The 57,671-nt window shown below is 47.5% G+C and carries 51 protein-coding genes, 1 rRNA gene, 1 pseudogene and 3 riboswitches (1 of these 56 running past the window's edge); of the genes and pseudogenes, 31 read left to right on the top strand and 22 right to left on the bottom strand.

The genetic code is table 11. The annotated features are described in order from the left end of the window. A 5S ribosomal RNA gene (rrf, locus tag NLX82_RS27935) occupies positions 1-76 on the top strand; the annotation flags it as partial. A 179-nt stretch (positions 77-255) separates the two neighbouring features. Here the strand turns inward: rrf and NLX82_RS18000 are convergent. Then, positions 256-414: a hypothetical protein gene (locus NLX82_RS18000; protein ID WP_254348717.1), complete on the bottom strand. Its 159-nt coding sequence runs from the start codon at positions 412-414 to the stop codon at positions 256-258. A gap of 294 nt (positions 415-708) precedes the next feature. Between NLX82_RS18000 and NLX82_RS18005 the strand changes: the two genes are divergently transcribed. The 5 genes from NLX82_RS18005 to NLX82_RS18025 all read left to right on the top strand — a co-directional run bounded on the left by NLX82_RS18005 (position 709) and on the right by NLX82_RS18025 (position 6,990). Continuing rightward, entirely contained in the window at positions 709-2,040 is a 1,332-nt protein-coding gene (locus tag NLX82_RS18005) for an extracellular solute-binding protein (protein ID WP_023986661.1), read from the top strand. A 228-nt stretch (positions 2,041-2,268) separates the two neighbouring features. Next, complete coding sequence (locus NLX82_RS18010; protein WP_023986662.1) at positions 2,269-3,159, top strand: carbohydrate ABC transporter permease; 891 nt, start codon at positions 2,269-2,271, stop codon at positions 3,157-3,159. A 5-nt stretch (positions 3,160-3,164) separates the two neighbouring features. Next, complete coding sequence (locus NLX82_RS18015) at positions 3,165-3,998, top strand: carbohydrate ABC transporter permease (RefSeq protein ID WP_483312061.1); 834 nt, start codon at positions 3,165-3,167, stop codon at positions 3,996-3,998. A gap of 30 nt (positions 3,999-4,028) precedes the next feature. After that, positions 4,029-5,825, top strand: a complete 1,797-nt coding sequence (locus NLX82_RS18020) for a sensor histidine kinase (protein ID WP_254348719.1) — start codon at positions 4,029-4,031, stop codon at positions 5,823-5,825. Then, complete coding sequence (locus tag NLX82_RS18025; RefSeq protein ID WP_023986665.1) at positions 5,806-6,990, top strand: response regulator; 1,185 nt, start codon at positions 5,806-5,808, stop codon at positions 6,988-6,990. Before NLX82_RS18020 ends, NLX82_RS18025 begins: the two co-directional genes overlap by 20 nt. 72 nt (positions 6,991-7,062) lie before the next feature. On the opposite strand, the gene NLX82_RS18030 is transcribed toward NLX82_RS18025, so the two are convergent. Beyond that, entirely contained in the window at positions 7,063-7,968 is a 906-nt protein-coding gene (locus NLX82_RS18030; protein WP_028541241.1) for a LysR family transcriptional regulator, read from the bottom strand. A gap of 160 nt (positions 7,969-8,128) precedes the next feature. Between NLX82_RS18030 and NLX82_RS18035 the strand changes: the two genes are divergently transcribed. From NLX82_RS18035 to NLX82_RS18060, 6 genes are all read left to right on the top strand, one after another. After that, complete coding sequence (locus tag NLX82_RS18035) at positions 8,129-8,719, top strand: flavin prenyltransferase UbiX (RefSeq protein WP_023986667.1); 591 nt, start codon at positions 8,129-8,131, stop codon at positions 8,717-8,719. 28 nt (positions 8,720-8,747) lie between these two features. After that, positions 8,748-10,166, top strand: a complete 1,419-nt coding sequence (locus NLX82_RS18040; protein WP_254348720.1) for a non-oxidative hydroxyarylic acid decarboxylases subunit C — start codon at positions 8,748-8,750, stop codon at positions 10,164-10,166. 41 nt (positions 10,167-10,207) lie between these two features. Continuing rightward, a complete protein-coding gene (locus NLX82_RS18045; RefSeq protein WP_053324466.1) occupies positions 10,208-10,432 on the top strand; it encodes a non-oxidative hydroxyarylic acid decarboxylases subunit D in 225 nt (74 codons plus the stop codon). Between the two features lie 71 nt (positions 10,433-10,503). Continuing rightward, positions 10,504-10,965 carry a pyridoxamine 5'-phosphate oxidase family protein gene (locus tag NLX82_RS18050; protein WP_254348721.1) on the top strand — a complete coding sequence of 154 codons (462 nt, stop codon included), beginning with the start codon at positions 10,504-10,506 and terminating at the stop codon, positions 10,963-10,965. Positions 10,966-11,129: 164 nt separating this feature from the next. Further along, on the top strand, positions 11,130-12,290 hold the full coding sequence (locus NLX82_RS18055; protein ID WP_254348722.1) for a serine hydrolase domain-containing protein: 1,161 nt from the start codon (positions 11,130-11,132) through the stop codon (positions 12,288-12,290). 215 nt (positions 12,291-12,505) lie between these two features. Beyond that, the gene (locus tag NLX82_RS18060) at positions 12,506-14,842 is read left to right on the top strand and encodes an Ig-like domain-containing protein (protein ID WP_254348723.1); all 2,337 of its coding nucleotides are present in this window, start codon (positions 12,506-12,508) and stop codon (positions 14,840-14,842) included. Positions 14,843-14,912: 70 nt separating this feature from the next. Here the strand turns inward: NLX82_RS18060 and sdaAA are convergent, their stop codons facing one another. Further along, positions 14,913-15,812, bottom strand: coding sequence for an L-serine ammonia-lyase, iron-sulfur-dependent, subunit alpha (sdaAA, locus tag NLX82_RS18065; protein WP_013308429.1), 900 nt, complete (start codon positions 15,810-15,812; stop codon positions 14,913-14,915). After that, positions 15,802-16,491: an L-serine ammonia-lyase, iron-sulfur-dependent subunit beta gene (gene sdaAB, locus NLX82_RS18070; RefSeq protein ID WP_013308430.1), complete on the bottom strand. Its 690-nt coding sequence runs from the start codon at positions 16,489-16,491 to the stop codon at positions 15,802-15,804. Before sdaAB ends, sdaAA begins: the two co-directional genes overlap by 11 nt. 211 nt (positions 16,492-16,702) lie before the next feature. Further along, positions 16,703-16,818: riboswitch (glycine riboswitch) on the bottom strand. Between the two features lie 214 nt (positions 16,819-17,032). Here sdaAB and NLX82_RS18075 point away from each other — a divergent pair. From NLX82_RS18075 to NLX82_RS18110, 8 genes and pseudogenes are all read left to right on the top strand, one after another. Further along, entirely contained in the window at positions 17,033-18,622 is a 1,590-nt protein-coding gene (locus NLX82_RS18075; protein WP_028541235.1) for a DUF6359 domain-containing protein, read from the top strand. A 325-nt stretch (positions 18,623-18,947) separates the two neighbouring features. Beyond that, positions 18,948-19,979, top strand: a complete 1,032-nt coding sequence (locus NLX82_RS18080; protein ID WP_028541234.1) for an ABC transporter ATP-binding protein — start codon at positions 18,948-18,950, stop codon at positions 19,977-19,979. Beyond that, positions 19,957-20,883: an ABC transporter ATP-binding protein gene (locus NLX82_RS18085; protein ID WP_028541233.1), complete on the top strand. Its 927-nt coding sequence runs from the start codon at positions 19,957-19,959 to the stop codon at positions 20,881-20,883. The genes NLX82_RS18080 and NLX82_RS18085 overlap by 23 nt, the downstream gene beginning before the upstream one ends. A 13-nt stretch (positions 20,884-20,896) precedes the next feature. Beyond that, on the top strand, positions 20,897-21,865 hold the full coding sequence (gene opp4B / locus NLX82_RS18090; protein WP_068941018.1) for an oligopeptide ABC transporter permease: 969 nt from the start codon (positions 20,897-20,899) through the stop codon (positions 21,863-21,865). Between the two features lie 28 nt (positions 21,866-21,893). After that, positions 21,894-22,802, top strand: a complete 909-nt coding sequence (locus NLX82_RS18095) for an ABC transporter permease (RefSeq protein ID WP_023986676.1) — start codon at positions 21,894-21,896, stop codon at positions 22,800-22,802. Positions 22,803-22,844: 42 nt separating this feature from the next. Next, a complete protein-coding gene (opp4A, locus tag NLX82_RS18100) occupies positions 22,845-24,665 on the top strand; it encodes an oligopeptide ABC transporter substrate-binding protein (RefSeq protein WP_028541232.1) in 1,821 nt (606 codons plus the stop codon). Between the two features lie 160 nt (positions 24,666-24,825). Further along, a pseudogene (locus NLX82_RS18105) lies at positions 24,826-24,906 on the top strand (LysR family transcriptional regulator); the annotation flags it as partial. A gap of 6 nt (positions 24,907-24,912) precedes the next feature. After that, entirely contained in the window at positions 24,913-25,668 is a 756-nt protein-coding gene (locus NLX82_RS18110; protein ID WP_254348724.1) for a LysR family transcriptional regulator substrate-binding protein, read from the top strand. A 27-nt stretch (positions 25,669-25,695) separates the two neighbouring features. On the opposite strand, the gene NLX82_RS18115 is transcribed toward NLX82_RS18110, so the two are convergent. From NLX82_RS18115 to NLX82_RS18130, 4 genes are all read right to left on the bottom strand, one after another. Beyond that, the gene (locus tag NLX82_RS18115; protein ID WP_028541230.1) at positions 25,696-26,346 is read right to left on the bottom strand and encodes an amino acid ABC transporter permease; all 651 of its coding nucleotides are present in this window, start codon (positions 26,344-26,346) and stop codon (positions 25,696-25,698) included. 14 nt (positions 26,347-26,360) lie between these two features. Continuing rightward, positions 26,361-27,020 carry an amino acid ABC transporter permease gene (locus tag NLX82_RS18120; RefSeq protein ID WP_023986681.1) on the bottom strand — a complete coding sequence of 220 codons (660 nt, stop codon included), beginning with the start codon at positions 27,018-27,020 and terminating at the stop codon, positions 26,361-26,363. Between the two features lie 71 nt (positions 27,021-27,091). After that, a complete protein-coding gene (locus tag NLX82_RS18125; protein WP_076159107.1) occupies positions 27,092-27,922 on the bottom strand; it encodes a transporter substrate-binding domain-containing protein in 831 nt (276 codons plus the stop codon). Between the two features lie 41 nt (positions 27,923-27,963). Next, on the bottom strand, positions 27,964-28,701 hold the full coding sequence (locus NLX82_RS18130; RefSeq protein WP_028541228.1) for an amino acid ABC transporter ATP-binding protein: 738 nt from the start codon (positions 28,699-28,701) through the stop codon (positions 27,964-27,966). A 327-nt stretch (positions 28,702-29,028) separates the two neighbouring features. Between NLX82_RS18130 and NLX82_RS18135 the strand changes: the two genes are divergently transcribed. After that, positions 29,029-29,496: a cupin domain-containing protein gene (locus NLX82_RS18135; RefSeq protein WP_013308442.1), complete on the top strand. Its 468-nt coding sequence runs from the start codon at positions 29,029-29,031 to the stop codon at positions 29,494-29,496. Between the two features lie 89 nt (positions 29,497-29,585). Here the strand turns inward: NLX82_RS18135 and NLX82_RS18140 are convergent, their stop codons facing one another. The 3 genes from NLX82_RS18140 to NLX82_RS18150 form a co-directional block, all read right to left on the bottom strand. Further along, a complete protein-coding gene (locus tag NLX82_RS18140; RefSeq protein ID WP_068941028.1) occupies positions 29,586-30,251 on the bottom strand; it encodes a class D sortase in 666 nt (221 codons plus the stop codon). A gap of 115 nt (positions 30,252-30,366) precedes the next feature. Further along, positions 30,367-33,882 carry a collagen binding domain-containing protein gene (locus NLX82_RS18145; protein ID WP_076159103.1) on the bottom strand — a complete coding sequence of 1,172 codons (3,516 nt, stop codon included), beginning with the start codon at positions 33,880-33,882 and terminating at the stop codon, positions 30,367-30,369. A gap of 193 nt (positions 33,883-34,075) precedes the next feature. Further along, positions 34,076-34,156, bottom strand: a riboswitch (cyclic di-GMP riboswitch). Between the two features lie 50 nt (positions 34,157-34,206). Beyond that, positions 34,207-35,088 (bottom strand): AraC family transcriptional regulator, encoded by an 882-nt coding sequence (locus tag NLX82_RS18150; protein ID WP_028541226.1) that lies wholly within the window; start codon positions 35,086-35,088, stop codon positions 34,207-34,209. A gap of 593 nt (positions 35,089-35,681) precedes the next feature. On the opposite strand from NLX82_RS18150, the gene NLX82_RS18155 reads away from it, so the two are divergent. Continuing rightward, positions 35,682-36,938: a DUF445 domain-containing protein gene (locus tag NLX82_RS18155; RefSeq protein WP_068941032.1), complete on the top strand. Its 1,257-nt coding sequence runs from the start codon at positions 35,682-35,684 to the stop codon at positions 36,936-36,938. A gap of 33 nt (positions 36,939-36,971) precedes the next feature. Next, a complete protein-coding gene (locus NLX82_RS18160; protein ID WP_023986688.1) occupies positions 36,972-37,352 on the top strand; it encodes a TIGR02328 family protein in 381 nt (126 codons plus the stop codon). Positions 37,353-37,456: 104 nt separating this feature from the next. Here the strand turns inward: NLX82_RS18160 and NLX82_RS18165 are convergent, their stop codons facing one another. Next, positions 37,457-38,131: an NAD(P)H-dependent oxidoreductase gene (locus tag NLX82_RS18165; RefSeq protein ID WP_028541224.1), complete on the bottom strand. Its 675-nt coding sequence runs from the start codon at positions 38,129-38,131 to the stop codon at positions 37,457-37,459. Positions 38,132-38,320: 189 nt separating this feature from the next. On the opposite strand from NLX82_RS18165, the gene NLX82_RS18170 reads away from it, so the two are divergent. Beyond that, on the top strand, positions 38,321-38,704 hold the full coding sequence (locus NLX82_RS18170; protein WP_023986690.1) for a winged helix-turn-helix transcriptional regulator: 384 nt from the start codon (positions 38,321-38,323) through the stop codon (positions 38,702-38,704). A gap of 98 nt (positions 38,705-38,802) precedes the next feature. On the opposite strand, the gene NLX82_RS18175 is transcribed toward NLX82_RS18170, so the two are convergent. The 5 genes from NLX82_RS18175 to NLX82_RS18195 all read right to left on the bottom strand — a co-directional run bounded on the left by NLX82_RS18175 (position 38,803) and on the right by NLX82_RS18195 (position 45,761). Then, the gene (locus NLX82_RS18175; RefSeq protein ID WP_023986691.1) at positions 38,803-40,050 is read right to left on the bottom strand and encodes a stalk domain-containing protein; all 1,248 of its coding nucleotides are present in this window, start codon (positions 40,048-40,050) and stop codon (positions 38,803-38,805) included. Positions 40,051-40,286: 236 nt separating this feature from the next. After that, positions 40,287-41,030, bottom strand: a complete 744-nt coding sequence (locus tag NLX82_RS18180) for a YcnI family copper-binding membrane protein (RefSeq protein ID WP_254348725.1) — start codon at positions 41,028-41,030, stop codon at positions 40,287-40,289. Positions 41,031-41,061: 31 nt separating this feature from the next. Then, positions 41,062-42,780: a copper resistance CopC/CopD family protein gene (locus NLX82_RS18185; RefSeq protein ID WP_076295440.1), complete on the bottom strand. Its 1,719-nt coding sequence runs from the start codon at positions 42,778-42,780 to the stop codon at positions 41,062-41,064. Between the two features lie 254 nt (positions 42,781-43,034). Next, on the bottom strand, positions 43,035-44,885 hold the full coding sequence (locus NLX82_RS18190; protein WP_053324483.1) for a bifunctional diguanylate cyclase/phosphohydrolase: 1,851 nt from the start codon (positions 44,883-44,885) through the stop codon (positions 43,035-43,037). 282 nt (positions 44,886-45,167) lie between these two features. After that, positions 45,168-45,761 (bottom strand): DUF5317 domain-containing protein, encoded by a 594-nt coding sequence (locus NLX82_RS18195; protein ID WP_025723384.1) that lies wholly within the window; start codon positions 45,759-45,761, stop codon positions 45,168-45,170. Between the two features lie 202 nt (positions 45,762-45,963). On the opposite strand from NLX82_RS18195, the gene NLX82_RS18200 reads away from it, so the two are divergent. The 5 genes from NLX82_RS18200 to nfsA all read left to right on the top strand — a co-directional run bounded on the left by NLX82_RS18200 (position 45,964) and on the right by nfsA (position 51,510). Beyond that, entirely contained in the window at positions 45,964-47,193 is a 1,230-nt protein-coding gene (locus NLX82_RS18200; protein ID WP_254348726.1) for a multidrug effflux MFS transporter, read from the top strand. 116 nt (positions 47,194-47,309) lie between these two features. Further along, positions 47,310-47,660, top strand: coding sequence for a metal-sensitive transcriptional regulator (locus tag NLX82_RS18205; RefSeq protein ID WP_013308456.1), 351 nt, complete (start codon positions 47,310-47,312; stop codon positions 47,658-47,660). 55 nt (positions 47,661-47,715) lie between these two features. Further along, the gene (locus NLX82_RS18210) at positions 47,716-47,916 is read left to right on the top strand and encodes a copper ion binding protein (protein WP_013308457.1); all 201 of its coding nucleotides are present in this window, start codon (positions 47,716-47,718) and stop codon (positions 47,914-47,916) included. Positions 47,917-48,029: 113 nt separating this feature from the next. Next, a complete protein-coding gene (locus NLX82_RS18215; RefSeq protein WP_254348727.1) occupies positions 48,030-50,486 on the top strand; it encodes a heavy metal translocating P-type ATPase in 2,457 nt (818 codons plus the stop codon). 280 nt (positions 50,487-50,766) lie between these two features. Then, positions 50,767-51,510 (top strand): oxygen-insensitive NADPH nitroreductase, encoded by a 744-nt coding sequence (nfsA, locus tag NLX82_RS18220; protein WP_023986699.1) that lies wholly within the window; start codon positions 50,767-50,769, stop codon positions 51,508-51,510. A gap of 182 nt (positions 51,511-51,692) precedes the next feature. Here nfsA and NLX82_RS18225 read toward each other — a convergent pair whose 3' ends face one another. From NLX82_RS18225 to NLX82_RS18245, 5 genes are all read right to left on the bottom strand, one after another. Beyond that, on the bottom strand, positions 51,693-52,565 hold the full coding sequence (locus NLX82_RS18225; RefSeq protein ID WP_254348728.1) for a TatD family hydrolase: 873 nt from the start codon (positions 52,563-52,565) through the stop codon (positions 51,693-51,695). Further along, positions 52,558-53,508, bottom strand: coding sequence for an ABC transporter ATP-binding protein (locus tag NLX82_RS18230; protein WP_053326524.1), 951 nt, complete (start codon positions 53,506-53,508; stop codon positions 52,558-52,560). The genes NLX82_RS18225 and NLX82_RS18230 overlap by 8 nt, the downstream gene beginning before the upstream one ends. 44 nt (positions 53,509-53,552) lie before the next feature. Then, positions 53,553-54,329 (bottom strand): ABC transporter permease, encoded by a 777-nt coding sequence (locus tag NLX82_RS18235; RefSeq protein ID WP_075153606.1) that lies wholly within the window; start codon positions 54,327-54,329, stop codon positions 53,553-53,555. After that, positions 54,326-54,619 (bottom strand): MTH1187 family thiamine-binding protein, encoded by a 294-nt coding sequence (locus NLX82_RS18240; RefSeq protein ID WP_028541213.1) that lies wholly within the window; start codon positions 54,617-54,619, stop codon positions 54,326-54,328. The genes NLX82_RS18235 and NLX82_RS18240 overlap by 4 nt, the downstream gene beginning before the upstream one ends. Before the next feature lie 431 nt (positions 54,620-55,050). Further along, positions 55,051-56,094 (bottom strand): ABC transporter substrate-binding protein, encoded by a 1,044-nt coding sequence (locus NLX82_RS18245; protein WP_071559426.1) that lies wholly within the window; start codon positions 56,092-56,094, stop codon positions 55,051-55,053. 191 nt (positions 56,095-56,285) lie between these two features. After that, a riboswitch (TPP riboswitch) is annotated at positions 56,286-56,395 on the bottom strand. 270 nt (positions 56,396-56,665) lie between these two features. On the opposite strand from NLX82_RS18245, the gene NLX82_RS18250 reads away from it, so the two are divergent. Together NLX82_RS18250 and NLX82_RS18255 are read left to right on the top strand one after the other, a co-directional pair. After that, the gene (locus NLX82_RS18250; RefSeq protein WP_071559425.1) at positions 56,666-57,100 is read left to right on the top strand and encodes a pyridoxamine 5'-phosphate oxidase family protein; all 435 of its coding nucleotides are present in this window, start codon (positions 56,666-56,668) and stop codon (positions 57,098-57,100) included. Positions 57,101-57,322: 222 nt separating this feature from the next. Beyond that, on the top strand, positions 57,323-57,671 hold the 5' end (the start) of the coding sequence (locus NLX82_RS18255; RefSeq protein WP_071559424.1) for a bifunctional 2',3'-cyclic-nucleotide 2'-phosphodiesterase/3'-nucleotidase. Its footprint extends 1,754 nt past the window's final position; the window shows 349 of its 2,103 coding nt (coding positions 1-349); its start codon is at positions 57,323-57,325; its stop codon lies off the right edge, out of view.

Below are 57,671 nucleotides of genomic sequence, written 5' to 3' on the forward strand. Positions count from 1 at the left end.
GAACACGACCGTTAAGCCCTCCAGCGCCGATGGTACTTGGACCGCAGGGTCCTGGGAGAGTAGGACGTCGCCAAGCAAGATAAAAGAGCACAGCCTTAACGGGCTGTGCTCTTTTTCCTATAACCGATTCATTTATCATTCACATGAAAGACCATTATCGTGGATTCGGTCAAAAGTTTTATGGTATTCTGGTTGTCCTTTGTATAGTGGTGCCTAGTCAGCTTTTTTAACTGAGGACAGTATTAACTGGGGAAGTTAATCTATTTTAACCTGTTCTGTCTGAAGGACACTCAAGGTTTGAAGTTTACGGGTAATTTCTTTTTGCCACTTTGTATCTCCGACTTGTACGGCAAGATTGAGAAGATCCAAATAATCATCAATATGCAGGGAGGTTTTATTAAAAATTTCTTTCACTGCGGTCCTGCCTCCTTTAAAGTCTATGTGTATTTATCATTTAATAATGATAATCATTATCAAACTATGATCTTATTCATATTATGCCTGTGTTCTAGATAAATTGCAAGTTATGATATGAATGAATTTTGAAGCACGCAAATGAGGGCTTGAAAAAACAAACCCTTCTCCTTAAGTTCACGCATTGTTCACGTCTTTTCTATGGAACATAATGAAAAGAACAAGCGGGCATTGAGTGTCCACCAATAAGGAGGGCAAATTGCGCAATGCTTCAACAAGAGGAGGAAAAAGACCATGAGCAGAACAAAAATGAAAGCGTTTGCCATTGTGATGGCGAGCGCCTTGGCATTGACGCTGGCAGCTTGTAATAACGGACAAAGCGCAAGTCCGGGAAATTCAGGAGAACCGAGCAGAGGCACCGCAACGAAAGATGTTACGATTACCTTTCAGAACATTAATCCTGATCCGAGCACCCCTTCGTACAAAATGATTAAGCAAATTGTAGGTCAATACGAGCAGGATCATCCTCATGTCAAAATTGAATTGGATTCGCTAAATACAGATCAACAAAAGCTTAAGCTGAAAACACAGGCAGCGGCGAAGGAAGTACCTGATATCACGATTGTAAACCCGGCTGCACAGATGAAGCCATTCGTAGATGCTGGGCTGCTGGCTCCATTAAATGATGTGGCTGATAAAGAGGGGTTAAAAGATACGTTTCAGAATGGACTTCTTAATTACTATAGTTTCGACGATAAGCTCTATGCTTTTCCGGACGGTAACAATATAGAAGTGGTGTTTTACAATAAAGAACTGTTCAAGCAGGCGGGAATCCAGAAGTTGCCGACCACCTTTGACGAGCTGATTACGACGGTCAAGACGTTGAAGGCGAAGGGAATTACTCCGATTGCCATTGGGGAAAAGGATTCATGGACGGGTTCCCTCCTTTTTATGAATATTTTGTTGCGTACAAATGAAGGGCCAAATTTTCTCAATGATGTACTGGACGGTAAAAAGACGTTTAACGACCCGGCTTTTGTGGAAGCGGTGGATGCATTTCAGGAATTGGTGCAGGCAGGGGCTTTCCCGGATGGAGCTACATCTATTGACTACAATGCAGGTGGTAATATTTTTAAAACAGGAAAAGCCGCGATGTATATCATGGGTACATGGGAAACGGGGTCTATTGATGCTTCTTCGGTAGCGGGTAAGGTAGGAGCGTTTCAATTCCCTACGGTGAATGGCAAGGGTGATGTGAATGAGTATGTAATTGCGCCGGGCAGCGCATTTGCGGTATCTGCGAACAGTGAACATTTACAGGAGACGAAGGATTTTCTGCACTATTTTATTACGGAGATGCCCAAAATTCAGTTTGATCTGAAAAATGCGATTGGCAGTGGTCAGAAAATGAAAGGTGATCTGAAGGAAGCGGGCTACTCCGAGTTAGCGATTAGTCTTAATGAGCTGTTCAAGAATGTAAAAGGGGGCGATCTCGCTTTTGATAATACGATGAATCCGGCTATTGCGCAGGCGCATCTGAGTAGCATTCAAAACCTGTTTGTGCAAAAAGAGGACTCTGCACAAGTTGCCAAGGAACATCAGAACACTTTTGAAGCGAATAAATAAGTGAGGATTTTGCAAAAATCCAATAAGCGACTCCCAATGAACAATATATAGATCGAAATGGCCTAGTTCGTCTAGATATTGCACTTTGGAGCGACTGGAATCGAATTTTGCAAAATCCTGAAGTAGCTGACACTAGGGAGGGGGCAGAGTGCTCCTTCCCTGATTGGAAATCATGTAGGTTGTGCATCCTCAGAAGATGTTCAGAATCAACACAAAGGAGATTAGAGCATGAATGTACTGAAGGTGCCAGCACGTACCATTGCCGTTTTCGTGCTACCCTGCCTGTTGTTGTATACCTGTATGGTATTTGTTCCGATTCTGGTGTCGGTGTATTGCGGATTGCTGGATTGGAACGGAATCGCCGAGGCAAAGTTCGTGGGGCTGGCTAATTTTGAACGGATTTTTACAGCAGATTCAGTGTTCTGGCCGTCCGTGAAACGGACTATGATGTTCGCTGTGTTTTCCATGCTGGAAATTCCGTTCTGTCTGTTGCTGGCGATCTTGCTTAATCGTTATGTGCGTAAGGCCAATACGCTGGTTACGATGTATTTTCTGCCGGTTATTCTATCGGTGGTCATTATCGGGCAGCTGTGGAAGACGATCTATAATCCAGCTTCGATGGGTGGAATGCTGAACGGTATTTTGCTGGCGATTGGGCTGGAAAGCTGGACGCGCTCATGGCTGACGGAACCGCAGATAGCGATGTACGCCCTCTATTTTGTATCGTTGTGGCAGTATTTTGGCTATCATTTACTTATCCAGTTTACCGGTGTACAAAATATACCGAATGAGCTGTACGAAGCAGCCAAAATTGATGGAGCTGAAGGATTCAAAGCAGACCGCTATATTACGCTGCCGCTCATTGTACCTATTTTCAAGATATCAATTGTATTAGCATTTATCGGCTCCCTGCAATCGTTTGATTTGATCTGGGTGATGACGGGTGGAGGACCAGCTCATGCAACGGATACAGTATCTACGTATATGTACAATATGTCCTTTTTATCGATGAAATACGGATATGGCAGCGCATTAGCTTCAATTCTCGTAGTGATTTGCTTGTCATTTACAATTGTGATAAATTTTGTTTTCAAACGAATCGAAAATAAGGTAAGCTAAAGGAGATGGAACTGTTGAATGCCTTAAAAAAAACGGGAGTCTTTTCCTTATTGGCAATCTTAATTGTCACGCAGCTGTATCCACTCTTTTGGCTGCTGACCTATTCGTTGAAGACGAATGAAGAGATATTGAGCTCAAGCTTCTTTGCACTCCCTAAAGTGCCCCAGTGGCACAACTATCAGGAAGCCTATGAATCAGGGAGCTACTTGCGTTATTTAGGAAACAGTGTACTGGTGACTGGGGTTACGATGATTTTCGTCATTTTGTTAAGCTCAATGGCTGCTTATGCGATTACACGTTTTCGTTGGCGCTTCGGGGCTGTTGTGCTGACTTTGTTTCTGATCGGGATGATGATCCCGATGCAAGCTACGCTGCTGCCGCTGATGGTGATGTTTAAAAACGTCCATATTCTGAATACGTATTTCTCACTGATTTTACCCTACATTGCTTTTCAGACACCGATTGCGGTCTTCATCCTATCCGGCTTTATGCGGTCCATTCCCCACGAAATTGAAGAATCCGCTTACATTGACGGAGCAAGCATTTATCGTATTTTCCGCAGTGTAATCTTACCCATCTCGATTCCGCCTATCATGACGGTATGTATTTTAACTTTCATTAACATCTGGAATGAATACATTATGGCTGCCACCTTTATCTCGTCCGAGAAGCTCAAAACTCTCCCTTTCGGCGTATATACGTTCGTCAGCCAGTATTCTGTGAACTACGGTAATATTGGTGCTTTTCTAGTCATGGGTGCCTTACCGGTCATTATTATTTATTTTGTTCTGTCCGAAAATATCACCAAGGGCATGGTTGCGGGAGCGGTTAAAGGATAGGCGGCCGATGCGAAAGGAGCGCACGGAGGTATGCTGCGCCGTTTTCAATCCATTCAATACCGCTTGTTTGTTCTGTTCCTGTTGAGCATGTCCGGCATTGTGCTGGCGGTCAGTCTATTATTTTACAACCGTACTACGGTGCAGTTCCATGATAAGGTCAGCGAGCTGGCGCGTAAAAATGTATCCCAGACGGCAGGCCTGTTCGAATTGCTACTCGGCAGCTATAACAGTCTCTCCAAATCGATCAGCAACAATATGGATTTGGTTCGTCTGTTGACGACGGATAGTAGTGATTTACCTGCTGTCAATTACATCAACGAACGTACGATTACGAATATTCTGGGCGCTATCTATTATTCGCGTGAGGATCTGATTGGCATCCATGTCATCACAGACACAGGCAAGGTATATAACTATGGCAATTATATGAATGTCATTGATACTCATTACGAACATACGGAATGGTATAAGGAAATTCGAAAGTCGGCGGGCAAAATTGCATGGCTGGGCGTGTATCCTCACTCTGTCATTGATCAGGTGGAAACCAGACCCGTGTTTGCGTTTGGACGGCAGCTCTATGATCTGGATGAACACAAGCCGATTGGTATTGTCCTGTTTGAGGCTGAGCCGCGTTCTGTTTTGTCCGCTCTCCACAATTTGCGGTTAGGCACCAATAGTCAGGTATATTTGTTGGGTCATGAAAATCGAATTGTGTCGGCCACTTCCTCTGATCCGCCACCGGATTTGCAAAATCTAGAGCAGCAGGTACCGGAGGAGGATGTTATTGTAAATCGAAGTAATAAAAGAGTTGTAATCGCTTCCAAGTTGCCGTTTGCCGACTGGTCTGTGATTAGTGTGACACCTAGTGAGGATCTGAACGTGGAGTTGGTGCAAAATCAAAGGTACTTATTTATCGTGGCACCTATACTTATTATTGTGTCAGCGTTAATTGCATCTATCGTCTCCAGAGGCATTTCCCTTCCACTCAAGCGAGTCATTCGGGAAATGAAGCGGGTAGAGACAGGAAATTTCCGTCATACGGTAAACACCAAATCCTATGAAGAAATCAACCAACTAGCTACCTCTTTTAACCATATGGTAAGACGGATTGCAGAGCTAATCGAGCTGGTGCGTATATCATCGGTCAGTGAAAAAAATGCGGAGCTGCACGCGCTACAGACGCAGGTCAATCCACATTTTCTGTATAATACGCTGGATATGATCTATTGGATGCTGGATGAAAAGGGACAAGATCAGCTCGGAGAGGTGGTTCTCTCCTTATCCCATATGTTCCGTTACAGCAGCCATTGGGAAGAGGGGGCCGATGTAAGCCTTCGTGAAGAAGTGGAGCAGGTTGGCCACTATCTTACCATTATCCAAGCCCGGCTGGAGGGCAGGGTATCCGTAGACATCAATATTGAAGAACGATGGATGGATATCCGCTTGCCGAAAATGACCTTACAGCCATTGATTGAAAATGCGGTGAAGCACGGACTGGAGCCTCTTCATGCGGATACAGGTGGCAAGCTGCTCGTCAGAGCGGAGGAATATGGCGGTGTATTGAGCCTGCACATCATCGACAACGGTGCAGGGATGGAGTACGAACGATGGGAGGTGGTCCAGGTCGCTTTGGCAGAACCCGGCAAACAGGCGGGCAGCGGGCAGGCGGGAGGCATCGGCCTGCAAAACCTAAATTTACGGCTACGGCACATGTTCGGAGAAGAGTACGGCCTACGGATCTCTAGCGTACCTGGGGCCGGAACAACAGCCACTGTAAGTGTGCCTCTGCCACAGAAGGAGGAGAAACATGAATATTCTGATAGCTGACGATGAAAATATGATTCGGCAGGGGATTCGGCGTACCATTGGCCAAGCTCTACCAACCTGCGGCATTCATCTCGCTGCTTCCACCGAGGAGGCAGCAGGCATTCTGGCGGAGCATCCTGTAGATATTGTATTAACTGATATCCTGATGCCCGGTATGGATGGTCTGGAATTCATGCGTATTTCTAAGCGAAAGCATCCTCATCTGCAGTGGGTTGTCATTTCGGCCCATTCCGACTTCCATTATGCACAAAGAGCAGTAAAGCTGGGTGCCAAAGACTACCTGTTAAAGCCGATTGGTAAAAAAAAGCTGCTGGAGTGCATTGAAATACTGGCAGCCGAAGCGCTTGTGGCCTCGCAGCAGGCGAACGAGGGTAGGCTTCTCAAATCCAATATGGTTTATTTGCGTGAAGCCGTTTTCCAACGCTATGCCCTTGGACTGGATACGGGCAAGCTGGATATACAGCCTTTTGTCGAAAATTATCCGGAATTCCATCTCTTCATGGTTCGTATGGAACCTGATCACAAGCAGACACATCTGGAGCATTTTATGATTGAAAATGTACTGTCCGAGCTCATTGAGGCAGGAGGCAGCGGCTTTGTCGTCAGTCTAGACCGCCATAGTCTGCTGGGCATTGCAAGGGTAAGAGATGAGGCAGAGGCCGCACGGCTAGAGACGTTGCTCGAATCCCATTTGAAGCGTTATGTGAAGGTGCCCCTACAAATTACACGTTCGGGTGTTCATCACAATTTTGCCTCCATACCTGAAGAGGTGGCGCGACTAAGACGTACGCCAGAGGAGATTGCAGCCGCAGCAGCGGATACAGGAGAATGTCTCCGCAAAGGAATGCATACGGTAGATGTGGCATTGCAATACATTCGGGCTCACTTTACAGAGGAGCTGTCGCTGGAGAAGGTGGCTTCAATCGTATTTTTGAATCCGGTGTATTTCAGCCAGTTATTCAAGCAAAAGACGGGACAAGGCTACAAGGATTACGTCATTTGCTTGCGTATGGAGGAGGCGAAGCGGCTGCTCAGTGATCCTCATCTGCGGCTGGCTGATATTTCAGAGCGGATCGGTTATCAGGATATGAGGCATTTTACACAGGTATTCCGGCGCAAATGTGGAATGACTCCAACCGAGTATCGACATCAGGGAGTCAAATAAGGCGGTATCAACGACCGAATGAAGGAAGTTCTTCAAGCATCAGACTGTTTCAGGAGTAGAGCGGTAGAGCATCTACTCGGGAGCAGTCTTTTTCGTGTCTCCAGCTTGTAGCAGTTCAACAAATTTGCGAGCTGCATTGGATAAATAACGATCCTTGCGCCATACGACGGCAGGCCGTGTGAAGGGGAATGGCTCCTTAATGGAGAGTGTGCGAAATCTGTCCCCGTATTCTTGTCCCAAGCCAGCGTCTGGAATGATAGTAATTCCCATGCCTGTGGAAACGAGTGAGAGAATGGTCGATATTTCAGGACAGTCCAGTACGACGCGCGGAATAAGATGGTGTTCCTGAAATTTGCGGATGACGGTTTCGTATAGTCCGTGTCCTTCTGTTCGGCGTCCCAACAAGAGGTCATAGCTGGCAGCTTCCTGTAATGTAATTTCCCCACTGGGATGGCGATCTGCCCATTCACACGGAAGAACCGCAACAAAAGAAACGCCCTCCAGTTCAATCGTATGGTACGATTTGTCATCTACCGGAAGCAGCAGCAGGGCCAGATCCACTTTATTTTGGTGCAGCAGTTCTTCCAGATGATGTGTGTCTCCGTGTCCTATTTTAACGTATACCTCTGGAAAATCCTGATGAAAGCGGCTGAGTTGTTCAGTAATCAGAGACATACAGGCGGATGACGTGCCTATAGCAAGTGTGCCGGTTACTTTGTTTTCAAACTCCCCAATTTCTCTACAGGTGTCCTCCATTTCAGCCAATAATCGCTTGGCGCGTGTATACAGTGTATATCCGGCCTCGGTTACCTCCCACTTCTTTCCTTCACGGTAAATCAGCTTTACGCCAAGCTCGTCCTCCATATTTTTGAGTTGTTGACTCAGCGGAGGCTGGGCCATGTTGAGCGTTTTGGCGGCCTTGGTGATTTGCCCTTCCTCCACGATGACGCAAAAGTAATGCAGATGCTTCATGTCCATTGGGATTCCTCCTTATTTCTAAACAACGCTTCAATTTGAATACTTGTAAAGTATGTATTCCATATATTATATATATTTTTCGTGTGCAAGGAACGGGCGTATAATTTTTGACAGTAATGCATGGGTGAACATAAAACGATGGGATGGAAGGAGGGGACATATGAAGAAAATCATTGTAGGAATATCGGGAGCGACAGGATCGATCTTCGGTATCCGTATATTGCAACAATTACGAGAGGCTGGAGTCCAAAGCCATCTGGTGCTATCCCCGTGGGCTATTGCGAACATTCCCTATGAGACAGGCTACACGGTGAAGGAAGTGGAGGCAATGGCGGATGCAGTCTACTCGTATAAGGATCAGGCTGCGCGTATTTCCAGCGGCTCCTTTCGAGTAGACGGCATGGTCGTCGCTCCTTGCAGCATGAAGACCCTTGCCTCTATTCGTATAGGTATGGCGGACAACCTGCTTACCCGATCAGCGGATGTGATGCTGAAGGAGCGAAAGAAGCTGCTGCTCATGACCAGGGAAACACCATTAAGCAGTATCCATCTGGAAAATATGCTGGAGCTGTCACGTATGGGCGTGATGATCCTGCCGCCGATGCCTGCCTTTTATAATCATCCTGCAAGTATCGAGGAATTAGTGGATCATATTGTTTTTCGTGCATTGGATCAGTTCGGTATTGTCACAACCGCAGCCAAACGCTGGGATGGAATGAAGCAGAATGACTCCAGGCTGCACCAGAATTGAGAAATCGAAAGACGAAGGAGAATGAACAATGGCTTATAAAGACTTTCGCGATTTTCTACACACCTTGGAAAAGGAGGGACAATTACTCACGATCAGCGATGAGGTAAAGCCGGAGCCGGACCTCGCAGCAGCTAACAGAGCATTAAACAATCTTGGAGATAAGACGCCTGCTCTCTTTTTCAACAACATCTATGGATATATGGATGCTCGTATTGCAATGAATGTGATGGGCTCCTGGCCCAATCATGCCCTCATGATGGGAATGCCAAAAAACACGCCGCTCAAGGAGCAGTTTTTTGAATTTGCCAGACGCTATGAACAATTTCCGGTGCCCGTGAAGCGGGAAGAAACCGCTCCTTTTCATGAAGTCGAGATTACAGAGGATATTAATTTGTTTGATATTTTGCCGTTGTTTCGTTTGAATCAGGGGGACGGAGGGTTTTATCTGGATAAAGCAATTCTAGTTTCACGCGATCTGGATGACCCGGACACCTACGGTAAGCAAAATGTCGGTTTGTACCGGATGCAGGTAAAAGGCAAGAACCGTTTGGGCATCCAGCCTGTACCACAGCATGATATTGCGATCCATATCCGTCAGGCTGAGGAGCGCGGCGAAAATCTGAAGGTCGCTATTGCCCTCGGATGTGAGCCTGTGATTACAACGGCTGCTTCTACGCCGCTGCTGTACGATCAATCCGAATATGAGATGGCGGGCGCCATTCAGGGTGAGCCTTACCGTGTGGTCAAAGCGAAGGATGCAGATTTGGATCTGCCTTGGGGAGCTGAGGTCATTTTGGAAGGCGAAGTGTTAGCAGGTGAACGTGAGTATGAAGGTCCATTCGGTGAATTCACAGGTCACTATTCCGGCGGTCGCGCGATGCCAGTCATTCAGATTAATCGTGTATATCACCGCAAACAGCCTATCTTTGAGCATCTGTACATCGGGATGCCTTGGACCGAAACGGATTATATGATCGGTGTGAATACAAGTGTACCGTTGTTTCAGCAGCTTAAGGATGCTTTTCCTAATGAAACCGTAGCCGTTAATGCCATGTATACGCATGGGCTGGTCGCTATTATTTCCACGAAAACCCGGTATGGCGGCTTTGCAAAGGCTGTGGGAATGCGTGCGTTAACGACTCCGCATGGATTAGGGTATTGCAAGCTGGTCATTGTGGTGGATGAGGATGTCGATCCGTTCAATCTGCCGCAGGTCATGTGGGCTTTATCCACCAAGCTTCATCCAAAGCATGATGCTGTCATTGTTCCTGGCTTGTCTATTTTACCGCTTGACCCCGGCTCTGATCCGGCAGGTATGACGCACAAAATGATATTGGATGCGACGACACCTGTAGCACCGGATATTAGAGGACATTACTCGCAGTCGCTCGATTCCCCGTTGGGTGTAGCAGAATGGGAGAAAAAGTTGAGCCAAATGCTTCGTTGAATATTTTTAAAAACAAAAAAAGATTAAAGGAGTGCTGACAGATGCATATTTGTCCCCGTTGTGAATCTAATCGTTCGGAGGTTGTTACCCGCTCGCCAGTTAAAGGCGCCTGGGAGGTTTTGTTGTGCCCTGTATGCCTGTTCACATGGCGGACCTCAGAACCGGATAGCATTACTGATCCAGCAAAGTATAAATCGGCGTTCAAGGTAAACCCCAAAGATATTCCGAATGCTGCTCATGTTCCTCCTATTCCAGAGCGGATATAGGGTCGTTCGTAAGTAGCCGTAAATTATGGTACTTTGAAGTTATAGGCCAAATGTAAAGGGGATTATACTTCATGCAGACACCAAGGATCGGTAAGGAACTGTTCACGCTACTGGACGGTAAGGTATTGGAGGACAAGCAGCATGAAGCAATGATGCTGCTGACGGTCACGGAAGATCAGTGGCCGCACATAGCGATGATTAGTGTGGGCGAAGTTGTAGCGCTGGACGAGGGGAATTTGCGTCTGGCACTATGGCCAGGCACGACCACGACGGGCAACATGATTCGTACCGGGAAGGCGACGCTTGCGGTGTTTACCGGGGGGAAGGCGCATTATGTGCGGTTGTCGCTGGAACATCTGCCTGCTTTGCCCGAAGCCAAGCATGTACGTGAGCGATTTGCGGCTCATGTTTTTGCAGCCAGAGAAGATTCGGCCCAATATGCGGATATCTTGACAGGTGTCACGGTCCGTCTCAAGGAACCGGAATCGGTGATCCATCGCTGGAAGGAAACGGTGGCCGAGCTGTTAATGTAAAGCCATCTGATTATGACAAATAATCTATGTATTTACCAAGTTTACCGTTAAAATAAATGCGGGGAATAAGCGCTTACAAGGGATCGCGCTGAGCTTGTTGGAACAGGAAATTAGAGCGCGAGGGGAAGCCTGTTTCTTTTGAAGGAAAAATAGGAGGGATGAATATGTCTCGTTTTGACAAAGTAGATCAGCTATTGAAACATTTCGTAGCAAATGGGCCAGCAGGTTGCGGTTGTGCCATTGCCCAGAATGGTCAAGTGTTGTATGAAGGGTATCATGGATATGCTGATCTGGAAGCCCGAAAACCAATCACTGAGGATACAGTGTATCGCTTATTTTCCATGACAAAGGTTGTTGTCTGTGCGGCTGCACTTATGCTGTACGAACGCGGGCAATTTTTGTTGAATGAGCCTTTGTATGAATATTTTCCCGAATATCGTAATGCGCATGTATTCAAAACCGCTCCTAACGGATACACCTATGTGGATAAGGCGGAGAAACCCATTTTAATTAAGCATATATTCAATATGAGTGTGGGTCTTCCCTATGCTTCCGAGTCTTCAGAGACAGGACGGGCCATGCAAAAGGTCCTTAGAACGTTAAAGGAAAAGCAGGGGAAATATGATCTGCGCACAGAAATTAAAGCGCTTTCTGAGATTCCACTTTCATTTGAGCCGGGAACACGCTGGTTATACGGATATGGACATGACCTGGTTGCAGGTCTTATTGAAGTGATTTCAGGTAAATCATTAGGGCAATTCCTAAAGGATGAAATATTTGACCCGCTTGGAATGAACAATACAGGTTACCGATATCGTGGAGATATTGAATCGCGAATGGCCTCCTTTTACCAACGGACAGACGCCGGAGAGCTAGAGAAAATAGAGGGTTTCTTGGATGAATATCATCAGCCCGATGCTCTATATGAAAGTGGGGGCGCAGGTCTGTATTCGACAGTTAAGGAGTACCTTACATTTTCACAAATGCTGTCGAATGGAGGTATGGTAGATGGTGTGAGGCTATTAGGGAGAAAAACTATTGATTTAATGCGCACCAATCATCTGAATACAGATCAATTATTGGATTTTACTAATTCTTATCATACAGGTTATGGTTACGGACTGGGCGTGCGCACGTTAATTGATAAAGCGGCTGGGCATGCAAATAGTTCTATTGGAGAATTTGGCTGGACGGGAGTAGCAGGCACTTGGGTTTCTATAGATCCAAGCGAACAATTCTCCGTCGTTTATATGCACCAACTGGCTCCTAATATGGAAGAATACCATCATTTGAGAGTTCGCGCAGCAGCTTATAGCTGTTTGTAAATGCGAGGTTGTGGGTCTGTTGGGTAAACTCTTCACTATGGCTCTGAAGCTACACAAATTGTAATGTCTAATCTTTATCAGAAATGATCTAGTTAATAAGGACCAAATTTCCTTCGAAGCCTAAACTATTCTTTTCCATATGACGACATAAAACGTAGGTGTAAGGATTTTGCGAAATCCTTAATTTAAGTTTTGGAATGGGAGGGAATTAGATTTTGAAGAATAGATGGTCCGGTTTTCTGGCGTTGGTCATCCTGATTTCAAGTTTTACATCATATGCAGGGTTTGCATCTGCTGCGGATGCGGTGCTTTCCAAGATTGTCCTTTCCTCTAACGAGGTAACTTTGCAGCAGGGAGATACGGCTGCGTTGACGGCTACTGCTGTTTTTAGCGATGGGACAACCTCGAATGTAACCGTAAGCACGGATTGGAAAAGTGATAATACAACTATTGCTACCGTGTATAACGGTACAGTTTCGGCCAAGGCTGAAGGGGAAGCCACCGTGGTTGCGACCTATAAAGAGAAGGTGCAATCGGTTCAGGTACATGTAACGAAAAAGGTTAAGGCGCTGACATCCAGTGTACAAAGCCTGAACTTGCGTTCAAGCGGTACAGGACAGGTTGATTTGACAGCGACATACAGTGATAATACAACAGCTCAGGTTTCGGGTGATGCTACTTGGACCTCCGATAATCAAAAGGTAGCCACAGTAGTTAACGGATTGGTTACCGCTCAGGGAGCAGGTACAGCCAATATTAAGGCCGTATATGGTCAACAGACCGTAACCATTGCTGTGCAGGTGGAGCAGGTTAAACGTCTCGATGTCAGTTCATCAGAGGTTTCTCTTTTGCTGAAGGATACTGAGAAGGTTAAACTTACGGCGACGTTCCCGGATGGATCGGTACAGGACGTAACAGAGTCCGCTGAATGGAGCTCCAGCAATGCAGCTGTGGCGGATGTACTGAAAGGCACCATTACCGGCTACAGCGCGGGAAAGGCGACAATTACAGGTAAATATGGCACGATGTCCGCTACGATTTCGGTAGATGTCGATCAAACGAATAAGCTGAAAGCCAGCGAATCCAATATTTTTCTCCGTCTGGATGAATCTAAAAAAATACAAGTTTCTGCCGTTTATCCGGATGGGACGGTAACGGATATCACAGATAAAGCTACTTGGACATCAAGCGATGAAAAAATTGCGACTGTGAATAAGGGAACGATTATGGCCATTGGAGCGGGTTCGGCTACGGTGACCGCTAAGTATGGAGATAAGACTGTTTCGATCAAGACAGATGTCGAAACCTCCAGATATTTGGATTTGAGTGAGGACAAGCTGAGCCTGAATGCCAAGGAATCCAAAAAGCTCAAGCTGACCGCAACGTATGTAACAGGTACGGAAGAAGATATCACAAGTAAGGCAGAGTGGAAGTCCAGCAATGAAGATATCGCTTTTGTCAGTGCGGGAGAAGTCACGGGTTATAAAACAGGTGAGGCTACGATCACCGCTTCTTATGGTGGCAAAACAGTTACAGCTACGGTATCCGTAAATGTACCCGGTGATCTGTCTCTGTCCTCCAAAACGGCAACGATTGATATTGATGAGAACTATACTGCAACTTTGACGGCTACTTATGCGGATGGGCGTAAGGAAGATGTAACACAGGATGCAGAATGGGCTTCAAGCGCGGAAGATATTGCTTCTGTGTCCAAAGGAACGATTACGGGTAAATCCGCTGGTAAAGCGGTTATTACAGCGACCTATAATGGCAAAAAACTGACGATTAACGTACAAGTAGGCCTTGTAGATCGTCTGGAAACAGACTCGCGTGTAATTGCGCTTGGTGCTCAGGAAACGAAGCAGCTAAAAGTAACAGGAGTTAAGAGTGGCGGTACAAAAACAGATGTAACCAAGGACGCCACCTGGACAACTAGCAATGTAAAAGTGGTTGAAGTTAGCGAAGGTTTGATCAAAGCGAATGGTAGCGGTAAGGCAACGGTGACTGCTTCATATGGCAAGCAAAACATTACGTTTACGGTAGAAGTGGACGTAGCGCAAAAGATTGAAGCGGATGCAATCGCGCTATCGCTCAAATCTGGAGATCAAAAAACCATCGCGATTGTGGTTAAATCGAGTGATGGTAAAGAAAAGGACGTTACGACCCAAGCTGAATGGAAAACGTCTAATTATAAGGTAGCCACTGTTAAAAAGGGTCAGGTTACCGCGGTCAGCTACGGTAAAGCTAACATTCAGGCGAAGTTTGGCGGGAAGATAATCAGTGTACCCGTGGATGTTGATACGCTTAAATATCTGCAAACAGACGAAGTTGCTTTGAATTTGAAGGCAGGACAGCTGGCTAAGGTTACGGCTACAGCCACGTATAAGGATGAGTCGGAGAAGGATGTTTCCAAACCGGCTGTCTGGTCCTCGTCCAGAATTGTTGTTGCGACCGTCAAAGACGGTAACATTAAGGCACAGGGCAAGGGCAAAGCAGTAATTACTGTGAAATATGCAGGTAAAATGACGAAGATACAGGTAACCGTTCAGTAAAAAAGAGAGCAAGCATACGTCCAAGGACGACATGCTTGCTCTTTTTTTTAAGGAGGCTACCGCTTATAAATTATGACTTATCCTTCTTGGTCGGTGTGTTGCGTGTAAGTGATTCGGTCAAACGCTTGCCAGTCGGCGTCTGGGCCAAGCCGCCTTTGGCGGTCTCGCGGTGCTTCGACGGCATCGCACTGCCGACTTCAAGCATCACGTCAATGACTTCGTCAGACGGAATAGCGCTGCGCACACCCGCCAGAGCCATATCCGCTGCGGCAAGCGCAGTCACGGCTCCCAGCCCGTTGCGCACGATGCACGGAATCTCCACGAGTCCGGCGACGGGATCGCAAATCAGACCGAGCGTGTTCTTAAGAGCGAGACCTACGGCGTGAACAGCCTGTTCAGGCGTACCACCGCGCAGCTCGACCATAGCGCCAGCGGCCATCCCGATAGCTGAGCCAATCTCAGCCTGACAGCCTCCTTCCGCGCCAGAAATGAATGAGTTGTTGGCGATCACGTAGCCAATGGCTCCAGCGGCGAACAGGCCGTTCACCATATGCTCATCATCCCAGCCGAACCGCTCCTGCGCACTGATGAACACACCAGGGATAACCCCACATGAGCCTGCGGTAGGCGTGGCCACAATGCGACCCATGGATGCATTAACCTCCGACACGGAGAGGGCATAAGCCATGGCAAGCGCGGAGGCATCACCGGAGCAGGTTTCCCCTGACCGCAGATACTCGGCTAGGCGCTTGCCGTCACCGCCCGTCAATCCACTGCGGGATACGGTGTCTTGTGTCTGACCGCGATGAACGGCTTCCTTCATGACTTCATAATAATCAGACATTTGGCGAAAGATTTCTTCCTCCGTTGTATTCGTCTCTTGTACCTGCTCTTGAATCATCAAACGGCCAATTGTGGTGGATTCTTCAGCGCATAAAGCGCTGATTTCATGCAGATGGCTAAACCGCATCGGATTCAGCTCCTTTTTTCAAATTAATCATCTTAATTTCATACATATGAGGTAAAGAACGCAGTTCCGCAATCAGTTCAGCTGGAGCAGAACTGTCCGTTTCAATGGCGGTGAGTGCTTCACCATCCCGGCCTTTGCGATCTACGTGCATATAGGCAATGTTAATGTGGGCCGCGCCCAGCGCTGAAGTTATCGCGCCCAATGTACCAGGCTTATCCGAGTGGAGAAGCACCAGCGTAGGCAGCTCCCCGGTCAGATTGACCCGGAATTCGTTAAGCTGCTGGACATGGATGCTGCCGCCGCCGATGGAGGAGCCCAACAGTGTGCGCTGATCCTCGCCCTTCCACAGCTCGAAACGGACAGTGTTCGGATGAGGCGCGGGGAGTCCGCTGACGGCGAATTCCACGGCCATCCCGGCTTGCTCTGCCCATTGCTCGGCATCCGGAATCCGGTGATCGTCCGTATCGTAATTAAGCAGCCCTGCGATGAGCGCCAGGTCTGTACCGTGTCCTTTATACGTGTCGGCAAAGGAGCCGTATAGCGTCATGCGGGCACGGTCAGGCTGCGTCCCGAGCCAGTGCCGGGCAACGCGTGCGAGCCGCACCGCGCCTGCGGTGTGTGAACTGGAAGGTCCGGTCATGGCCGGACCGATAATAGAAAATACATCTTTGAAACGCATGGTGTGGCCCCCTGTATGTTCTAATACCATACTATATGGTATTTCCGCGTCTTTGCGCGGTTATGACGGTTCCTAATGCTGACGCACAATGTGAGCACAAAAAAGGACAGGATAAGGAAGTTTCCCTTATCTCTGTCCTCGTTACCTGAGAGTTTCGTGCGGTGTTCTTACCGCCTTACCCCTTGGGTGGCTTGCGCTCTCTCCAGAGTTGCGTCAGATGACGATACATGGACCTGAGAGATTATCCGCCAGCCGGGTGCTGGCGTCTTGCTCCTTCGGTGCCGCCAGAGCGTAGGCTCCCTGGACAGACTCTCCCGTCATCTTCATTCGCGTATACCGTTCTACATGTCTTTCTTAGCGTAATGTATGCCGTGCTCGGTGTCAATCACAGGTTTAATTTTTACATAAACAGGTGCGTTCCCAATAAAAAAGATTAAAATTTACATAATTATGGATGAAATCAGGAAGGAATTAGAAGATTGGCGGCTAATCTGATAAAGGACAAGTATATTTATGGAAATCATAGGAGGGATATTGACGTATGGTAAAAGGCTTGCGATTCACAGGTTCACGCTTAAAAGGGATGTTGCATCTAGCAGCGATCGTATCACTGCTGATTGGGATCTTCGTTCCATTCGGTCAGGTCAAGGCGGAGGGAGCATTGACAGTAGCCGAAGCACTTCAGCGCCAAAGCAGTGGAGGTACGGTGACGGTGGAAGGTTACATCGTCGGACATGCTACCGGATCGAAAACGGCTAACTTTTCTTCCCCGTTCGCGAATGATTTTAACGTACTGATTGCTGACCAGGCTAATGAACGTAATACGTCTAATCTGTTGGATGTACAGCTGACTTCAGCGTACAGAGGGCAATATGGGCTATCAGGCCATCCTGAGCTGATCGGCAGCAAAATTCGTGTGACGGGTACACTCGGCGCCTACAATAATTTTGGTGGAGTGAAAAGCCCAAGCGCTGTTGAACTGGTGAGCGGAAGCGAGCCGGGGGAACCAGGCGAACCTGGCAACCCGGGTCAACCCGGTACTACACTGCCGGATGGAAAAGGCAAAAAGGTGCTGTTCGATAATACGCACGCACAGACCGCTGGTGCAGCAGATTGGGTCATTGAAGGCGCCTTCTCCGACTTTGCCAATGGACTGCGTAATGTAGGCTTTACGGTAGACCAATTGAATCGTCCCATTCCTTTTACTTATGGAGAGCAGGCCATAACATATGACAAGCTGCGCCAATATGATGTGTTCATTATTGGTGAAGCGAATGTTGCCTTTAAGGCATCCGAGCAGGCTGCCCTGCTGCAATACGTGAATAGCGGGGGGAGCGTCTTCTTCATCTCCGATCATTATAATGCGGACCGTAACAAAAACCGTTGGGATTCCTCCGAGGTTATGAATGGTTACCGTCGTGGAGCCTATACTAATCCGGCCAAGGGCATGACTGCAGAAGAAGCTGCATCACCGGCGATGCAAGGATTAACAAGCTCCGATTGGCTGGCGGCCAACTTTGGCGTTCGTTTCCGTTACAATGCGCTGGGTGATGTGAATGCTACCGAAATTGTAGCCGCAGATCAATCTTTCGGCATTACCAAGGGTGTGCGCTCGATTGCAATGCATGCAGGATCTACGCTGGCTATTATTGATCCTACCAAGGCTAAAGGCATTGCTTATATCCCTTCAGGCACGAAAAAATGGGGTAATGCGGTAGACCAGGGAGTTTATAACGGCGGGGGCCGTGCGGAAGGACCTTATGCCGCTATCTCCAAGGTAGGTCAAGGCAAGGCAGCGTTCATCGGTGATTCTTCCCCTGTAGAAGATGCTACACCGAAATATGTGCGTGAGGAAAACGGACAGTCGAAGAAGACATATGATGGTTTTAAAGAAGTGGATGATTCCACCTTCCTGGTGCAGACGGTTCAATGGCTTGCATGGAAGCAGGACTACACGAAATTGTCTGATGTGGCAGGTTTGACTCTGGATCAGCCAACGAAGCTTCTGCCATTTGAGGAGCCTGCGGCTTCCACAGAACCGCAGCCTGAGCCTTGGTCTGCTCCAGCAGCAGGCTACAAATGGTACGATCCTAGAACGTTCAAGTCTGGCTCCTATGGAGCGGCTTCGTAATTATCGCCAGAAGCTCAATGTGAGCTGGTATTAGTTAGTCGTTTGATCCCTGCAGAGGGATCAGGCGACTTTTTTTGTGATGAAAATTAACCTGTGGTTGGTTATTTCATTACATTTTGTGCCAGAAAGACCGCGCTACTGCTGGATCATTGATTTTTTAAATGATGTTGATAGCATAATCTTAATTGATATATCCATATACTGGTGATAGGATGTATTCAAATTATTCCGACAAAAACGGTATGTAATGTTCATGAGAGGTTTTAAACATCAAACATGGTGAGAATAAGCGGGACAAGACCATGGAGAATGGAGGAAGCGCGCATTGAATACCGGACCCGTGTTGGAAATTAAAGGATTATCCGTATCTTTTCGCATCAATGATCAATATCACCCCGCAGTCGACCATCTGGATCTGACGGTCAACCCCAATGAAGTGCTGGCTGTAGTCGGAGAATCCGGCTGTGGCAAAAGCGCGCTGGCGCTTTCGATCGCACAACTGCATGACATGGAACGCACGCGTGTAGAGGGAGAGGTCCTTTTTAAAGGCACGGACCTGAACCGTCTTTCTTCAGGGCAAATGAATAAAATCCGCGGAGCGGGCATTGGCATGATCTTTCAGGACCCGCTGACAGCACTCAACCCGTTAATGAGCATTGGTAAGCAGATTGAGGAAAATCTTGATTATCATACGTCACTATCTACGAAGCAAAAAAGGGAACGTGTGCTGGAGCTGCTGGAAAGCGTAGATATACCGAATCCTGTGCGTGTGTATGAGCAGTATCCGCATGAACTGTCAGGAGGGATGCGTCAGCGTGTGATGATCGCGATTGCCATAGCTTGCCGACCTTCTCTTATTATCGCAGATGAACCAACTACTGCGCTCGATGTAACGATCCAATCGCAAATTCTCGACTTGCTCAAACAGCTTCAACAGGAGAGTGGGAGCGGAATTATCTTGATTACGCATGATCTTGGTGTTGTGGCAGAAGTAGCCGACCGTGTGGTGGTCATGTATGCCGGAGAAATCGTGGAGAGCGCTGATGTTTTTGAATTATTCAGGCATCCACAGCATCCGTACACGCGTTCTTTGCTTGCTTCCATGCCGGGATCGCATACCAAGGGGGAATCACTGCATGTCATCGGCGGCATTGTTCCCTCATTACAAGATATCCCCCGCAATAGCTGTCGCTTTGCCCCGCGTATTCCCTGGATTCAGCAGGGAGTGCATGAAGACCATCCCCAACTAAATGAAATTTCCCCTGGACATTGGGTCCGTTGTACATGTTACCAGCATTTTCATTTTGAAGACGAGGCAAAGGGGGAAGCTGCTCATGGCACTACTGGAGTTAAATGATTTGAGGGTCCACTATCCGGTGCGCGGTGGTTTCTTCCAGCGTGTTATCGATCAGGTGAAAGCAGTGGATGGCGTGTCGATCAGCATTGAGGCAGGCCAGACATACGGGCTGGTGGGAGAATCCGGCTGTGGAAAAACGACGACAGGCAGGACGATCATCGGTCTAAATAAGCTGACGAGCGGACGGATTCTTTTTAAGGGAAAGGACCTTGCGGCTCTGAGCCGTAACAACCGTCATCCGCTGCGTAGAGACATTCAGATGATTTTTCAGGACCCCTACTCTTCGCTCAACCCGCGCAAGCGCGTATTGGATGTCATTGCTGAACCGCTGCGAAATTTTGAAAGGCTGAGCAGTGAGGAGGAACGGAGGAAAGTACAGACGTTGCTGGAAAAGGTCGGCTTGAACGCCGATGCAGCCTACAAATATCCGCATGAATTTTCCGGGGGGCAACGGCAACGGATCGGGATCGCGCGTGCGCTGACATTAAACCCCAAGCTGATCATTGCTGATGAGCCGGTGTCGGCGTTGGACGTTTCCGTGCAGGCACAGGTGCTTAATTTTATGAAGGATGTGCAACGGGAATTTAATTTGACGTATTTGTTCATCAGTCATGACTTGGGTATTATCCGCCATATGTGCGACCAAATCGGCATTATGTACCGGGGCCGTCTAGTGGAGCAGGGGAGCGAGCAAGACATTTATGAGCGTCCACAGCATCTGTATACCCAGCGCCTCATTGCAACCATTCCCAATATTGATCCTACAAAACGGCTGGAAAATGCCCAAAAAAGGCGAATGCTTTTATCCTCCTACAAAACAGAGCTGCCCAAACATCTAGACGTGAGTGGAAAGCCGTTTGCACTAAAATCAGTAAGTCCATCTCATCAAGTCGCGCTACCATAAGGGGGGTACAGAAATGTGGAAATTTACACTGCGTCGGCTGCTGGTTATGATCCCTCAACTTTTTGCACTGAGCGTGCTTATATTTTTCCTGGCTAAGGCTATGCCGGGGGATGCACTGACAGGACTTATTACTTCGACACCCAATCTGAATCCGGCCGCACTGGAAGAACAGCGACAAAGACTGGGACTGAATGATCCGGTGTGGGTGCAGTATGGGAACTGGCTCGTCCAGCTTGCTCACGGGGATCTGGGCAAATCTTATGTACATAAAATTAGCGTTACCGATCTGATTGGCAGCCGTCTGGGGAACACGTTCTTTCTGGGCGTAGTAATTCTGGTTCTGACGTATCTGATCGCCATTCCGCTCGGCGTACTCAGCGGTCGTTATCAGCATAGTCTGCTGGACAAAACCGTAGTGGGCTATACCTATCTCAGCTTTGCGACACCTCTATTTATACTCGCGTTGTTGCTGCTGTACGTATTCGGATTCAGGCTCGGCTGGTTTCCAACCAGCGGCAGTGTGGATGTAGGCGTGGAGCCGGGGACATGGTCATATTACGTGAACAAGTCGTATCATCTCATTTTACCGGCGGTTACAGGCGCATTGCTCAGTACAACGGCTACGATTCAGTATTTGCGCAATGAGGTCATTGACACACGACTGAAGGATTTTGTGAAAACAGCGCGTTCCAAAGGGGTGCCCGAAGGTAAAATTTATTCCCGCCATATTTTCAAAAACTCTCTATTGCCGATTGCTGCCTTTTTGGGCTATGACCTGACGGGAGTAATTGCAGGTAACATTTTCCTTGAATCTATTTTTGGATACCCGGGGTTGGGCCAACTATTTCTCCAGTCCATCACTCAACGGGATTTTTCAGTCGTGAACGCACTGGTCATGGTCTCCGGCTTCTTGGCGCTATTAGGAACCCTTTTATCTGATGTCATCCTGAGCAAAGTCGATCCCCGCATTCGAATTGAATAGCGAACAAGTCTAGAGAAAGGGAGGGATTATGGTGTCTATACAGGTGGAGGAGGTCTTCACGCCGGAAATCATTCGTAAATCACCATCCAGTTGGTCTGTACTGCGTCGTGAGCTGGTGCGTGACAAAATGGCCTTGGTTTCCATTGGCTTTGTAATTCTGTTTTTGATCTTTATATATGCCTCTGTCCTGTTTGTAAATCAGGATGTAGTCACGACGGTGGATTTGGGCGCAATCCGTGAAGCTCCCGGCTCAGTGCATTGGCTGGGCACAGATCGAGCGGGCAGGGATATTTTTGGCCAGCTGGTCATTGGAGCCCGCAATTCCTTCACCATCGGCTTTACGATTACATTGTTATCTGCCGCTATTGGCTTAACGTTAGGTTTGCTGGCTGGTTTTTATGGGGGGCTGGTCGATAACATCATCATGCGGATCATTGATTTTATTCTGGTACTTCCATTTCTGATGTTGGTCATCGTATTTGTCAGCATTGTACCCAAAAGCGGCATAGGGTCCTTTATTTTCATTATGACTGCCTTTTTATGGATTGGAAAAGCACGTCTGATCCGGGCCAAGGTGTTGTCGGAGCGCGAACTGGATTATGTGCAGGCTTCCAAAACCCTTGGCACACCCAATTGGAAAATCATCTGGTTTGGCGTGCTGCCTAATCTTAGCTCGGTCGTGATCGTCAATCTGACCCTCAGCCTCGCGGGAAATATCGGGATTGAGACCGGGCTTTCTTATCTCGGTTTTGGCTTACCGGAATCTACTCCAAGCTTGGGTACACTGGTGAGTTATGCGAATGACCCGGATGTTTTGCAGAATAGCTGGTGGATGTGGTTGCCTGCCTCACTGCTTATTTTGGTGCTAATGCTGGCGATTAACTTTATTGGCCAGGCGCTCAAACGCGCCACGGATGCCAGACAACGATTGGGTTAACCGAAGTTCAAGGATAAGGACAATGACAAGGAGGGATTTACAATGGTTAAACACTGGAAAAAAGGAATTCTGCCTGTTCTATCTGCAATTTTGGTGCTTTCTCTGGCCGCATGCAGCGGTTCGCCTTCCGCTTCGAATGGAGGGAAATCGTCTGACGGTACAGGCGGCACAGGGTCCGACAGCAAGCAGGTGAATGCCACAGCGCTGGAGAAGGCGATCAAGAACGATAAGGCCCCGATTAAGGGTGGCATCATCAATTATGCACTCGTGTCTGATACCCCTTTTGAAGGTATTCTGAATCCTGTATTTTATGAAGGCAATCCTGATTTTGAAGTCTTCCAGTTTTTCTACCCTTCTATGTTTTCGATTGACTCCAATCTAAATATTGACAATAAAGGAGCGGCGACGATTTCCTTTTCCCCAGACAATAAGGCGGTGACTGTAAAAATTGATCCCAAACTGAACTGGACGGATGGTAATCCCGTAACGGCAGAGGATTATGCTTTTTCCTATGAAGTGATCGGTCATAAAGACTACGAAGGTCCGCGTTATGATAGCTTTATGACCAACATTGTGGGCATGGAGGATTATCACGCGGGTAAGGCCAAAACCATTTCTGGCATCAAGGTGCTGAATGAGAAAGAGGTTACCATTCACTTCAAGGAACCTAATCCTTCGGTGAAATCGGGACTTTGGTCTACACCACTGGAGAAAAAGGTATTTCAGAATATCCCCGTGAAAGATATGGCCGGATCTGATCCTGTCCGTAAAAATCCGATTGGCTATGGACCGTTCAAAATTAAATCAATGGTCACAGGTGAATCTGTGGAATTCGTCAAAAATGAAGATTATTTCCACGGTGAGCCCAAGTTGGATGGTCTTCATCTGAAGGTGGTGAACCCGAATGTCATTACCGAGGCGCTGAAAAGTGGAGAAGTCGATTGGGCCAGCTATCCAACCACCCGTTACAATGAGGCCAGCAATCCGAAAAATGTACAGTTTCTCGGTCAGGAGGAATTATCTTATAGCTATGTGGGCTTTAAGATGGGCAAATTCGATCAGGCCAAGAATCTAAATATCATGGACCCGAACGCCAAGCTGGCGAACAAGTCATTGCGTCAGGCCCTCGGCTATGCGCTGAATAATGAGCAGGTCGGCAAGCAGCTCTATCATGGACTTCGGATTCCAGCAACATCCCTGATTCCGCCTGCCTTTAAGGGATATCATGATATAAATGCAAAGGGCATCGCGTATGACCCGGACAAGGCGAAAAAGCTGCTGGACGAGGCAGGCTATGTGGACACCAATGGAGATGGATACCGTGAGGACCCTAAGGGCAAGGAACTGGTTCTCCATTATGCGGCAATGAGCGGAGATGCGACAGCTGAATCGCTGGCAAAGTTTTATTTGCAAAACTGGAAGGATGTCGGACTTCATGTCGAGCTGGTGGACGGTCGTCTGCTTGAGTTCAATTCTTTCTATGATCGTGTGCAGAAGGATGACCCCGGCATTGATATTTTTGGCGGCGCATGGAGTACAGGTACAGATGTAAACCCTAGTGGGCTGTATGGACGCGGAGCCAGCTTTAACTACTCGCGCTTTACCAGTGAAGAGAATGATAAGCTGTTGCAGGAAGGGGTGTCTGTGAAAGCCTTTGACGACAATTATCGTAAAGATATATACAATCAGTGGCAGGCGTATATGAGCGAGGAGGCGCCAATCGTGCCGACGTTATTCCGTTACTCGTTGGAGGCAGTGAATAATCGGGTAGCCAATTACGATATTACCCGTGGCAAGGAGTATGATGCAGACACGTTTGCGAATATTACGTTGACTGCGGAAAAAGCCGAAGTAGCCCAATAATCTAAAAAAGCGCAACAACCTGAAGAAGAAGCGCGAACCGGATGGATCCGATTTTGCGCTTCTTTTGACCTTTTAATGCAATCATTCTGGGGATTCTCGAAGGGAGAGAAGGAAGACGGAAATACGTCAGCTTCAATACTTCATTGCCGTATGCGAGGAACTGCATTTTACGAAAGCTTCGGAAAAGATCGGAATCTCCCAACCCACGCTTAGCTTGCAAATTAAGGCGTTGGAAGAGGAATTGGGCATGACGCTTTTTGACCGTGCATGCAAGAAAATAAAAATGACAGATGCCGGGAAATTGTTGCTGCAACATAGTGCACATGCGCTCAAGGATTTACAGCAAGCGAAGGCTTCCATTGAGGAGTTGCGCACCGAGCAACGCGGGAGTTTGCGGATTGGTATCGCATTACCGGAGCTGGAGGAACCATTGCAAGAAATGCTTATCCATTTTCATCAGTCATTTCCTAAAGTCAGCCTGCACATCCATCCATCATTTGATGTAACAGAACAGCTGCTGGATAACCGAGTGGATGTTGGCATTACGCTGCATTCGGGTACGGATGAAAGGCTTGTCCAGCTTCCTCTTCGTACGGAGAAATACTGTCTTGTTGTTCCGGTAGAGCATGTGTTTTCCAACCGTACTTCCATTACGCTGGACGAATTGAGGCATGTACCCTGGGCGATGCAGCCAGAGTGTCATCCCGGCAGGAAACTGATTGAGAAGTGCTTCCGTGATCGCGGGTATCCCTTTGCAACCGTCTTGGAGACAAATTCCATACCTTCAATCCTGCGCTGGGTACAGGAGGGACTTGCCGTAACCCTACAGACGGAGTCCCTTGCGGCAGAATTGGATCGCTCACAATTTTGCACTGTACCTATTTTGTGCGGCGTGCTCCAGGGTCAGCTAGAGTTGATTTATCAGTCTGGCCGTTATCAGGGAGAAGCGTTGAAGCGATTGATTGAAAAGATACAAGCTGTACTAACAGTGCGTTCCAACTAGTGGCAACCCTGATGAGTATCAGGAGCTTTAATGTGTACGAACTTCCAGCCTGCGTGCAATCAGTGACATACTGTAATTGACAGCAAAGTACAGGAAAGCTGCGAACAGCAGGGCTGGAATGACAAAAGATTGATTTTGCCCACCGACAATCTGAATGTTATGCGTCAGCTCCGGCAAACTGATAATGACAGCCAGTGAGGTATCCTTGAATAGGGAAATGAACTGGCTGACAATCGGGGGCACCATGCGACGAAGCGCTTGGGGCAGAATGATATGCCATAAGGTTTGAGAATAGCTTAAACCGGAGGAACGTGCGGCTTCCACCTGTCCTTTATGGACCGAATTCAGACCGCTGCGCACAATCTCGGCGATCATGGCTCCCTCGAAGATCGACAGGCCTGTAATGGCTGCCCACTTGAGGGAAATCGAAATTCCGATGGATGGTAAAACCATGCCGATGAAGAAAATAATGAGCAATAATGGAAGATTGCGAATGAGATCAATGATAAAGGCTGCAACCTGTGAAATAACAGGTAAGCGGGTATAGCGCAGAATGCCGAATAAGATACCAAGAACGAAGCTGAACACGATAGAGTAAATAGCAACCTCCAGTGTGAGCAGGAAGCCCTCCAGTATAAAACGCACATTAGGCCACACAAACAATCCACCGAAATCCATACGGGCTTCCCTCCTTAGGATGTTTTGGACAGACGCCGTTCCATATAAAGTACAAGAAAGCTAAGCGGAACCGTCAAGATAAGATACAACAGCGCCGTGATGGCGTAGACTGTGATGGGCAGGAAGGTATCCGAGTTAATGAGGTCCGAGTAATACATTAGGTCCAGTCCGGCCACAATAGCCAGCACGGAAGAGTTTTTGACCAGATTAATGAATTGGTTGCCGATCGCAGGCAGTACAATTTTGATGGCTTGCGGTAAAATAATGCTGATCATCGTCTGGTTGTAACTCAACCCGGAGGACCTTGCCGCTTCAAATTGCCCCTTGGGCACAGATTGAATGCCGGCACGTATGGCTTCAGCAATAAAGGAGGCTGTGTATACAGTCAATCCGAGCGTTCCAGATACGAATCCGTCCAAAGGGATGCCCAAAGTAGGAAGCCCGAGATAAAAAAACAGTACGACGATCAGCAATGGGATATTGCGGATGACCTCTACATAGACGGTACCAATCCAGTTCAGCCATTTAAAAGGCGCAATTCGGAGGATGGCAATAATAGCCCCCAGAATAAAGCTTCCGATCAAGGCAATGACACTAGCTTGAACGGTATGAAGCAAGCCTTCTCTGAAACGGTCGCTATGATCGAAAAGTACGTTGATATCAAAAGTAAGCATCTGCGAATTTACCTCCTTATCCAGACTTAAGAAAGGAAGGAGCTCGCAATCGCGGCTCCTTCACAAGAATATTATTCGGGTTTAACCCCAAGCCATTGCTCGTGGAGCTTATCGTATTCACCGTTGCTTTTCAGTTCCTTGAGCGTATCATTAATAGCTTGTAGCAGTTCGGTTTGCCCCTTCTTCACTGCGATGCCGTAAGGTTCCTCTGTGAAGTTCCCGCCTACAAGAGTATAATTCGGGTCTTGCTGCTGCATGCCGAGCAGAATAGAGTTATCAGTAGTCAAGGCTTCTCCTTTACCTGCTTTGAGGGCGTTGAAAGCATCCTGATAGTTTTCGAATTCCAATATCGTTGCTTCAGGTGCTTTTTCACGGATATTTTTGGCGGAGGTAGAGCCTTTCACGGCGAGCACCTTGGTATTCGAGGTCAGAGACTCCAGCCCGGTGATGGGGCTCCCTTTTTTCACAAGCAGAGATTGCCCGGCGTTAAAATAGACGTCGCTGAAATCAACCTGCTTTTTACGTTCGTCCGAAATGGTCATCGTCGCGATAATGGCGTCGATGTCCCCATTTTGCAATAAGGTAATTCGTGTTTTGGACGTGACTTCTTTTAGTTCAAGTTTGGTTTCATCGCCAAAAATATGTTTGGCTACAGCCTTAGCGATGTCGATATCAAAGCCCTCTACTTTTCCGCTAGCCGGGTCTTTCAGTCCGAACAGCTTGGTATCGTATTTCACACCAACGACCAGTTTGCCACGCTGTTTGATCGCTTCCAGCCCGTTGGCTGCTGCCGGCTGATTCCCCGACGTTGCCGCTCCTTCTTTGCCTCCACAGCCTGCCAAGACGAGCAGACAAGATAAAGCTACCAGCACCAAAGTACTCCATTGAAATCTTTTTCTCATCAGAACATTCCCCTTTCGATTTACGCTACATTGGTAGTCTATTAATGATGAATCAGACGGCTCAGGAACAGGCGAGCCCGTTCTTCACCCGGATTCTGAAAAAATTCGACAGGTTGGCTGTCTTCCAAAATTTGTCCTTTGTCCATAAAAATCACGCGGTCCGCCACTTCACGTGCAAAGCCCATTTCATGAGTGACAATGACCATTGTGATGCCCTGATGGGCGAGCGAGCGCATAACATCCAGTACCTCTCCGATCGTTTCGGGATCAAGTGCTGAAGTAGGCTCGTCAAACAACATAATTTTTGGATTCATCGCGAGCCCGCGGGCGATCGCGACCCGCTGCTGCTGTCCACCGGACAATTGAGCGGGGTAGCTCTGTGCCTTTTCTTCGATTCCGACGCGCTTTAGATAGGTGATGGCTGTTTGAGTAGCTTCTTCTTTCGAGATGCCCAGTACCTTCATAGGTGCCAGTACAATGTTTTCAATCACCTTTTTGTGGGGATACAGATTGAAATGTTGGAACACCATCCCGATATTGCGGCGGAAGGCATTGATATCAATCTTTTTGTCATGTACAGGGATCTCGTTAACGATCAGCTCCCCATCCGATATCGTTTCCAGACGATTGATGCAGCGAAGCAGGGTGCTTTTACCCGAGCCGGAGGGACCGATGATTACGACGACCTCGCCCTCCTTAATCTGAAGATTAATGTCTTTGAGTACATGGAAGTGACCGTAATGCTTGTTGACGTTGCGAAACTGGATCAGAGAGCTCACCCCTTTTTAGGCTTGGATACATAGCTTAGTAGACGGATTGACATGATCAAGCTCTATTAGAATTTAAAAATTTCTCTCATGATACTATAAGCTTACAATAAAAAACAAGATTTTATGTCACTAAACTTTACGTGTAATGTATTTTGGTGTGTTTTTTGCTAGTAAACTGTTATTTATATGTTGAAAACGAATAAATATCCGTAATTTTATGTTATTAAATTTGACATAAACTATTGATCCTCGACATGCCAAGGGAGAAACGTGACAAAAGCAACGCTATGTTTTACAGTAGGGAAGAAGGAATTTAGGGTAAAGGAAGGTTAGACAATGACGAAAGCTATTTCACCGCTAGTAACGGCATTGGGCATGGAGCCCCATCCAGAAGGCGGCTGGTACAAAGAGATGTGGAAGGCCCATTTCCAAATTCCGAAGCCTGTACTGCCGGATGTGTATTCCGGTCCGCGCTTTGCAGCTTCGTCTACGTATTTCTTGCTGCATCCGGGTGAGTTCTCCGAGTGGCATGTGGTCCATTCTGATGAGCTGTGGTTATATCATAGCGGAAGCCCTGTAGAGTTGAAATTGGGTGGAAGTGGAGAAGAGCCTGGTGAAGAAACTGTGATTATCGTCGGTGCGGATGTGGAGGCAGGACAGCATCCACAAGCACTCGTTCCAGGAGCAGTATGGCAAACGGCACGTCCGCTTGGGGATGAGCCCGTGCTGGTAACCTGTGTGGTTGCACCAGGATTCCACTTTGATGATTTCAAGCTGATTGCCAAGAATCCAACTGAATCATGATGTGAGCATTGGCGGGTGTATTTCTGTAATGAACAGGAATGGCCCGCCTGATTTATGTTTACTCATAGAAATAGGGCTTTAAAATAGCTTTAGGTGCTTAGTTTCGCCTGAACAATGAGACGATGGGTGGGGTTTACGAGAGGGTCACATGTAATCAGTGTAAGCAGCTTTTGTTTTTTGAAGCTTTTCAGAACAGACACGTCCGTAGGATCGACCACCTTCAGGCTATAAACGCTATATACATATTGGTTACCCCGAGCGTTAACAACAATCTTATCCCCGATCTTCAATTCATTTAGACGATTAAATAAACGTCCAGAGGTACGGGCTCGATGAGCAGCAATGGCGGCATTCCCCGCTTGTCCCAGCGTCCCCGTTTCCGGCATATGTACAGCCGCGTGTCTCATATTTATCCTCGTTGCGCCTTCCAATACAGGGAGCTTTAAAGCAATACGACTTATACTAATAGTGGCTATGGGAGTTTGTTCATTAGCGCTTACCATGGGAGCAGGGGATGGGGAAGTATTTTGTCGTGCTTCACTAACCGGAACTTCTGTAAGACGAGTGGACAAGCGAGCATAGCTGTCCGTAAGACTGGGGGGCCATAGCGCGTCGTTTTTTCCAGATGGTAGCTCTGCTGCTTTTAATAGCTTGCTTTGTTCCTGATCCTCATTCCATTCTGTCGCTTTAGGAAACAAAATAAAAAGTAAGCCTAACACAATAAATACGTAGGAAAGTTTACGCAGACTCAGCAATCTCGCCTCCCCTAAGCAATATACGGATTATACATATTTTTTGAAAAATGCCCCATTCCCAACTCATTCCAATCGGGAATGGAATGAGTCGGGAGATCAGGGCAGGTGATCGGTTTTATTTTTTGTTTATTCGTGTGAATTTCAAAAATACGCCCCATATAACCATCGCTATGCCTGTCAAATAGAACGGAACGGGGCTGCTTTCACCTGTTTGGGGCAATTGGTGTACCGCAGGTGTATCCTCCGGATCTTCAGGTTCTTTTCCCGGAACCTTGAGACGGATCTTAGGTTCGGGATCGTCTTTCGAATCCACCGGAGGAGGAGGATCTTGATGAGGCATGACGGCTGGCGGCTCCGGCTCCGGCGGTATAGGCGCAGGTTCCTCCTGTGGAGGGACTATGTCCTCCGGAGACTTTGGCAATGACGGAGGAACGGTTATAGACGGAGTATCGGGTATTTCCGGATCTTTGTCATGTTTTTTACCTGAGCCTCCGGACGGGGGTGAAGGGTCTGGATGAGTAGGCGTTCCTGGTTCGTTTTTCTTTTCTTTACGATTGGTGATCACAACCCTCTTTACACCAGAGCTTTGTCGCAGTGTTGCGTCTATTTTGATCTCGAGCTTGCCCTCGGTGACTTTATAGCCCTCCGGTGCTGCCAATTCTTCCAAGATATAATCGTCATGAAGCAAGGAGGAAAAGATGATTTTGCCTTCCGCATTGGTGGTCTGAATGAGCGGGGCTCTTTTTTGACCTTTATCATAGAGCGCAAACTGTGCGCCAGGCAGTACCTTGTCAGGCATATCCTGATCTACCTTGGTCAGCTCAAGACTTTCGGTCACACCCCCGCCAGAACCGGAGCCGGAAGACGTTCGTACGATGATTTCCTGGCTGGTTTCCCGCATCTCTGTCGTCAAGCGATCCCCCTCAAAGGCAACCTTATTACTCACCTTGGCTTTGTCTTCAGCATGAATGAACGATTGGTATTCAAGTATAAAAGCAGTGGAAATATCCTTGGCAAAAGTAACTTCAAAAGTTTGCTGGCCTTGAGCGTCTGTCTTGATATACAGCTTGTAATCTTGGTTTCTAATCAACTCGGTGCTTTTGGTGGTATTTCCGTTGGCAGCGATTATTGTAGAGTACAAATGAAAGGAATCCTCAATTAGGATTTGATTGTTGCTAGGCTGATCTATAATTTTAGCGTTGGATACATGGGACTGTCCTTCATTGATGCGGATGCTCCAATCGATCTTATTTCCATTTTGTGTACCGACTTTAGATACATATTCTCCGCCATGAGGTACCGCGACTTGCGCTGCCCATTCAGAGACTGTTTTTTGTCCATCCAGTAGAAGGGCTTGATTGTGGATTTCTTTTTCAATCAGTTCTCCTTCCAATGAAGTTTGAAAGGTAATCCAGTAGGGAGTCTGTATTTGCTCCTTGAACTGGATACGCAATTCATTACCATTTTGCTCGGAGGGAGGAATAATGGTGTATTGATCTGCTGGGATTTCAGCCCCTTTTTGTACGCCATCCCACCATCCCAGCAAGGTCATATCGTATACTTTTACGGAGGCGGGCAGTAACTTCTGACCTTGCAACAAGGGGTCTCTCACTTCCGCGTGATTCAGAATCTTGCGATTGTAGTTAGCTTTAATGTCCCAGGTAATGAGCTTGGAGGTTGCATTATAGCTTCCTTGCTTGGCACCGTTTCGTTGTGTCATAAAGTCCGGCCAGATCGGGCACTCCACTCCTTGCGATGATCTTTCTCCGTCTTCAAACTGGTATTCTATATGGGATTTATTACGAAACTCGGGCTTCGTCGTATCCGTTTTCCAGTCATTATTATAGGTGGTTGAATACTTGATTGTATAAGCCTTCTGAATGGCTTTATGAAAAATGAGCGTAAATCCTTGTTTATAGTCCTGTGATAGCGGAACCAGCTCATAATCCGTGGGCGCACGTAGCTCCGTTGTTCCGTCAACACTTTGAATTTTCAGGGTGTCCGGTAACAAAGCCAAGCCCCCGTTTGGAAACACATCCTGAATGACAATATTTTTCATGATGTACAAGTCTGTATTGATGGTAATCACCCAAGGTATGATTTTGGTGTTGTAATTGGGTGTGTCATACATTTTAGTCATAACTCCGCTTATGATTTCCGTCGATACAATCTTCTGCGTTCCATCCGAGGTTATGATGTTTATAACTTTTCCATTATCATAGACACGGCCTCTGGCTTGAGTCTGGTATCGGATGGTATAGGCTGAATCTACGTCGAAGTTGAATTGAAGTTTGAAGCCGTTGCGGTCCGGATAATCAACTGGGATGACAGTATACGCCCACGATGGGAGCTCCTCCAGTGTGTTTCCCTTAAATACTTTCAAAGAACCGGGCAGCAATTCTTGAGTTTTATTGAAATGATCAATTAAAAGAGCTTTGGCTTCGGGGATTTTTGTCTCGCTAAAGTTATATCTTATGGCCCACGAGAGTGTTTGTGTGGCATGATCATATTTTTCAACCTTTTTGGACAAAAATTCACCACGTTCCACCTGAACAGTAGCGGTAGCAACAACGTTCTCTATCGCATCTCCTGAAAGCGTTGCTGTGTTGGAGAAACGAGTTTTATCGCCAATAATACGCGTGGAATATTGAATCTGATAGGCCGTGTTAATGCTATCGTCTTGAAAACGAATCACAAACCCTGTCCCGGCTTGATCTGCTTCAATGGCATATTCACTTGCATTCACTAGGTCTCGAACAACGGTCGAGCCGTCGATATTGACTTGTAGATGATAGAGCCGGATAGAGTCTCTTCTGAGTTCCAGCCCTGAAGGAATTGGATCGGTGATGAGGGCATGCTTTACGGTGTTTAGTTGTTTGTTCACATCAATGGTCCAGTCGATCTGATTGGTGCCCTCTATTTTCCCTTGTTTGCTTAGGGTTGGCCCTGACTGGGGTTTTACATTCACGATGACCGTTTGTACCCCGCCTTTGATCGGAATCGCAATGATGATCTCTGTACTGCCTTTCACCGTTTCTTTCGTAAACTCGGTTTTAACTTGTAGTTTGCCGCTGACATTGGAGTGATTCTCTACATATTGGTTAAAGGTCATGATAACCTTGCCCTGACGATCTACTGTGAAGTATCCCACGGTTCCATCGGTAGTGACTAACGGAGATGAGATATCAGTGTAGATGACAAACTGTTCTGGTAAATGAAAGGTGAAGGTGTCCCCTGACTTATAGGTATTGTCAGGAAGCTCCCATTCATAGCCTAGTTGGATGGCTGATCCGATGTCGAATTGGCTGTCTGGACTATATACCGCATCAATGACACGCCCTGCTTCGTCGGTCAGGCTCAACTTCGTTAATATGCTCTGCGGAGCTGCATCATGTTGAGACTTTGAACTGACTGCTCCTTGAACGAAGGGGACCGTGTTTGAAGGAATCTCCCCAGGAGGTTCAAGGTTTGGGACAACGTATACAGCATCTGTAACGGTAGGTGTAGGATCAGATACAGCACTCTGCGGCAGTTCTGGGGCTGGAGCATCTGCGTAAGCCAGCGTTGCGCTGAAAAAGCTTTGGACAATGAGCAATAAGGCAATGATCATTACATTTATTTTTGTTCTCATGCTCCAAGTGATTCTCCTATTCATCGTAATATGGTAATGCTTCGTTCGAAATTAGTATATTCAGCATGCTAGGCTGACATGACTATCCCAATAGAAAAAAAGCCCTGATCATAGCGATCAGGGCTTTCTTCGAGAGAGGCATAGCAATTTGTGATGGATCTATGTAAAAAAGACATAATAAAAAGCTCGTTCATCTGGTAGCTGGCTGCCATCCGGATAGGAAGGCCCTATAGTTTTGCGTCACTGCCTTTCGACAGTTTTGCCATTAACTTGAATAGCTTGTGCGTCTATCATCTATCAAACTGATTTCATGTAACCTCTCATTTACAACTTGGAACGGTTCCCCCATTTTTTGCGGAAGGAATGAGGTGTTTCTCCTACATGCTCCTTGAATAGGTTAATAAAATGGCTCGTATTGGGAATCCCTACGTACCTTGCGATATCCACAATGGACATGTCACTGGTTTTAAGCCAGCTTTGAGCGGCTGTGATACGGACATTAATGAGATAATCAATCGGAGAGAAACCGATCTGCTTTTTGAAATTTTTAGCCAGATTAAACTTGTTTAATTCAAACATGTCTGCCAGCGAGTCCAGTGTTATTCGCTCACAGTAGGACTGATCCAAATATTGTTGTACCCGGCGTACTTCGCTGAGGGTTTCAGCATTCACATGCGGATGATCATAGGGATGTTGCAAAATGCACATTAGTATTTCACCAATGAGCCTGGACGTTAGCAGCTCAGCGGAAAGACTTCTGTCAGACTGCCCGCAAATCAGAGCATGGAGCTTATCCAATATAATATGCGGATTATGCATGGAAATGACCGGTTTATTATGCTTGGCAAATTGTTCGTAAAAATTTTCGATCAGGTTGCCATACAGGTACAGGCTGATATACTCCCAGGATTCATGACCGGAGGTGCTGTATTGAACATATTCCTCGCAATTAATAAAGAACAAATCTTGAGGTTTTATGATATATTTCTTGCCCCGGTACAGTAATTCTCCCTTACCAGACAACGTAAAGACAAGCAAAAAAGAGGCAAGTTCTTTCCTTTCCATCGTAAAAGCAGAAGTTTTTTGGAAGTAGCCTAATTCCTGGATATATAAAAGGGATTGCTTGGCAAAAGCGGAGGGAGTGCGTACAATTACGACCGGATCGCCATTCCAGAGGCCCACGTTGTTTTTTTGGTCTGTTGTCATATTCAATTCCTTTACAAAAAAGCAATTTTATCTAGCATATCTTGGTTTGATTTACCAATATATAATGGCTGATTAAACATGATTTCCTATTTATAAAAGTTTATTTTATCACAACAAATATGTCTATATATCAAATTATGTGTGTGAGCTTTATGGGAGTCTCGCTTTTTATGGATATTTAATCTGATAATCCATATGAAAAAGTCGAATGCTGTTGAAAGAATCTGGGGTTATCATGGATTCAAATCCTTTCTGAGGTCAAATACCAAAATGGTACTGAAAAAAGGTATCTTATGCCCATTCAACTTTCTTGTTCACTTCTCCTTTCGGTTTAAAAAAATTGGGACTTGGTTTTGTTAAAATGGTTCGTAAGGCTTATTATTGAAAATAAGAGTTTGGGCCCAGTACTGTGATTTTGTTCACAAACATGAATGTAAAAAAGAGAGATATATGCATAAAAAATTACGCAAAAAGTGCCCTTGCGCGTTTCATCAAAAGTGCTTTCAACTTTGGAAATGACACGGGCAATGATATGATGGGTAATACAGGTATAGTGCTTTACTTACTCGACAGTCAGTTTGGAGGATTACAGGATGGGAAAACCAAAAAGTACGAAAACCGCAGCGGCTTGGTCGCTCGTTATTCTAGGGGCAGGCTTTGCAGCCACATTGCCCTTCCAGCAATATGGCTGGGCTCGTTTATTAGCCGGAGCTTTTGAGGCAGGACTTGTAGGGGGACTGGCAGACTGGTTCGCTGTCACTGCTTTGTTCCGTCATCCGCTAGGCATTCCGATACCACATACGGCGCTACTTCCTAAAAATAGGGACAAGCTCACGAATGCATTGGTGAGTACCGTGGAAAATAACCTGCTAAACAAAGACAGCATTGCGTCTAAAATTGCAGATATTCGTTTGGCCGATTTGGTACTGGGCGGTGTGGAAAAAGGAATGCGCACGCCGGAGGCGGCGGCATCCATAGATGTTCTTGCCAAGCGTCTCGTCCAGTCGCTCCCGCTCGCGGAATTGGCTCCGGTCATCGTGGCAGAGCTCAAGCGGCAGGTGACTGACTTTGACACCGGACCGCTGCTAGAGGCGCTTGCTCGTCAGACCAGCGAGAAGGGCTATGATCGCCGCGCACTGGATTACACGCTGGAGCAAGCAGAGTCCTGGCTTTTGCGACCCGAAACGGGTTATACGCTGGGCACCTTAGGGATGCAGGCTGTTAGTGGTTTGCAGGTGAGCGGGCTGATGCAGTTTGCCTTGAACGCATTCCTAGGCTATCTGAACGAAGAGCGTATGGGTGAAATGATTCGTCATTTCCTGCTGGATCAGGTAGCAGAACTGCAAAGGGAAGAGCACCCACGCCGCCAGGCCGTGCTGGATGGTCTGAGAACACAGGTGACCCGATTGGCGACGAAAGATACGGTTCAGGAAGGGTTGAACGGCTGGAAGGATAGCCTTGTTGAAGCCTGGGAAGGCGATGCGTCAGTGCTGGGCAAAATGGAAGAACTGCGTATACGCTTATTGGACTACATGGAAGACGGAAGCTATGTGCAGACCTATATTTTACCGCTATTGGATCGGATGCTGACTGATTTAAGAGGGAATACCGAGCTGCTGGACAAGATCAATGTGCGAATTGTGGAAGGTATTACTGGACTGGTGGAAGCCAACCATAGTCGAATTGGTAACTTGGTACGCGAAAATGTAGACAAAATGGATAACAAATCCCTGATTGCACTGATGGAGGACAAACTGGGACAGGATTTGCAGTGGATACGTATTAACGGCGCAGTTACAGGCTTCCTGATCGGCATTGTGCTGACAGGTATCCGTATGCTAATCCAATAGACCAGAAAAAGCTACAGATAGGGTTGTGGAAGCATGAGGCTTTGGCATGAACATTTAATCGACAGGTTACCCCGTCCGCAACTGTTGGGGCAACATCGTGAGTGCTGTGCCCTGCGCGGGAATGGGTGGGGCAAGCCACACGCCACCGTGAATTATGTGTTCGATTATCACCCCATGCTGCTGGTGCGCTATCATAGGCTCATTATGGACGAAATGAAAAGCAGAGGGTACAATGTTGATCCACTATGGGAACAGCCGTTGTATCGCGGTAAGCAGTGTGAGCCTTGGGAGGCGGAGCTGGGTGAGGAACTGGCAGGCGCGGGTGCATATGTGGAGCATGACGATGAGTATATGAAGGAGTGCCTGGATAACCTGGCATCCAAGGGTATTTTAATAGAGATTGAAGTGACCTAAAAAAGACGGGCTGCGGTATGTTCATCATTCAGATGAAGTGCCGCAAGCCCGCTTTTTTGATGCTTCAGTGTTCAGTGCTTGGGGGAGAGACTCGGGATATTAGATTACAGAATCCAGCGGGTGACCTTTTCCAGCGGTTGTCTGGATTTTTCCCGCTTGGGTTCATGAGCGCGATAACCGAAGGCAGCAATGACTGAAATATCGAGCAGCCCGTTTTCTAGCAGTCCTTCTTCCTCCAAAATGGCATGCACCTGATCGTAGTTAAAGCCCTCAATTGGACAGGAATCAATACCGATCTGAGCCGCCGCTGTCATCATATTGCCTAAGGCAATGTAGGTTTGCTTGGAAGCCCAGTCAAATAACGTACGTTCGTTTTCCAGTAAGCGTTGATTTTCACCCTGGAAAATCTTATAGCGGCCTGGCAGTGAGGCAAAGTCCTCCTCAGACATACCTTTAACTTCTTTATACATATACTCCACGTAAGGAGAATCATAACGAACATCCTTGCGCGCCAAAATCAGGACGACGTGGCTAGCCGCAGGAATCTGCTTTTGACCGCCGCTGGAAACTGCAGCCAGCTTTTCTCTCAATGCCTGATTTTGTACAACTACAAACTGCCATGGTTCAAAACCAACGGAGCTTGGAGAAAGTCGCCCGGTTTCGAGAATGAACTGAAAATCCTCTTCTGGTATGATGCGATTGGGATCGAATTCTTTCGTGGCGTGCCTGAACAGAAAGGCGTCCAGAATTTCCTGTTTTTTAGCTGATGTATTAGACATAAAATGTACTCCTTTTGATATGGGTTTAGTTGGTACTCTATGGGTTTTCTGCTACTATAATGAGAGCTGATATCGAATATATAGTTATCATATAGAAAGCTTTTGCAGGGAACAAGTACGCACATATTTGTTCCTTGTCATACGTCTGGGGCTATTGGTTTACACATTCTACAGAAAGAAGGGGTATACATGGCACAGGAGATGGAACATGCAGTTAGCGTTAATTTTGGATGTCCGGTAGCGAAAACCGTCGGGGTTATAGGCGGCAAGTGGAAGGGAGTCATCTTGTATCATTTGACGACAGGACCGCGGCGCTATAACGAAATTCGACGGACCTTGCCTAATATTACACAGCGGATGCTAACCTTGCAGTTGCGTGAACTGGAGAGAGATGGCATTGTGCACCGTGAAATTTATAATGAGAACCCACCGCGTGTGGAATACTCGCTTACCCCGTTGGGAGATACGTTAAGGCCGTTGCTGGATTTTATGAGAGACTGGGGGATCTTCTATGGAGAACAGGGTTGCGAGCCTGTGACGACAACTTCCAAATCAGGCAAGCACTTTTGTTAAAGGGCATGAAGAAAGCCCGCCAAATGATTTCATAGAAGACGCATAAGAAATCATTAGCGGGCGGAATAAGGTCTGGGTTATTTAGATAAAATGTACACTTATTTAAACTCGATGGCTTCGTTCATCTGCGCCCAGGCCGTTTCTCCAATGATGCCCAAGCGCCAGATAGCGATTCCTTTGAGGTCATAACGTTTGGCTAAACCGATCTTGGCGTTAACGGTGCTATCTTTTTCACTACCCATCGAAATCCCCAAAATGAGCTTGTCCCGCGAGGTTTCCTTCAAGGCCAGTTGTATGGCTTCGTCCACTTTATCCAAAGGCTCAGGCGTAGCCTTTTGTCCGTAATCATAGGCCATGATGATCAGATCGTCCGCCAGATTGCCCAGCGTTTTGTAGTCATAGCCAGAGTAAGAGCTGTTCAGCGGATGTAGAACGACGGTGAGCTTGAGTCCAGCCTGATGCGCTTTGGCCGATAACTTTTGAATAAAGGCGTTGTAGTCTGAACGCGCTTTGGCTTTATCGCCGCTCCAGCCCAATCCTTCCAGATCTAGCGTAATGCCTTTAAATTGTTTGTCGGTGGCGGTACTGACGATTTGGGAAATGGTTTGTTCTTGAAGCTGCGCATTTTCCAAAACCTTGGTCAGTTCGTGATTGCCATCTCCGGAATAGACCATCAGGTAAGGGGAAGTCCCCTGGCTGTCTGCCTCCTGCACAATGGACTCCGGCGTTACGGTTCCAGCGGCTTGAGGCCATTTGTATTCTTTGCCGTTTGTCGTAAATTGTCCGTTCGTATCAATTCGACTCCAGCCGAAGGCAACTGCGTTAAAATCCGGTATTTTGGACTTTTGGTCAAAGGAAGACAGCGCATAGAAGCCTACTGTATACATAGCTTCACGTGGCGATGTAATGGAGACCGTCCGTGTTCCCTGGTTCCAGTTCACCGTGGCTCCAAACTGCTGCCCGAAAAAGCCCAGCGGAATCATGGTGCTGCCGTGCACGGTTTGCGGAGCGGCTGTTAGTTGAACCGTTTGTCCGTCCACTGTGGCATTGCGGCTACCCATCTTTAGAACCACCTGTTTGGTAGCAGAGCCTTGCGCTTTGGTAGCAGTGATGCTTTGGCTGGCTTGATCCCATTTCACTGTAATGCCGAGAGCCTCAGAAATAGCGCGAAAGGGAACCATGGTCGTGCCGTTCATCATGGCAGGTTGTACGGGGAACGGTAATGGATATCCGTCCAGCATAATGCTGATCTTGCCGGTCTCGGCTTGTGCCAAGGGGCTATAGATGCCCGCTGCGGTACTCAGGAAAATAGCGCTAGATAACAGAGCCTTATTTACGATTTTCATCCTATGATCTCCTATGCTCAATAGATTGCAATGCTATCATGTTAGAATCGTGAGGTATCTACCATTTTACCAAAAAAATGATAGAAAGGTGAATGTGAAATAATAGGATGAGATGAATCTGAATATGTATTAAAGCTGAATATTAATCGTGTTCTTTCATACAAAAAAGCTGACCCCTTTAACTAGGTGTCAGCTTTTTCTTTTTAAAACGATCTTAACTTTATACGTAACCCAGATTACTTGCGGCGCTTGAGTGCAATGCCGACAGCTGCGGCACCAAGAACGACTGCAATGATCGAGAGGACGAGTGCTGTCGTTTGTGCAGTAGAGCTGGCAGGAGCAGAAGCAGCAGGGGCAGCTTCTACAGCATTGTTCGAAGCAGGTGCGGGACTGCTGCTATCTTTAGTCGTATCTGTGCTCGCGTGGCCTGCTGCCGTACCCGCTGAATCGTGTCCGCTGTCTGCGGCAGGGGTTGCGGACGTGGCTTCCGCCGTGATTTCGGTAATGGAATGAGGGTTGTTACTTCCTTCGTCGCCTGTCCATTCCACAATACTTCCGTCACTATAATATTGGAAGGCGTCCCAGGCTGCTGCGGTATTCTGGTCTGCATTTTGCGCTACAAAGCTGAAACGTTGATACTGACCCGCTTGAATGCCGTCTTTTTCAGTCGTCCAGGTCACAGTGGTTACTTTGCCAGAGCTGTCTTTTTCGGTGGCTACCTTCCAGTCCGGTACAGGCTCGTATTGTTTGAAAACGACCTCTTTCGGAATTTTCAAGGCGACTTTGGTGGTTGGAATGTTTTTTTCCACGGGTACTTTCAATGTGTACGTTTCCCATGCATTAGGTTGTGAAATAGAAGGCTTAACTGTCACATGTGCACTGGCCATGCCTGCAAAAAGTAAGGCACCCGCCGCAATTAGACCCACAGAGGTTGCAAACCTGGAAAATCTGGATTTTGCTGTTTGAATCGTTGTATTCATATTCATTTCGCTCCTTTTAAGTATAAAATAATTATTTTTTACCGCCTACATGCAGGGTAAATTCAGCATCAACCGCATCGAGTGATGCCGTCAGAGCATGTACTTTTACCGCCCATGTTCCTTCGGAGGTCATCAATTCCTGACTGCGGAATGGTTGTTGTTGCTTTACGGGCAGAACAAATTCCTGTTGATCTTGGTCAGGGTCTGCTGGAGTGAGCGTTAACGTGACCTGCTGGATTCCCGAAACGGCAGCACCCTTGCTATCCTGAACGGATACCTTAAATTCATTGCTGCCCACAGCATTGGGGCTGACTGCCAGTGTAACGTTATATTCGCCCGTAGTGCGAGTCTCCTCAAACGGTACAGCAGGTGCCTGGCCGGGTGACAGGTGAGTGAGCACCGCGGTCAACAGCATCACGAGCAGGCCGACGGACAACTCGGCACGCAATCCCCCAGCGGCTCGCTTACTCGCCGCCGCTTGCCGTGCGCTGCGGAACTGGCTGGCCGCGAAGACCAGCATGACTAGCAGCAGCGCTGCTTTGCCGAGCAGAACGAGTCCATAGGACGTGTTCAGCAGCATGGAGGGAGCCGGAATGTACAGCACGGCTCCATATATACCGGTGGCGAGTAACGCTGCCACCATCGCAATGCCCCAGCCGGCGAAGCGGCGCAAGGCGGCTTGTCGCAGAGTTGCCCGTTCGGATACGGGCAACTCTGCTCCGGCAACCGGCAGGCACACGACCATGACGGCAAGTGAGCCGATCCAAAAGGCTGCTGCCGCGAGATGGACGAAGTCCGCCGCAATGGCTGGAGCTGGATGCGTAGCCGCTGCCGGATGGCCGACAAAGGCCTTGGACAGCATGAGGCATAGCGTTAGGAGAGCCGAGCTGTATCCCCAAAGACGGCGCTGGCGATTCGAAATGCTGTGATCCAGCGCGTAAATCAGCGTTACGCTTAGGAGTAGCACGAGAATCATCTGGATAAACCAAATTTGTCCGGCTCCAGTAAACTGGAGAGCTTCTCCCAGAATCGGGAATGAGAAGCCCTCCCTGATGGAAACTCCGGCATCCCATGAAGCCTGAAGTGGCAGGCTGATCAGAATGGCGGCAGACGTTATGCCGTAGCCGCTCCATAGCAGCTTAGTCCAGCGGGGCAATGTTTCAAAGGGCCGCTGATTTTGCTTATGCTGTTCACTTCGATTCTTGTCTTGGCTTATGCTCGGTAAGATGAACAGCCGGAAACAAATCGCTCCAAAAAGCAGCGATAGTCCTATGTAAAGAAACCAACGGACAGCGATTAAGTCGATTCGTGATGTCCCTGAGCCTTCAGGTGCGGTAGCTTGATGGGTAGGCGCATTGGAACCACTGCCCACTTGGAATGGAATAACTCCATTAACCGGATGTCCGTCTGCGGATAAAGCTCTCCAATTGACGGAGTAAATTCCATTTTTCATCCCTTGAATCAATTGAATTTCCATGGTGGCTTTGTGATTCGGGTCAAGCTGTGCTTTTCCTGTGTCGACCCGCTTGCCTGTTTCGTCGGTCACTTTGATCGACATGAAGGCAGATTGCAAATCTTCATTGAAGGTGATGGTCACCTGAGAAGGCGACTTGTCCAAAACCTGATTTTCGGTCGGACTGGATTCAATGACAAATGCATGAGCCCACGAAGAGTGAGGAAACAGGATCAGAAGGGGGAGACACAGCAATAAAAGACAAGCCACACGGGCTGGTCTGGACAGGTACAACATGCCTGTGAAGTCACCTTCTCTCGATTACTTGAAGCGAGGATATCCCCATTTGTAACATTTTATACGGACAAACCCCTTCCTATCTTAATCATAGTGCATATAGCGTGAATAGATGGAGCGAATTATGACATTTATATGAAATTTGAAATAATAAGCATTATACAAAATGCCAATCATATGAAAACCCCTAGCGTGGTTGAATTCAGGACGATTTCAACCATGCTAGGGGCAAAGAGGAAGAGCCTATGAAGGAATTAGAGCCCTGTTTCCATGAGATCCGTGAAAGCAGGTTGCTTATGTTGAATATAATGGATAAAAATAGCCGTTAGTTTGGGATCGAATTGGCTACCCGAGCAGGCACGTAGTTCTTCAATGGCCTCCTCGAACGTTTTGGTGGGTTGATAGGGGCGCTCGGTTGTCATCGCGTCAAAAGAGTCGATGATCGTCAGCATCCGACATAAACGTGGAATTTGCTCGCCCTTAAAGCCAAACGGATAGCCTCCTCCGTCATAACGTTCATGATGCAGCTCCACAAAAGGAACCAAATCTATGAATCGTTCGTTGGCTTCGACAATACGTTTGCCCCACATGACATGCGCTTGCACCATCTGCCATTCCTCACCGGACAGCTTCTCTTTTTTATTGAGGATATTCCAGGGAATCTCCAGTTTACCAATGTCATGAATGAGGGCACCTAGTATGAAACGCCGCTTATCCTCCGGTCCGAGCTGAAGCACATCGCTCATGTCTGCTGCATATCTGAATACCCGCTTGGAATGCTTGAAAGTGTTAATATCCTTGTACAAGAACAAATTAAGCTGCTGTTCAAGATCGCGAATATCCTGCCCCAGATCGACCTCGCGCTCCACTTCATTTAAACTTCCGTGCGTATGAACGATGTTTTTGCCCTGTTTCTTGGCGTAGTACAGGGCTTTATCCGCCAGATCGACCAGCTGTGACTTGTCGTAGATGTCAATGCGACTTTGTGCAATACCTGCGGAGAAGGACAGACAGCCATGCGGAAAAATTTCAACACCCTCATAACGAGAATCATTTAATCTTTTTCGAATAGCATTGACTGTTTCATATGCTTGTTCAGCGGTATGCTCGGGCATAAGCAGAGTAAATTCTTCTCCACCATACCGGGATACGGTGATGTGGGTGCCGGAGGTTTCCTTCTTAAGAAACTCACCGAGAAATCCCAGTAGCTGATCGCCCTTAAGATGACCGAAATGATCATTGTATTTTTTGAAATCATCAATATCAATCAGCGCCAGACTGAGAGGAGTATTCTCGGATCGGGATATATTCAATTCAGCTTCAAGTGTATTTTCAAAGTAGCTGTGATTGTATAGCCCTGTTCTGCGATCCATGTTCGCTTTTTCTTCGATTTCCCGATACAGCGTGAACATTTGCTTGAATGCGTGAGACAGGAGCATGCTTAGCCCAAGGAACAGCAAAAGTCCTAAAATGCCGTTGTTATAAATCAGTGTAGTCAATACCAAAGACAGAATGAGTGTACATAAGTATACGAGCAGGGATTCAGCCAAAAAAGCCTGTTTAAGCTCATTGAAGGACCCTTTGTATGCGATATAAAAGTAGATGCCCAGTGTGATGGTGTTCACCGCAAAGTAGCAAATCAACGCCAGCAGGTAGGAAGCGAAATGATCTTGGTTTAAAGCTCCCTGCGTTCCGCCGCTTAGTTCAAATACTGTTGAAGACAGGAAAATGGAAAGGGCGTAAATGGAAAAATTGACGGTATGCTTCCACCAGGACAGCTCTGTGTGCCGGAACATGGCAATGATTACATTTAACAACAAAATCAGAATAGCAATTTCGGTGCCATGCACAAAAATACAAGCCAGATACACGGAGGAATCCATGGACTGCTTGTTACTGGCCGGTGGTAGCTGGAATGTAAAATGCTCCAGAATCAGAACTGCTCCCAATAGGGAATAGATCGTGACCCACTCTGTTGTCGTATAGTGCAAAAAGGACCATTGGTTCGTATACAGGAGGACGATCACGCCTGCCAAACATATGAAAAACACATATATTCCCGTCGCGGTAACCCGTTCTTGCAGCTTTTTTATTATACTCATCATTTCTTCTCCTGCCTTGTCGTATCTTGATGTCAAAGCTACCAGGGGTGAATGGGATAATTTACAATTTTGTAATCGAAAATTTCACATGAAAAAACAGGCCGGAATCCAGCCTGTTTTGTTGAGCCTGTGCTTCCTTTTTTTCTTATCGGTGACTAGCCCCCGATTTTGTAACCGGAAGTCAAAGCAATTATGACAGAAGCTACGATAATAGCATTGATAATCACACGGGAGTATTTCAAGTTTTTCATAGGGTTCCCTCCCTTCCTTGGAATAAGGTGTGCACTAGGCGTGGCGGGGATTGGTTTCTTGCTGCTTATCCTTAGTTCTCTTCACGACCATAATGCTTTGGATAAACAGGAACATCCCGAAATTCATGACAACATCTCCAATACTAATTACCTGCGTGCGGGGATAGGGCTTGGAGAGAGGAATAATGTCACCAAGCAATGATAGACGCGTGCTCGCATCCATCATGTAATGTTTCGAGATGACACTTCCGGATTTAAGCATATCTGTATAATAGGGACCCAGCACCTCCGAAGCGCTCAATGAGACCGGCATCCTGCCGCCATTCACCGCCATAACGATAAAATTCATCAATACGCCGATTATAATAAGCTTGAATCCCTTATGATGTCTGTTCAACCAGAGAAATATCAATCCAACCACGTAGACTCCCATAAATAGATACCCGTTAATGGCTGCCAGCCAAGCCCACTTTTCCTGGAAATAAAAAATAATGAATTGTACCAGCAGCAGCACGGGGAACATCCAGCCGGCTATAAGGCGAATTTGACTGAAACGGATCAGACCTTGCCGCCAGCCTCCTCTGAACAGACCTACAATGAGACCTAGTAGCACTCCATCATAGACCATTATCATTCTCCAGATTCCACAAATTTTTTGTTTTGGTTACCGTATAATTCGACCTGAAATTGGTAAATTCCTGCCTGATATATAGCAGTTTTGAAAAAAAATTGCGGATTAGCGTGTAATTATTCGAAGCCAGACGAAATGAGTGATATCATGATACATTGAAGTAATTATTTATATTTTTTTGAAAAGGATGATTATTATTATGAACCGGTTATCCAATACTGTTATGGTTGCCGCAGATATGACCAAATCGCGAATATTATGGATCGCCTTTGTCCTGGGTGCATTGAGTGCTTTCGGGCCGTTGTCCATAGATATGTATTTGCCGTCGCTGCCTACATTAGCGAACAATTTGCATACGACCACTTCGCTGGCGCAGCTTAGTTTAACCGCCTGTCTGTTGGGACTGGCCGTTGGCCAGATCGTTGCTGGTCCGCTTAGCGACGTAAGGGGTCGCAGAGGACCGCTGGTGATCTCGCTCATTCTGTACGCTGCTGCTTCGCTGTTATGTGTGTTTGCGCCGAATATCGGTATGCTCATTGTGCTTCGCTTTATTCAAGGGCTTACGGGGTCGGCGGGGATCGTGATTTCCAGAGCTGTAGCCCGTGATCTATACTCGGGCAAAGAGTTGACACGTTTTTTCTCACTACTTATGCTGGTGAACGGCGTGGCCCCCATCGCTGCACCAGTACTGGGCGGTGTCATTTTGAACTTTGTTTCCTGGCGTGGTGTATTCATGGTGCTTTGTGTAGTCGGCGTGGCTATGCTGATTGCCGTCGTATTGGGTTTGCCAGAAACGTTGCCAACTAACCGCCGCTCATCCGGTGGCTTGAAGCAGACGCTAGGAACACTCGGTCACTTGTTTGCCGATCGACGCTTTATGGGCTATGCCTTCTCACAGGCGCTGATTACAGGAGCGATGTTCGCGTATATCGCTGGCTCACCATTCGTGCTTCAGGATATTTTCGGGGTTTCTCCTCAGACGTATAGCATCATTTTTGCAGTGAATGGTTTGGGGATTGTACTGTTTTCGCAGTTGACGGGTAGACTCGTGGGTCGCTTCAGCGAACGACAGTTACTCTTGTCGGGTCTGGTAATTGCGGCTGTAGCCGGAATTAGCTTGCTTACTGTAGCCTTTACCGGAGGCCAATTGTTTGCTGTTTTAGTTCCTCTGTTTTTTGTCGTTTCCTGCGTAGGGATTGTGAGTACAACGACGACTTCATTGGCAATGCAGAGTCAGCAGCGCTCCGCAGGCAGTGCGTCCGCCATGCTTGGTTTGTTGCCTCTATTACTTGGCTCCATCGCTTCACCGCTAGTAGGCTTGGGGAGTGGAACAACCCCCGTACCGATGGCGGTCGTTATAGCTATAGCCGAGATTGGCGCGCTATTAAGCTTTGTCGTACTTGCTAAGGAAACACGCTCAAAAGTATAAAATAGGGCGAAAAAGTGACATTTTTCTAGAATGTTGACATACCCCATGGGGGTATATTATGATAAGGATATAACAAATGCATAAATGCATGTATACACCACACAGGAGGCTGATGTATGGCTGAGGAGCAACCTGTTTCCCACACTGAAGTCCATGAGAATCACTGTGGAACAGATGGGGAAAAGACAGTTAGAAAAAGTCATCATTCGGCAGAGTTCAAGAACAGCCTCGTATCCCGGTTGAACCGTATTGAAGGTCAGGTTCGCGGAATTAAGGGCTTGATTGAGAAGGATACCTACTGTGACGATGTACTGAACCAGATTGCGGCTGTCCAGTCCGCGCTGAATGGTGTTGGTAAGCTGCTGCTGGAAGGGCATATGAAAAGCTGTGTCATTGAGCGCATGCAGGCAGGAGAGCAGGAAGTGATTGACGAGCTGCTGGTTACGGTCAAGAAGCTAATCCGTTAAGAGTACTATTCATACACATTATGGGTACGGAAGTACCCCTGAGGAGGAAAAGAAAATGGCACAAGTTACATTGAACGTAGAAGGCATGAGCTGCAATCATTGCGTGAAAGCAGTAGAAGGGGCTTTGGAGAAAGTTGGCGCTACCGGCAAGGTCAGCCTCGAAACGAAGCAAGTGAATGTAGAATATGACGAGTCCAAGCTGAACGTTGAGGCTCTGAAAACAGCCATTGAAGACCAGGGCTATGATGTTGTTTAAGCTGAAGATGCTTTATGTGTGAACAGACTTGTTTCGAAGGAGAAGCTTCCATATTAGAAGCTTTTTCTTTTTGGATATGATATACCCCACTGGGGTATAGGAGGAGGATTACCATGGAAAACCGTGCGACCGACGGTGACAAGCAGACAACGCTTCATATTACGGGGATGTCTTGTGCCGCTTGCGCAAGCCGTATTGAGAAAGGTTTAAATCGAATAGACGGTGTGGCACAGGCTAATGTGAATTTGGCTTTGGAGCAGGCGTCGATATCCTATGATCCCAAGCAGGTGGAGATCCCTGAGTTTCGCGATAAAATTGCTTCTCTTGGGTTTGGAACTGTAAGTGAAGAAGCCAATCTGAATGTGACGGGCATGACTTGCGCGGCCTGTGCAACCCGGATTGAAAAGGGATTGAATCGGATGCCTGGTGTAACAGGTGCCACGGTAAATTTGGCGATGGAAACAGCTCATGTGGAATATGCAGCTGGGAGTATTGCGGTTGGTGATCTGGTGAGCAAGATTGAACAGCTAGGCTACGGAGCGATTCCGCAGAGCGCTGAGGACAATATTGCGGATGTGCGCAGTAAGGATATCCATCGTAAAAAATGGAAGTGGATTGTGTCTGCAGTGCTGTCATTTCCGTTGTTGTGGGCAATGGTGGCTCATTTTTCCTTTACATCATGGATTTATGTGCCAGAACTGTTCTTGAATCCATGGTTCCAACTAGTGCTGACAACGCCGATTCAGTTCGTCATTGGTTGGCAGTTTTATGTGGGCGCGTACAAAGCGCTTCGTAACGGCAGTTCGAATATGGATGTGTTAGTTGCACTGGGTACATCTGCGGCTTATTTTTACAGCTTGTACCTTACTCTGCGTCCGTCTGATGTCATGGAGGGAATGGCGGGAATGCCTGTCATGACCATGCCAGAGCTGTATTACGAGACAAGCGCGGTGCTAATTACGCTTATTTTGGTTGGTAAATGGTTCGAAGCGGTAGCCAAAGGGCGTTCGTCCGAGGCGATCAAGAGCCTGATGAGTCTACAGGCAACGACGGCACGTGTAGTACGTGATGAACAAGAGCTTGATATACCAATCGAACAGGTACGTGTGAAGGATATCTTTATTGTACGACCCGGCGAGAAAATTCCTGTCGATGGTGTGGTCGTGGACGGACGTTCGGCAGTGGACGAATCTATGTTAAGTGGTGAGAGTCTTCCGGTTGAAAAAGAAGCAGGTTCCGCAGTTACAGGGGCGACGCTCAATAAAAACGGGGTACTACGTATCCAGGCTGAGCGTGTGGGTGGTGATACGGCGTTGGCCCGTATTATTAAGGTCGTGGAAGATGCGCAAAACTCCAAGGCTCCGATTCAGCGGATTGCGGATCAGATTTCCGGTATTTTTGTCCCCATTGTTGTTGTTATCGCTGTGTTGGCCTTTATCGTCTGGTTTTTCCTTGTGACGCCGACTGATTTTGCAGGCTCACTGGAGAAAATGATTGCAGTTCTCGTCATTGCTTGCCCTTGTGCGCTCGGATTGGCAACCCCAACGTCTATTATGGCAGGATCGGGACGTGCCGCTGAATACGGTATTCTGTTCAAGGGCGGCGAGCATTTGGAGATGACCCGTTCAGTCAACGCAGTGGTATTGGATAAGACAGGTACAGTTACGAATGGCAAGCCAGAGCTGACGGATGTTATGGTTGGAGCAAGCGGCTTGGCTGAAAAGGATTTGCTGCGTTTGCTCGGTGCGGCAGAAAAAAGCTCGGAGCATCCGCTGGCGGAAGCCATTGTAAAGGGGATTGCAGATCGAGGCATTGAGCTAGTAGGACCGACAGATTTTGAAAATATTCCGGGTTATGGTGTGAAGGCGCATGTGGAAGGTAAGCAGGTATTGGCGGGTACACGCCGATTGATGAGCAGGGAAGGCATCGCGATAGATGACTCAGCTGAGCAGCATATGAATGAGCTGGAAAGCGCAGGGAAAACCGCGATGCTTGTTGCTGTGGATGGTTCCTATGCTGGACTGGTGGCCGTGGCGGATACGATTAAAGAAACGTCACGGGAGGCAGTTACCCGTCTGCGCGCGATGAACATTGAAGTGATCATGATTACGGGTGACAATGAACGGACTGCGCGGGCTGTTGCCGCCGAGGCTGGAATTGAACGAGTGCTGGCGGAGGTGCTGCCTGAAGGAAAGGCTGAAGAAGTGAAACGGCTTCAGGAGCAGGGCATGATCGTAGCTATGGTTGGGGATGGTATTAACGATGCGCCTGCGCTGGCTACTGCTAATATTGGGATGGCGATGGGCACGGGAACGGATGTGGCCATGGAGGCGGCGGATATTACCCTCATGCGTGGCAACCTGAACAGCATTCCTGATGCGATCGAAATGAGCCGCCGGACCATGACAAACATACGGCAAAATCTGTTTTGGGCGCTCGGTTATAACGTGATCGGTATTCCGATTGCCGCTTTGGGCTTCCTTGCCCCATGGTTGGCGGGAGCAGCCATGGCATTTAGCTCTGTTTCGGTTGTGCTGAATGCACTGCGTCTCCAACGGGTGAAGCTGTAAATGTATGGATGTATTAGCAGGATAGCGTACTGTCGGACATCTGTTGCGAGATAAAGTTATTATCAGAGTATAGAGCAAGTACGCACAATTGTTGCGTACTTGCTTTTTGTTGCGTTTGTTTTTTAAAACCATTCAACTTTTATCACGTCAGGTTGCTTATCATTAGCGAAAGTTCCATAATATTTGTAGGAGTGCCAAGCAAGCATGCAAGAACTTCTTCGTATACTCACAGCTTGAAGTAGATAAAGAGCTTATATTATGGATTAGGAGTGAAGCAGTCATGAATGATACGATTTCCTTGTTGATGAACCACCGGTCTGTACGAAAATTCAAGTCAGACCCCATTACCGACGAGCAGCTCGCAGCTATTGTGGCAGCTGGCCAAATGGCTTCCTCGTCCAGTAATGTGCAGGCATATACCGTTATTGCCGTTACCGAGCCTTCTTTAAAAACAAAACTGGCCGAGTTGGCAGGAGGACAGGCTTACGTTGAGCAATGCCCCGCGTTTCTGGTATGGTGCGCAGATCTGTACCGTCTGAAGCAGGTCACACTACACCATCAGCCAGGTCAGCCTTCCTATGAAGGTTCCGTTGAAAATTATACGGTTGCGACCATTGATGCCGCGTTAGCCGCACAAAATGCAGCGGTAGCCGCTGAATCACTGGGCCTGGGCATCGTCTACATCGGCGGCATTCGTACTAAAATAGCAGAGGTATCTGAGTTGTTAGGGTTGCCAGAGCTGGTGTATCCAGTGTTCGGTATGTGTATTGGTGTACCGGATCAGGAAACGGGCTTGCGTCCACGTCTTCCACTGTCCGGTGTTTTGCATATGAACGGTTACGACAAAAATCAGACGATGAAAGCTGTAGAGGTATACGATCACACATCAGCGGAATATTTGAAGGAACGTACAGGCGGTCAACGCTCTACGCCATGGTCTGAGCAAATGGCTGCGAGACTGACCGAGCCAGCGCGCTTGCAGTTGAAGCCATTTTTGGAACAGAAGGGTTTCTTGAAGCAATAAAAGCTGAGTGGCGACAAAAAACTCTGCAAAATACAAGTAGTATTTGAGCTATATACGTTTGAAAATACAAGAACCTCCTTATTTACGTATGATGAAGTCCCGCGTAAATAAGGAGGTTCTTTGCTTTGGTTGCATGTTGTGGTTGTAAACCTTCCAGTCAGTAAATAGCTGGTATGCCTTTATCAATCAGATAGTGAGTAAAAGCGTCTCGTATTTTCATAAAATAATTGACGGACGGCAGATTCATCTTGATGGGTCAGTTTGCTGTACGCATGAATGACGTCGGCAGTCATCCGGGGATGTGTCTCTTGTCCAGTAAAAGGTCCCTCGAACGGCCAAGGACCATCTGTCTCTGCCATGATCTGATCAGACGGATACTGTCTTGCCAAACTGCGGATCTCTTCTTCGTACAAGAGATCCGGTGTGAAGGAGACATAATAGCCGTTCCGGGCCATACGTTCGATCGTGGCGGTAGAGCCCTTGAACCAGTGAAAATGCGCCTGTGTGATGCCATGACGTTCCAAAAGGTCACAGGCGATGTCTGCGTCCTCATAAACGGCGTGCAGGACAATGGGCTTGTTATGCTTGCTTGCAAACTGGATAAAGCGCTCTAGTAGCACTATGTAGGGAGCGAGGTCAAAAGGTGAACCGCTCTGTGAGGCTTCCAGCCGATTGTAATAGGGCAAGCCGACTTCACCCACGGCGACCATCTGCTGTACATGTTCGTCCATCCAGTTGAACAAGAGTTCAAGCTCAGCTTGCGGTGGAAGAGCCTGTTCGGGATGAAAGCCAAAGGCTGGTCGTACCAGCCCGGGGTAACGCTTGGCTAACTGCAGATTGGCTCGGCTGGAGCCCAGATGCATCGACACGGCTATCACGGCTTGGACGCTGCTATTGGCAAGTGAAGCGAGCAATAATTCCTGTTGTTCAGGCGGGTAGCTGTCTACATGAATATGCGCGTCGATCAATGGAGCGGGTCCAATTGCGGTCAAATCCAAGCCTGGCTTTGTTTGGCTGTTCCATTTCAATGCACATCGAACTTTTACGTCACTCATGTCGATTCAATCCATCTTCCGGGATATTCTTGTGGACGCTCTGAGCATTGTCCATGTCGCCGTCCAGTTTATGTTTTTCCTCGCGCATCCAGCTGGTCATGGTCCGCTTCCATTCAATAAAGAGCGGATCGAGGGTGATTTCTTCCCTACGCGGGCGGGGAAAAGGGACATCTACGACATGCACCACTGAAGCAGGTCGCGCCGACAGCACATAGATGCGGTCGGAGAGCAGCAACGCTTCTTCAATGCTGTGGGTAATAAACAGCACAGAACGACGGTTCTTTTCCCACATCCGTAATAACCATTGCTGCATGTCTGCACGTGTCAGCGCATCGAGTGCGCTGAACGGCTCATCCAGCAGCATTAATTCCTGTGGGCTGAGCAGTGCGCGAAGAAAGGCTGCGCGCTGTTGCATTCCACCAGACAGCGTATGTGGATACGCCTTGGCGAATTTACCAAGTCCAACCTGTTCGAGCCATTGCAAGGCTTCTTTGCGACGCTCGCGTTCACTGGCGTACTGAGGGGGTACTGCTGTATTTTTACGTGGAGCATTTTCCTGCCCAAGCAGTACGTTGTCCAGCGTGGTACGCCACGGGAAAAGGGCGGGCTGCTGCGGCATATAGCTGATATGCCCACGTTCACCAGTCATGTCCCGTCCGTGCATACGGATACGTCCCTGCTGTGGTTTGAGTAGCCCGCCGATGATGTGAAACAGCGTGCTTTTGCCGCTGCCTGACGGACCGATGAGGGAAACGAATTCTCCTGGCTTGACTGTGAGGGATACATCCTGCAGTACGGGCAGTAGGCTTCGCTTTTCGCGGAAGGCGAGGCTGATCCCGTCCAATTCCAAAGCAGGAGGAGCGGTTGAAGGACTCTGCTGTTCCCCGGTTCGTTGTTCATTAGCCACGTTGTATGATGATAAGTCAGTCGGATGCAGACTCATACGCGCCACGTCCTTTCTTTGCTGTATGTAATTCAAGGAGGAAGCTACTCTCGATCGGGTTTCCAGCGAACCAGCCATTTCTCCAGTAGTAAAATAACCACAAACATGAGTAAGCTGAGTGCAACAATAATGCCGATGGCGGCAAAAATGAGGTCCGTGCGATAGGCCGATTTTTGCAGCAGCATATAATATCCAATTCCTTCACTAGCTCCGATCCATTCCGCAATGATCGCACCCATCACACTATAGGTAGCAGCAATTTTAACGCCAGAAAAGACTTGCGGCAGGGAATGTGGCAGCTCCAGCTTCATAAAAATAGCCATGCGGCTTGCACCCGACATCCGCATATAGTTCATCATCGTACGGTCTGTTCGAGTCAGCCCGTCCATGGCCGCTACAGCCACGGGGAAAAAGCATACTAGGGTAATGACCATCAGCTTGGGCAGCACGCCAAAACCAAACCACACCATGAGCAGCGGTCCCAGGGCGATGATTGGAATGTTTTGGCTCAGAATAAGCAGCGGATACAGGGCGGATTTGAGAAAAGGGATTGTATGAAGAACGATGGCGATCAACAGTCCCGTTGCTGTCCCTATCGCGAATCCCGCAAGTGTCAGACGAATCGTAGCCCATGTATGGGCACCAAGCAGCGCCGTCTGGGCCATGCCCTCTTGTACGATGAGGGATGGAGCAGGCAGCAGCCAGGATTCAACATGCAAATAGGAAACCGCCCCCTGCCAGGCCGCTAAAAAGAAGAGGACCGCCACAAAGGGCGGCCATACGCTTTTCCACCAGGATGCGTTCTTGCCTTTCGGATTCATGGGCGATATTTCTCGGTCAGCTTGTTCATGCTGATGCCTTGTAGGTTATGTGCGATTTTGATCTGTGAAATGACGCTGGGACTGCCCGCTTCCGTCAAAGCCTCGTGCATTTCTTTAACCACTTTCAGCAACTCGTCGAGCTCGCCCTCCATGGTCGTATCCAATGGATTCACCTGATGTTTGACACCGGAGCGCTGAATGACCTCGATCGCCTTATCTACATACGTGTAAGAGTCCTCGTTATTAGGAGTTTTAGGGATTACTTGAATACTGAGCAGTGTGTTAGCCATGCAAATTCACCTGTCCTTTATTGTTTAAGTTATAGGAAAATAAATTGGTTTAAGGCGGGGAGACCGCTTCGCGTTTCATTTGATCTTACGATCGCTTCGCTTCTCCAGATTCAAATGAACCACTACGCTGCCAACCGCCTTAAAAGCACCCTATTTTTAAAGCTGGTTTGTGTGGCATTTTTAACACACAAGCGCACCTACTTAGCGCTTAGATAATATGAAAAACTAAAGAATAAACCAAGTAGAACGAGAACGAAGTGGGCGAAATGGTGCTGTACAAGCGTTAGCGTTCGCCTTTGTACCCAGATTTCAACCTCTGGATATTCATAAAAGAAATCTGGGTACAGCAGCGATGGGAAGCACCATCCGACTGCGTAGTGGCGCCTCGTTCACTTCTCTAGTTCAGTCTTATTTAGCGTTTTAACAAATGATCAACGCTTGGGCAGGAAACCGTTTGTGAAGGCTTTATCGACTTCCAAAGGCTTGCTGAGCAGCTTGCGTTCGTACATCCAGTCCGAATAGTTTTGCCATACCTCCGCTTTTTGCACACCCCATTGCGCTGCATCGTCCTGATAACGCGGGCTTAGCCATTTTTGGCTGGCAAGCACCAGTTTTTTATCCAGCTCCGGTACAGCTTTGCTTAAGATGTCTGCGGCTTCTTCCGGATGAGCGATAGTGTATTCATAGCCTTGTGCGGTAGCGTCCATGAACGCTTTGACCAGCTCGGGATCATTTTTTATTGTCTGTTCGTTGCTCACAATTACAGGTGTATAGTAATCGAGGCTTTTGGAATAATCTTTTACATACAGCATATCCAATGGCTCACCTCGAAGCTGGGCCTCGATTCCGGTCCATGCGTAGAAAATCCAGGCAAAGTCGATATCCCGCTTCACGGCTGTAAAATAGTCTGCATTGCCCATGTTGATGATCTTCACTTTGCTCACATCGCCTTTGTCTGAATCCATGATGGATTTCATGACCGCTTCTTCTACGGGAGAGCCCCAACCGCCGTATTTTTTACCTTCAAAATCTTTCGGGCTCTTAATTCCACGATCTACCGGGGCTGCGAAGCCTGAGGTATTATGCTGAATCACCGCAGCGATGGATACAAGCGGCACGCCTTGCGTACGAGCCTGTGTGACGCCTTCTTGGTAGCTGATACCAAAAGGTGCAGCATTAGAAGCAACCATTTGATCAGCTCCGCCTGAACCAGGTTGAACAATTTGGACATTCAAACCCGCTTTTTCGTAAAATCCTTTGTCCTTAGCGACATAGAGTCCCGTATGATTCGTATTGGGTGTCCAGTCGAGCACGACTTTAACATCTTTGAGCCCCTTTGCCGGAGTAGACGTTTGAGTGTCGGTAGCGGGAGCCGCTTCTTGGGATGTGGGGGGACTTCCACCGCAAGCGGTCAGGGTCAGGGCCATGAGCCACAGACTGATCAGTCCCAGGCTTAATATTTTCATGCGCTTCATCGTTGTGTTCTCTCCTTTAATTACCCGTTATCCGTCCAATCAGACAGCTTAAGTTCCCCATTTTCTAAAAATAACATCTGCCGGATGCGATCTTTCCAACAACTTAATCTTCAACAAAAAAAGCGCCCCGAGTTTCCGGGACGCTTGCGCTTGTATATACCAAAGTAAGGGATGGTCCTATGTAAAAAAGGCACATCTTGCTTAAGCATTCCTACGCTGGCATTACCCAGATCAGGTTGTAAGGGTCAGTGTCTTGGGACACACTCTCAGCCGGCCGATTCCAGCACCCCTGGCATTGTATGGTTTAATGGGTTCATTTATTCGGGTTTACTACGACGATTATATGCCTTGAATGCGGGTCTGTCCAGCATGAAGGGAGAGATGACGGTTCATTTGCCGAACCACAGGGTACACTTTTACTGTGAGCTTTGATCTGAAAATGAGCATGAATCAATTCGATTCGATCCGGTCATGTTATTTTCAGAACAGCTACGCAAGTAGGTTCAGATGGGCTGGTGCCCAATGGCGTGGCCGTAGAGAATTCTAATTCGTGAAAAGGAGTTGTTGTACTGTGGGTAAAACGGAAACATTGGATCGCAACCAACTGGAACAAGCCATTGTGAAGGCTTTGGATAACAACAAATTTTGCTCGTTAGGTACGGTAGAGGGTGGCAAACCGAAAGTACGCTATATGGCCCTTTTTAACGATGGAATGAACATTCATCTGGCGACAGATCGCAAAACGCATAAAGTAGAGGAGCTAAAGGACAATCCGAATGCTTATCTGCTGCTGGGTTATGAAGTTGGCGGTACGAAGGAAGTCGTAGAAGTGGAGGCTACCGTCCAGATCACAGCTGATGAGGGGCTGCGCAAACAAGTGTGGAACGATTCCTTGAAGGAATGGTTTTCCGGACCGGATGATCCCGATTATGTCATTCTGGACGTGAATCCGACACGCATTGAGTATGTGGGTCAGCAATCTGAGCGCCAGGTTTGGAAGAAGTAATACGAATATAAATGGATAAGCCGGTGAATCTCCGAGTTTTTTAGGAGGTTTGCTGGCTTTTTATTTTTTTGAGAAAATTAATTATTTTTTCATAAATAATTTAAGTAAATGACTACTCTTTTATCTGGCGTTGGATTAAAATAGAAATGGTGGGTTCAAGGCTTACATATATGTGCAAAAGTATGTATATGAGGCATACACCTTAATGAGGAGGGGTATATTTTGTTATTTCGTAAAAATTGGTTTAAAGGGTTTACAGCAGCAGTTGTGGCTTGTAGCATGCTGGTGTTTTCGGCCGCTCCATCCTGGGCAGCTAGCGATTCTCGCGATAGCGCTACGGTGAATTTGCGGATCATGGAAACAACGGATATTCATGCGTCGCTGATGAACTATGATTACTATTCAGACAAAGAAACCAACGAATATGGCTTGATTAGCACAGCTGGTTTGATCCAACAGGCGCGTAGTGAAACAAGAAACAGCATGCTGTTCGATAACGGTGATTTGTTACAGGGCAATCCATTAGGCGATTATATGGCCAGAAACAAAACCTATGAAAAAGAAGGCGGTG

The sequence above is a fragment of the Paenibacillus sp. A3M_27_13 genome, from assembly GCF_024213315.1.
In the GTDB taxonomy this organism is placed as follows: domain Bacteria; phylum Bacillota; class Bacilli; order Paenibacillales; family Paenibacillaceae; genus Paenibacillus; species Paenibacillus polymyxa_B.

Coding starts and splice junctions, on each gene's coding strand:
- NLX82_RS18005 (WP_023986661.1), top strand. CDS start 709: ATGAGCAGAACAAAAATGAAAGCGTTTGCCATTGTGATGGCGAGCGCC.
- NLX82_RS18010 (WP_023986662.1), top strand. CDS start 2,269: ATGAATGTACTGAAGGTGCCAGCACGTACCATTGCCGTTTTCGTGCTA.
- NLX82_RS18015 (WP_483312061.1), top strand. CDS start 3,165: ATGGAACTGTTGAATGCCTTAAAAAAAACGGGAGTCTTTTCCTTATTG.
- NLX82_RS18020 (WP_254348719.1), top strand. CDS start 4,029: ATGCTGCGCCGTTTTCAATCCATTCAATACCGCTTGTTTGTTCTGTTC.
- NLX82_RS18025 (WP_023986665.1), top strand. CDS start 5,806: ATGAATATTCTGATAGCTGACGATGAAAATATGATTCGGCAGGGGATT.
- NLX82_RS18030 (WP_028541241.1), bottom strand. CDS start 7,968: ATGGACATGAAGCATCTGCATTACTTTTGCGTCATCGTGGAGGAAGGG.
- NLX82_RS18035 (WP_023986667.1), top strand. CDS start 8,129: ATGAAGAAAATCATTGTAGGAATATCGGGAGCGACAGGATCGATCTTC.
- NLX82_RS18040 (WP_254348720.1), top strand. CDS start 8,748: ATGGCTTATAAAGACTTTCGCGATTTTCTACACACCTTGGAAAAGGAG.
- NLX82_RS18045 (WP_053324466.1), top strand. CDS start 10,208: ATGCATATTTGTCCCCGTTGTGAATCTAATCGTTCGGAGGTTGTTACC.
- NLX82_RS18050 (WP_254348721.1), top strand. CDS start 10,504: ATGCAGACACCAAGGATCGGTAAGGAACTGTTCACGCTACTGGACGGT.
- NLX82_RS18055 (WP_254348722.1), top strand. CDS start 11,130: ATGTCTCGTTTTGACAAAGTAGATCAGCTATTGAAACATTTCGTAGCA.
- sdaAA (WP_013308429.1), bottom strand. CDS start 15,812: ATGCGGTTTAGCCATCTGCATGAAATCAGCGCTTTATGCGCTGAAGAA.
- sdaAB (WP_013308430.1), bottom strand. CDS start 16,491: ATGCGTTTCAAAGATGTATTTTCTATTATCGGTCCGGCCATGACCGGA.
- NLX82_RS18075 (WP_028541235.1), top strand. CDS start 17,033: ATGGTAAAAGGCTTGCGATTCACAGGTTCACGCTTAAAAGGGATGTTG.
- NLX82_RS18085 (WP_028541233.1), top strand. CDS start 19,957: ATGGCACTACTGGAGTTAAATGATTTGAGGGTCCACTATCCGGTGCGC.
- opp4B (WP_068941018.1), top strand. CDS start 20,897: ATGTGGAAATTTACACTGCGTCGGCTGCTGGTTATGATCCCTCAACTT.
- NLX82_RS18095 (WP_023986676.1), top strand. CDS start 21,894: ATGGTGTCTATACAGGTGGAGGAGGTCTTCACGCCGGAAATCATTCGT.
- opp4A (WP_028541232.1), top strand. CDS start 22,845: ATGGTTAAACACTGGAAAAAAGGAATTCTGCCTGTTCTATCTGCAATT.
- NLX82_RS18110 (WP_254348724.1), top strand. CDS start 24,913: ATGACGCTTTTTGACCGTGCATGCAAGAAAATAAAAATGACAGATGCC.
- NLX82_RS18115 (WP_028541230.1), bottom strand. CDS start 26,346: ATGGATTTCGGTGGATTGTTTGTGTGGCCTAATGTGCGTTTTATACTG.
- NLX82_RS18120 (WP_023986681.1), bottom strand. CDS start 27,020: ATGCTTACTTTTGATATCAACGTACTTTTCGATCATAGCGACCGTTTC.
- NLX82_RS18125 (WP_076159107.1), bottom strand. CDS start 27,922: ATGAGAAAAAGATTTCAATGGAGTACTTTGGTGCTGGTAGCTTTATCT.
- NLX82_RS18135 (WP_013308442.1), top strand. CDS start 29,029: ATGACGAAAGCTATTTCACCGCTAGTAACGGCATTGGGCATGGAGCCC.
- NLX82_RS18145 (WP_076159103.1), bottom strand. CDS start 33,882: ATGAGAACAAAAATAAATGTAATGATCATTGCCTTATTGCTCATTGTC.
- NLX82_RS18150 (WP_028541226.1), bottom strand. CDS start 35,088: ATGACAACAGACCAAAAAAACAACGTGGGCCTCTGGAATGGCGATCCG.
- NLX82_RS18155 (WP_068941032.1), top strand. CDS start 35,682: ATGGGAAAACCAAAAAGTACGAAAACCGCAGCGGCTTGGTCGCTCGTT.
- NLX82_RS18160 (WP_023986688.1), top strand. CDS start 36,972: ATGAGGCTTTGGCATGAACATTTAATCGACAGGTTACCCCGTCCGCAA.
- NLX82_RS18165 (WP_028541224.1), bottom strand. CDS start 38,131: ATGTCTAATACATCAGCTAAAAAACAGGAAATTCTGGACGCCTTTCTG.
- NLX82_RS18170 (WP_023986690.1), top strand. CDS start 38,321: ATGGCACAGGAGATGGAACATGCAGTTAGCGTTAATTTTGGATGTCCG.
- NLX82_RS18175 (WP_023986691.1), bottom strand. CDS start 40,050: ATGAAAATCGTAAATAAGGCTCTGTTATCTAGCGCTATTTTCCTGAGT.
- NLX82_RS18180 (WP_254348725.1), bottom strand. CDS start 41,030: ATGAATACAACGATTCAAACAGCAAAATCCAGATTTTCCAGGTTTGCA.
- NLX82_RS18185 (WP_076295440.1), bottom strand. CDS start 42,780: ATGTTGTACCTGTCCAGACCAGCCCGTGTGGCTTGTCTTTTATTGCTG.
- NLX82_RS18190 (WP_053324483.1), bottom strand. CDS start 44,885: ATGATGAGTATAATAAAAAAGCTGCAAGAACGGGTTACCGCGACGGGA.
- NLX82_RS18195 (WP_025723384.1), bottom strand. CDS start 45,761: ATGGTCTATGATGGAGTGCTACTAGGTCTCATTGTAGGTCTGTTCAGA.
- NLX82_RS18200 (WP_254348726.1), top strand. CDS start 45,964: ATGAACCGGTTATCCAATACTGTTATGGTTGCCGCAGATATGACCAAA.
- NLX82_RS18205 (WP_013308456.1), top strand. CDS start 47,310: ATGGCTGAGGAGCAACCTGTTTCCCACACTGAAGTCCATGAGAATCAC.
- NLX82_RS18210 (WP_013308457.1), top strand. CDS start 47,716: ATGGCACAAGTTACATTGAACGTAGAAGGCATGAGCTGCAATCATTGC.
- NLX82_RS18215 (WP_254348727.1), top strand. CDS start 48,030: ATGGAAAACCGTGCGACCGACGGTGACAAGCAGACAACGCTTCATATT.
- nfsA (WP_023986699.1), top strand. CDS start 50,767: ATGAATGATACGATTTCCTTGTTGATGAACCACCGGTCTGTACGAAAA.
- NLX82_RS18225 (WP_254348728.1), bottom strand. CDS start 52,565: ATGAGTGACGTAAAAGTTCGATGTGCATTGAAATGGAACAGCCAAACA.
- NLX82_RS18230 (WP_053326524.1), bottom strand. CDS start 53,508: ATGAGTCTGCATCCGACTGACTTATCATCATACAACGTGGCTAATGAA.
- NLX82_RS18235 (WP_075153606.1), bottom strand. CDS start 54,329: ATGAATCCGAAAGGCAAGAACGCATCCTGGTGGAAAAGCGTATGGCCG.
- NLX82_RS18240 (WP_028541213.1), bottom strand. CDS start 54,619: ATGGCTAACACACTGCTCAGTATTCAAGTAATCCCTAAAACTCCTAAT.
- NLX82_RS18245 (WP_071559426.1), bottom strand. CDS start 56,094: ATGAAGCGCATGAAAATATTAAGCCTGGGACTGATCAGTCTGTGGCTC.